We start from the raw sequence: 44,569 nt of genomic DNA, 5'->3' as shown, positions 1-44,569 counted from the left end.
AACCTTTGGTCACCGCACTGCCACGAGCATGCCATACGTGCGCAATGCATCGAGAATGGCCGCCGCGAGGCGCTTACCATCGGCCATACGAGATGGCCATATCTCTGCCCAACGCCTTGAGGTTGAGGTTACCGAAGGGGTGTTGCTTACCGAAAGTGGATCAACTCTTGAAGCGCTCAACCGTCTACGTAGTATGGGAGTTCGGGTTTCGATGGATGACTTCGGAACCGGATATTCATCTCTTAGTTATCTTCGAAAATTTCCTTTTGACCGGTTGAAAATCGATCGATCGTTTGTGCGAGGGATTCCACTGGACGCGGAAAGCGTTGCTATCGCTCGAGCTATCATTACCATGAGTACATGCCTAGGTTTGCTGGTGACCATGGAAGGGGTCGAAACGGCTGAACAATATGCATTCGCTGTTTTAGAGGGATGTACGAGTACCCAGGGCTACTTCATAAGTCGACCATTGGCCCCTGCCCGGTTTGCAGCATTCCTTCGTGCATGGAATAACCAAGCAATCGATACACTTGCGTCGCCTGCTATTGAAAACGAATGTCTTACTCAAGACAGCTTTCACGAGCTTGGAATTAAATCGCTGTGATATCAACATCGTCTGCAGGCGACGCGCGTGCTGTCTTTCACAACCGGAGGCGAGTACTACAAGCGATTGCGCGGGCAGCTAAGCAACAATGTTGTAAGCAGCGAGACGCCTAGCCCCTCAAAAGGCATCGCGGTACGTACAAAATTGTAACGCCTCTATAACATCCAGGGCACTGTATAATTATCATACGAAAACGATATATTGGTTGTGTCCACTAAGTAAGGGACCTGTTCTTCCTCCTCTCAGGTTCTGGTCCGACTTCTCGGAAAGGCCGGGACCTTTTTGCCGACCTGACAGGTCGGCTTTTTTTGCGTCTTGACTTGTTACCAGCAGGCTTGACCATTCGTATGCGAGGTTTATGGTTAAGTGGCAGCAAAATCGGTAAATAATGACAGTTTATTGCCGTGCCGGGATTCGTGCGGCAGGCCCATAAAGTTCAAAAAGACAGTCACGCTGGCCCACCCTGCGCTGAACGAGGCGTCTTTCTTACCTTAACCAGTTATCTGCCTTTGCAACTTAACCACTTAGGTGCGTTTCGAATGCCGTAGTAGGCAGCAAATGGACGTCGAGCCGTCCGACTGTTCAGTGTGTGAAGCCAAGACCGGCCTCCCTTTATCAGTACTTTCGAGACGTATGCCGCGGCCATAAGAGGAAGTCGTAGGGTGAAAAATCGTGTCTCGACGATGACACGGCAGACGCGATCCACTTGCTGCTTTAACAAAAAGAAGAAGGGCGGCGGGTCGTATCGACAACCGCCTTCGAACGCCGTGGGTGTTTTCGTAGGACCATAACTTGCGGGGCTTGCCAATTTATCTTGCCCGAGGCGTATCAGTATGGCTGACCACTCCAAACTTCCAATCATTGAAACCGGGATCCCTGAGTTAGATGTCATTTTGAGGGGCGGTCTACCAAAGAATCGGTTGCATCTGGTCGAAGGTGCACCGGGGACTGGGAAAACCACGCTTGGCATGCGTTTTCTGCTTGATGGATTAGCCCGCAACGAGCGGTGCCTGTACGTCACACTATCGGAGTCGGTCGAGGAACTTGTCACTACTGCGAGCACACATGGATGGAGTACCGACGGCATCGAATTCTTTGAACTGATTCCCGAAGAGGCTCGTCCTGAGCGACAGCAAACTGTGTTGTTCCCGACGGAAGTAGAATTCGGGAAGACTATCGAGCAATTAACAAATCAGATTGCTAAGTCGAAGCCAGATCGCATTGTTATCGACAGCATATCGGAAGTGCGAATGCTCGCACAGGACCGTCTGCAATTCCGCCTGCAGATGACGTTCCTCAAGCGCTTCCTACAAGGCGGAAAAGCCACGGCGCTGCTTTTGGATGATCTGACGGAGAACGACAAAGGCGACCTGCATAGCTTCGTGCATGGCGTGCTGTCTTTGCGCCTGTTAGAGCGAAATTACGGGGCTGCGCAACGCCGCGTGCGCATCGCCAAGATGCGTGGCGTCAACTTTCAGAGTGGGTGGCATGACTATGCCATCGTGACTGGCGAAATATTGGTATTTCCTAGTCTCATTGCCGAAGAGCATGAGAGCAATGTGCAGGGCGAACCGCTTTTGAGCGTCTTTGACGATTTGAACAATGTGTTTTCGCAGGGATTAGACCGCGGAACGACAACCATGCTGATTGGTCCTTCGGGGGCAGCAAAGTCGACCATTGCGATGAGTTATGCGCTTGGCGCCACACGCGGCGGTGAGTCAGCAAGCTTCTTCTCGTTCGACGAGACTTACGAAACGTTCGAGCGGCGCAACGAGTCTCTGAGCCTTAGTCCAGCCGAGGCAATGCGGGCAGAGAAGTTCTATTGGCGACGCATGAATCCCTCACGAATCTCCCCGGGGGAATTCGTTTGGCAGGTTCGACGGGATGTCGAAGATCGCGATGTTCGCGTGGTTGTGATTGACAGCATCAACTCATACCTGAGTACAATGCCCGAGGAGCAGTCCCTGATCTTGCATTTGCACGAGTTGCTGAGCTATCTCAATAAGCGGGGCATTGTCACAATTCTGATCCTCGCACAGCAAGGCGTCGTGGGCGACGTCGAAAATCCAATCGATCTTAGCTTTCTGAGTGATACGGTAGTGTTGTGCCGCTTCTTCGAAGCCGCGGGCACGCTACGTCGCGCATTGGCTATCGTCAAGCGCCGTACAGGCGCTCACGATCTGTCAATCCATGAATATCGGCTTTCGTCTACGGGCATGCAGTTAGGCCCAGAATTGTCAGCGTTACGCGGCATCTTTACAGGCGTGCCTGATTACACAGGCGCAGGTGAGGAACTGTTGTATCTAAACCCCAACGATTGACCGGCCAATCGCGCAATGAACACATACGCTAGTCCTTCTGCGGGCTCGATCGCCATTTGTGCGCCATCCGGGATCGATGCAAAGACGATCTCTCAAACGATCAATGCGATAGATCTCAAGACGAGCATCCTTGACACTCTAAACGAGTTTGGTGCGCGCCTATCAGAAGATGACGGCTCTACGTTTGCCGGACTGTTTGTCGCCGAAGAGGCGCTAATCGATGAGATGTCGCTTGCTGATGCGCTCCGTCAACAACCAGTCTGGTCCGATTTGCCTGTCATCATTCTGACCGTTGCCGGACACCGCGCCAGCAGCCGCAAGCGCTGGATGCTCTTCGAGAGCCTGGGCAACGTCACCCTGCTGGCCCGTCCGCTGCGCCGGGAGGATCTCGAAAGTGCAGCACGCGGTATCGTCAGGGCACGCACGCGACAGCAGGAAACGCGTGCACACTTGCTTGAGCTCAAACTCTCCGCACAAGAGTTAGAGCGACGCGTAGATGAGCGCACAACAGCATTGATGGACGTCGAGGCAACGCTGCGCCAGTCGCAGAAGATGGAGGCGATTGGTCAGTTGACCGGCGGTCTCGCCCACGACTTCAATAACCTATTGCAAATCATCAGCTCGAACACAGAATTGATCAAACTGCGGATCCGGCACGGGGACGTGACGAACCTTGGACGCTACGCAGATAACGTTTCAGGCGCCACCGAGAAAGCGGCCGCATTAACGCACCGTTTGCTAGCGTTCTCGCGCCAGCAAACGCTTGATCCAAAGCCGGTGGATATCAATAGGCTGGTGCTCGAGATATCAGACTTGGTCAAGAGCACTATTGGCCCGTCAATCAGGTTTAAGGCGACATTACATGCCGATCCGGTGTTGACGTTGTGCGACGCGCCGCAGCTCGAAAATGCTCTATTGAATCTTTGCATCAATGCGCGAGACGCTATGCCCAACGACGGCCAAATCGACGTTACGACCGATCGCACGACCCTCAGTGAACAGCACGCCAAGCGCTTAGGACTTGCAGTTGGCGATTATGTCTCGGTCGCCGTAAGCGATAACGGAGAAGGCATGACGCCTGACGTTGCAGCGCGTGCTTTCGATCCATTTTTTACCACTAAGCCGATGGGACAAGGGACTGGACTTGGCCTGTCCATGGTCTACGGCTTCGCGCGTCAGTCGCAGGGACAAGCCATTATCAATACGGTCGCGGGGAAGGGGACTACGGTAAGCCTGTGGTTACCTGAGCTTCAAGCGGCGCCATGCGCAACCCATAATGCCAGCTCATCGGAAACTACTGTCGAATTATCGACGGCCACGAATTTACTTCTCGTTGACGACGAGGCGGGGGTACGTATGTTGGTGGCCGAGATGCTTCGCGAAGCGGGATACAAGGTCACCGAAGCAAGCGATGGAGTTGAGGGGCTTGAAGTTCTGCAGTCGAGAGCACCAATTGATTTAGTTGTGACCGACATTGGCATGCCCACATTGAACGGCTTGGATATGGTCGAACAGGCACGCGCTTTTAGGCCGGAGCTCAAGGTGCTATTTATTACGGGTTATGCGCAGCAGCAGGGAGCTTTGAGTCGACAACTCGATCGGAATGCTCACGTGCTGACGAAGCCATTCGTGATGAACGCGTTGCTTGAGCGCGTCGCTGTAATCTTGAATGAGACACCGGCTCGTTAATTGTTCGACGTCTGGGTACAAGATACGCCATCACACACTGTCTGGTATGTAGCGCGCATGTTAGCTGCGGCTTTCGGCCCAGGCCGGTGGCCCAAAGCCCGCGCGTTCTACATGCGCGGCCGACGAGAATGTGTTCGAGGCTGCGTTGCAAAGCGGCCATTCCGACATCGTCAATCGGTGTGTGAACAATAGCATCAAACAAGTATCGACTGGAGTATCTAGCGACAACCCAAATAGTTTCGACTCGACGCCTGGTTTGACTGCCACAACATGTCTTAATCGTCAGACGATTGATGGCAATTTTTACGGATTAGATTTGGAGCATTGCGAAAATTGTTTGGGAGCTTGCGCTTCAGTAGCTTAGATCCTTGTCGTTAAGCGGAGAGTAGACAGCTTCGTGCCACATCTCGTGAGTGTGCGGCTTATCTATCAGCCCGGCTAGACTTGACGGTCGCCGGTTCAGAGCTCGACTCCGTGTTCACGATGACCGCTTCGATTTCTCACGATATTCTTGCCGTTCCCGCAGCCGAAACGACGGCATCCGTCGCGCCGATCACCTTCACGCCGCCTATCACGCCGTGCCCCGCACCAGCGAACATCGCGGCCAGACCGCCGTTCCCGTTGCCCTCTCCCATGCCGACGCAAGAGGCTTTGCACGGCGTGCGCTTCGACTTTAACGACGGCTGTCGCGTAGTTTTGCCCGAAGGCCAATGGCGTGTCGTGCTGCGTGATTACGAGACCAACAACGTACTGTTCCAGACGGATATCGGCGTGGGCGCGGTGGCAAGCGGAAAGAAGTATTTTGTCCCGTTCGAACTGGAAGTCCAGAGCCGCGGCAAGCATGCCGATGCGGCATTCATTCATCGTTTCGACGCAAACGATCGCGAGGTGCTGATTCAGTTTCCCGTCGGCACGCTAGGCGACCTGATGGGCTGGTTCCCTTACGCAGTCAAGTTTCAGCGCAAGCACCACTGCAGGCTTACCTGCGCGATGTCCGCGCTGATCGCGCCGCTTTTTCGCCGCGCCTATCCGGAAATCGAGTTCGTCACGCACGAAGAAGTGAAGCCGGAGCGCTATTACGCGACGTACAACATCGGCCTGTTCTTCGACGATGAAGCGCACACCTGGCAGCCCGCCGATTTTCGGCACGTCGGGCTGCATCGCACCGCGGGTCACATTCTCGGCGTGGACCCGGAAGAGATGCGCCCGGACATCGTGCTCGCGGACGACACCCGGCCGATCGCGGAGCGCTACGTCGTCATCGCGGTGCAAAGCTCGACGCAATGCAAGTACTGGAATCATCCGACCGGCTGGCGCGAGATCGTTGCGTTCCTGAAGGATGCCGGGTATCGCGTCATCTGCATCGATCAGAAAGCGACGCATGGCTCGGGCATCGTCTGGAACCATATCCCGCACGGCGCGGAGGACGAAACCGGCGATCGCCCTCTGGAGGAACGCGCACGCTGGCTCAAGCATGCCGACTTCTTCGTCGGCCTGTCGAGCGGACTCGCATGGCTCGCGTGGGCATGCAATACGCCAGTCGCGATGATCAGCGGCTTCACCGCCGAGAACAACGAGTTCGCCACGCCGTACCGCGTCATCAACTACCACGCCTGCACGGGCTGCTGGAATGACGTGCGTCATCGCTTCGATCATCAGGACTTCTTCTGGTGCCCAAGGCATAAGGACACCCCGCGTCAGTTCGAATGCACGCGCCTCATCACGCCCGAGCAAGTGAAGCGCACGTTGCAGCGCATTCCCGGCTTCGGCGAAGGGTTGAAGCAAACCGCCGCCGACTGTTCCTGATCAGACCGCGACTCCCGAACATTTTTTGCCACCGCGCTTTCATCAACGAGCGTGAGGGCCGCACTCATACCAACACGAAGAAATGAAGCCGCTTACTTATCGCCGCAAGTTTTGTCTGCATGTGTTCGGTAGCCGCCGACGCGGGTTGTCGCGCCTCCTCTCGGGCATGTTCGCACTGCTGGGACTTCAGGCCTCCCTGATGCCTGCGGCGCAGGCCTACACCGCCGAGGTTGCGAGCGGCACCACGGTCACCGGCGAATCCGTGACTGGCACGCAGAACGTGTCGGGCGGCGGCTACGCGAATGCATCGACGGTCTACGGCACGCAAAACGTTCTCGGGGGCGGCTCCGCGTCGACCACGACCGTGTATGGCGCGCAAAACGTCGCGTCGGGCGGGCGCTCGACGGGCGTGACCGTTTCGGCAGGCGCACGCGAAACGATCGCCGCAGGCGCGACGGTAACGGGGCTTGCCGTGACCTCGGGCGCGGTGCTTATCGCCACGACCTCGGGCACGATCAACGGCACGAACGCGGACGGCTCGACGTTCAACGTCGGCGGCAATGTTGCGAGCGGAATCAAGCTCGCCAGTCAAAGCCAGCTCGAAGTGCTGGCGGGCGGCGTGGCGAGCACCACGCAGGTGCTGGGCGGCACATTGAACGTGGATGCGGGCGGGCGCGCGGTCAACACGCTGGTCACAAGCGCCGGCACGCAGAACGTGGCGGGCTCGGCCTACTACACGACCGTCACGAGCAACGCGCTGCAAAACGTCCAGGCGGGCGGCGTGGCCAGCAACACGACTCTCACGTCGGGCGGACAGCAGTCGGTAGCGGCGGGCGGCTCGGCGGCGGCAACGACTGTGAACAGCGGCACGTCGCTGTGGACGGCGGGCGTGGCATCGGGCGTCACGGTGAACTCGGCGGGCAGTGTTTCGGTGGCGAGCGGCGGGTCGATCGCAGCAGCAAGCGTGCTGGCCGGCGCTACGATGAACGTCGCGGCCGGCGGCGCAGCAAGCGGTTCGATTTTGTCGGGCAATGGCACGTACTACGCACAGCAGAGCGTCGCGGGCGTCGAAACCGGCACCCATGTCGGCGCCTATTCGACCGACACCGTGTTGGCAGGAGGTGTTGCCAACAACACGACGGTCAATGGCACGAATGCATCGCAACTGGTGACTTCTGGGGGGCAGACCAACACCGTCGTTGCACTCAATGGCGCTCAGGTCCATGTGCAGTCCGGCGCGAGCGCAACGGCAGCCGTGGTCAGCTCGGGCAGCACACTCACGATCGATTCGGGCGCAACCGCAGTTGGCGTCACACAGGCGGCGAGCGGCGGACTGGTTGCAACCACGTCCTCGACGGTGCTCGCAGGCGTCAACACGCGTACGGATGGCACGGGCTTTTCCATTTCAGACGGGGTTGCCTCGCATACGCAGATCGTCGGCACGGGTCATCTGACGGTGCTCTCGGGCGGCGCGGCGCAAGACACGGTCTACTCCGCCGGCGGCATCTTTCAGGTCGCTACGGCCGGCGCCGCCGATACCGTGCATCAGGGCGCGGGTGGTCAGATCGTCACGAACACATCGGCGACGATCACGAACGGCCTCACGGATTCAGGCCGCACCTTCTTCGTTTCGAACAACTATGCATCGGGCGTCATGCTCGACGGCAGCGCCGCGAATCTCGAAGTGATGAGCGGCGGCGTGGCGAGCAACACGCTGCATTCGGCAGGCATCTTCCAGGTCGATGCGGGCGGTTCAGCGAACCAGGTCGCGCAGAGCTCGGGCGGGGCGCTCATCACCAATACCTCGGCGGTCATCACGAACGGCACGGACCGCATGGGTGCGTTCTCGGTGGTCGGCAACGTCGCATCGAATCTCGTGCTGGAGAATCGCGGCAGTCTGACGGTGTTTAACGGCGGCTCGGCGACGTCGACGACCATCGGCACAGGCGGCAACACCACCGCACAGGGCGGCGGCTACGCAGTCTCGACGACGGTGGCCAATTCCGGCCGCCTCGAAGTCGATGCCAGCGCCGCGGCCGATACCGTCAACGTCGCGTCGGGTGGCGCGCTCGTCACCAACACATCGGCGACGATCACCAACGGCACGAACCGGCTGGGCGCGTTCTCGATCAACGGCAATGTCGCCTCGAACGTGGTGGCAGAAAACGGCGGCGCGATGACCGTGCTCGACGGCGGCACGGCCTACGCGACGACCGCGGGCAGCGGCGGACTCGTCACGGTGTCGGGCGGCGTGGCCCAGGGCGTGACGATCAACTCGGCGGGCGTCGGTATAACGACCGGCAGCGGCGTGATGAACGACGCGGTGGTCAACAACAGCGGCTCGCTGGTCGCTTCGGGCGGGCTGACGAGCAACACGACCGTCAACTCGGGCGGCGTCGTTACCGTGACGGGCACGGGCGTGACGTCCAACACGCAATTGCAGAGCGGCGCACGGGAGCAAGTGTACGGCGGTACTGCGAGCGGCACGGTCATCTCCGCAGGCGCGACCGAAACGGTTCAAGGCGGCACGACCAGCGGCGTCGTCGTCGCAGGCGGCACGCAACTCGTTTCGGCAGGGACGACCTACGGCACGCAGTTCAACAACGGCACGTTGATCGTGAGCGGCGGGGTGGCGTCGGGCACTGCGGCTGCGGCGGGAACGCTCGTCGATGTACAAGGCGGTACGACCGTCGGCACCGTGCTGGCGGGCGGCGCGTCGGAAGTCGTGACGAGCGGACGCGCGAACCTGACGTTCGTCGGCAGCGGCGCATCGCAAACCGTCGGCGTGTATGGGTATGCTTCGGCGACGCAGATCAAGGCCGGCGGCAACGAAGTGGTGAGCGGTTCGAGCATCGGTGCTACGGTCTCGGCGGGCGGCAATCAAACGGTCACCGGCGTGAACGCACGTACAACCAGCGCGACGGTGCTCGCGGGCGGTGCGGTCACGGTGCGCGACGGCGCAACGACCGCTGGCGCAAGTCTGCAGGGCGGCTCGCTCACTGTTTCGTCCGGATCGACTGCAACCAGCACCGATGTGCTGAGCGGCGGCAACCTGACCATTTCGTCCGGCGGGGCCGCGTATAGCAACCGCATCGGCAGCAGCGGCGCGCAAAGCATCGTTTCGGGTGGCACCTCATACAACGATGTCGTCTCCGGTGGCACGCAGACCATCGCGAGCGGCGGCGTGGCGCAAGGCGCGGCGGTTATCTCGGGCGGCGTCCAGAGCGTGCAGGCGAACGGCGTGGCGAGCGCGACTGTCGTATCGTCGGGCGGTACGCAAGCGGTGCAGAATGGCGGCCTGGCCTATGGCGGCGCCGTGCGGGGCGGCGTGCAATCGATCCAGGGCGGCGGCGTGGCGAGCAACACCGTGGTGTGGTCCGGTTCGCAGATCGTGAGCGCCGGTGGCGCCGCGAACGGAGCGACGCTGCGCGGCGGCGTACAGCAGGTTCTCGCGGGTGCGCATGCCTCCGGCAGCACCATCGTCGCTGGCGCCACGCAAGAAGTCGATGCGGGCGGCGTCGCCTCGGGCACGACGCTCAACGCGTCGGGCAAGCTCACCGTGCAGGCGGGCGGCTCGGCGCTCGGCATCGTGCAAAACCTGGGTGGCGCGCTCGTCGTGGATACCGACACGGTGATCGGCGGAAGCGGACCGAACGGCATATTCAGCATCTCCAATCACGTTGCATCGAACGTTTATCTGGCCAACGGCGGACAGTTGACCGTGCAGTCGGGCGGCTCGTCGGTTGCGACGCGCGTGGCCAGCGCAGGCGGCGAGATCGTTGCGGCGGGCGGTGTCGCCACGGGGACGCGCGTCGATCTGGGCGGCGTGCAATCGGTCACGTCTGGGGCGAGCGCCGTATCGGCGACAATCGGCGGTGTACAGAACGTCGATGGCGTGGCGTCCGGGACCATCGTCGTCGCAAACGGCACGCAAAACTTGAATAGTGATGCTCAGGCTTCAGGGACCATCGTGCAGGCCCTCGGCGTAATGACCGTGGCGAGCGGCGCGCTCGCTACGAACGCAAGCATCCGTGGCGGCGCGCAGACCGTGCTCGCGGGCGGAACAGCTGCGGGCACCACGATACTGTCAGGGCAGCAGAACGTGCAGGGAACGGCCACGGGTACGGTCATCTCCGGTGGCGTGCAGACCATCGTCGCGGGCGGTTCGGCCAGCAACACGCTGGCCACGGGCACAGGCGTGCAGAACGTGACGGGCGGCACGACCGACGGCACGACCGTCTTCTCGGGCGGCAGGCAAACCATCTCCGGCAACGGCGTTGCGAACACGACCGTGGTCGGTTCGGGCGGCATGGTGGCCATCTCTTCGGGCGGCACGCTGAACTCGGCGTACGCGTCGGGTGGCGTGGTCCTCGTGGGCGGCGGCGGTGTTGCGGCGAACACTTCGGCCATCAATGGCGGCGCGGTGCTGCTTACGTCGGGCGGCATGGCGAGCGCGACGAACGTCGGCTACGGTGGTCAGATTCAATTGCTCACCGGTGCGAGCGCGTCGTCATCGACCTTGATGAACGGTGCGCTGATGGTCGTCTCCGCGGGCGCGAACGCAAGCGATGTCGATCAGCGCGCGGGCGCCGCACTCATCACGGATACAGGCGCGAACGTCGCGGGCGTGAATGCCAACGGGGCATTTTCGATCGCGAATAACGTGGCGACCAACGTCGTCGTTGAAAACAGCGGACGGCTCACCGTGACGTCGAACGGCGCCGCCAGCGGCACGTATATCGGTGATCGCGGCACGGAGAACGTGCAGTCCGGCGGCGTGTCGCTGAACGCCGTCATCGCCGGCGGCGAGCAGTCCGTGTCGTCGGGTGCGAGCGCCAGCGGCGCGTTGCTGCAAGGCGGCGCGCAGTACGTCATGGCCGGCGGTTTTGTCAGCGGCACGCAGGTGACCGACGGCATCCAGTCCGTCATGGGCAGCGCAACCGACACCGTTCTCACGGGCGGTACGCAGAGCATCGGCGGTGGCGGCGTGGCGACCAGCACGAGCGTCGGATCCGGCGCGTCGCAGCAAGTGCTCGGCGGCATCGCGAGCAACACCACCGTGGCCTCGGGCGGCGTGCAGGTCATCAACGACGGCACGTCTTTGGATGCGGTGATCTCGGGCGGATCGCAGCAAGTCTTCAATGGCGTTGCAAGCGGCACCCTGCTTCAGGGCGGATCGCAAGCAGTGAACATTGGCGGCGTTGCCATCGGGACTGTCGTGCAGTCGGGCGGCACGCAGACCGTGAGCTTCGGCGGCATCGCATCCGGTAGCGAGATCGGCGCGGGCGCTTCGCAACTCGTGCAGTTGGGGGGCGCGGCGTCTGGCACCACGGTCGAAGCCGACGCGGCGCAGGTCGTGTCTGGCAGTGCGTTCGATACGGTCGTGTCGGGCACGCAGATGGTGTACGGCAATGTCGATAACACGACGCTCACTGGCTTGGGCGCGACGCAGATGGTCGCATCCGGCGGCGTGGCGATCGGCGGCGCCGTCAGCAATGGCGCGGTTCAGACGGTCGCGTCCGGCGGCTACGCGAGCGGCACGACGATCGGCGTGAGCGGAACACAAAACGTGGCGGGCGAGGCCGACGGCATGATCGTCGCCGGCGGCGTGCAAAATGTCTCGGGTGCTGGCGCGCTCGCGCTCGGCACGACGCTCGTTTCCGGCGGTCAGCAAAGCGTGGGATCGGGCGGCACGGCAGCATGGTCAAACATTGGTGCAGGTACGACGCAGATGGTGCTCAACGGCGGATATGCGAGTTCGAGCGTGATCGGCGCGGGCGGCGTTCAAACCATCGGGGCTTCCGGCAGTGCGACCTCGTCGACCGTTTTGTCAGGCGGCACGCTGACGGTGTCGGCAGGCGCGGCACTCGATGACGTCGATCAGCAAGCGGGCGCGGCGCTGATCGCCAATACGTCGGCCACGATTACGAACGGCCACAACGCATCGGGCGCATTCTCGGTGCTGAGCAACGTTGCATCCGGCGTACTCGTCGAACATGGCGGCAGCTTCACGGTGCTTTCCGGCGGACAGGCCTCGGGGACGCAAGTCGGTATCGGCGGGGTGGAGACAGTTGCGGTCGGCGGCATCGCTTCCGGTTCGATCGTGTCGGGCGGCGTGCAAACCGTCAGCGGCACGGCAATGGGCGCGTCGGTGCTCGCGGGTGGTTTGCAGACGGTTGCGTCGGCGGGGAGCGCGGTGGGCAGCATCATCGGCAATGGCGGCCATATCGCGGTGGATGGCGTCGCGAGCGGCACGCAAGTGCGCAGTGCGGGCGTGATGTCCATCGGCTCGGGCGGCAGTGCGTTCGCAACCAACGTGAACAGCGGCGGCGCGGTGACGGTCGCTTCGGCAGGTCTTGCGAGCGCAACGACCATTGGCGCGGGCGGCGTGGAGACGGTCGCATCGGGCGGCGTGTCGAAAGACGCGAGCGTGTCGAGCGGCGGCATGCAAAGCGTCGCGTCGGGTGGATCGGCGAGCGGCACGGCAGTGTCTGCCGGCGGCTTGCAGGCCGTGCTGTCGGGCGGCGTCGCCTCGGCGTCTCGCGTGCTGTCGGGCGGCCAGCAAAACGTCACGGCGGGAGGCAGCGCGGTGGCGACGCTGGTGGCCAATGGCGGCGCGCAGACCGTGCAAACCGGCGGGACCGCCATCGACACGACGGTGGCGAGCGGCGGCGTGCAGGAGGTTGCTTCCGGAGGGACCGCCACCGGCACGCTGGTGAGCGCAGGCGGCGTGCAGCGTGTGTCGTCCGGCGGCAACGCAGGCGCGGTCACGCTCGGCAGCGGCGGCAATCAGTATGTGTCATCGGGCGGGGTGGCCAATGGCGTCTCCGTGACCAACGGCGGCACGCAGACCGTGCTCGCGGGCGGGATCGCGAGCGGCACGATGGTATCCGGCGGTGGCGCGCAAGCGGTGTCGTCGGGCGGCCGCTCGACCGGCGCGGTCGTATCCAGCGGCGGCCGGCAGACGGTGACGACGGGCGGCGTGACGAGCGGCACGCTGGTGCAGAGCGGCGGTGCGCTGACTGTATCCAGCGGCGGAGCGGCGGGGCAAGTCACCGTGCAGAACGGCGGCCTGACGACCGTGACCGGGGCGGGCAGCGCGACGATCAGCCAGCAAAGCGGCGCGGCGCTTGTCACCGACACGTCGGCGACGGTCAGCGGCACGAACACCGGCGGCATGTTCAACGTGGCGGGCAACGTCGGCTCGAACGTGCTGGTCGAGAACGGCGGCGTGTTCAGCGTGTTGGCGGGCGGTGTCGCCAGCGACACGCGGGTGGGCTCGGGCGGCATGGAAATGATCAATGCAGGCGGCTCCTCGCTGCGTTCGATCGTCTCCGGCGGTACGCAGCTCGTCGAGGCTGGCGGCACGGCCGTGGGCGCAATCGTCAGCGCGGCGGGCGTGCAGCAGGTGGCCTTCGGCGGCAACGCGACGAGCACGACGGTCGCGACAGGCGGCATGCAGGCCGTCGCGGGAACGGCAGCCAGCACGATGGTGTCGGGCGGCACGCAGACGGTCTCTGCGGGCGGTGTGGCGCAGGACACGACGGTCGTGAACGGCGGTCAGCAGGTGATCAGCGCGGGAGGGCTCGCCATGACGACGACGCTCCTTGCAAACGGCACGCAGACGCTGACCTCGGGCGGCGTCGCCAGCGCGACGACGATCAACGGCGGCACGCAGAATATTCTGGCCGGCGGCGTCGCCAGCGACACGACCGTCAATTCAGGCGGCCTGCAATATGTCGATGGCGCCATCGAAGGCTACGCCTACAACACGGTCGTCAACAGCGGTGGCGTTCAGCAAGTGGCGTTCGGCGGCTTCGCGGGGAATGCGATCGTCAACGCTGGCGCGTTGCAGGATGTGCAGGCCGACGGCATCGCGAGCGCAACCACGCTCAACGGCGGCACGCAGGTCGTCAGTTCAGGCGGCGCGGCCGATACGACCACGGTCAATTCGGGCGGCGTACAGCGCGTGCGCTACGGCGCGACCGTGACGAGGACGCTCGTCAACAACGGCGGCATGCTGACCGGCGACGGCAACGTGGCCGGCGTGACCGTGACGAGCGGCGGTCTGGTGCAGAACCTTGCGAGCGCGAGTCTCGGCATCGTCAACGACGGCGGCACGGTGCAGGTCGATACCATCACGGCGGCGAATGTTGCGGTGAACGCGGGCGGTGTGTTGTTGGGGAGCGGCTCGCTCATCGGCAACGCGACGTTCAACTCGGGCGGCGCGTTGGTCGCGGGCACGCCGGGTCAGGCGTTGCGCGTGAACGGCACGCTCGCATTCAACGATGGATCGACCTTCGTCGTCAGTGCGAACGCGGCGGGCCAGACCGGCAGCGTCGCGGTGACGGGCGATGTCGACATCGCGCAGAGCGGGGCGAATGGCGGGGCGAAGGTCGTCGTCAACGCATTGCCCGATGCATGGAAAACCAACACGAAGTACACCATCCTGACTTACACGGGCGCGCTCAACGGCACGTTCGCGGGCGTCGGCATGGACTACGCGTATCTCTCGCCCACACTCTCGTATGCGCCGGGCGAAATCGACCTGACGCTGAAGATCGCATCGATCTTCTATCAGGCGGGCGACTTCTCGGGCTTCGGGATGGTCGGACAGAACCGTAATCAGTTGCAGGTGGCGAGCGCGTTGAACCGCGTGCTGCTTGCGGGCGGCAACGCCATCACCGATGCCTTGTTGTTCGAAACCACGGCAGGCGCGCAATCTGCGCTTGCGCAGATGACCGGTGTCGAGGCGACTGGCCTGCTGCGCGTCGCGCGTCAGAACACCGAGGCGCTGGGCAATACGGTGAGCGAGCGCATGACGTCGGTAGCGCAGGTGCGTCCGTCGAACGACGTGTGGGCGTCGGTGCGATATGGCCAGTCGCATGTATCGGGCGATGCAACGCTTGGCAGCAACGCACTCGATACGCGGTCGAGTTCGCTTGCCGTCGGCTACGACCGCGAAGTCGCGCGCGACGTTCGCGCCGGCGTGGCGGTCGATGCAGATTACAGCGATCTCGGCTTCAATGCGCCGGGTGCGAGCGGTCAGACGAACGGTTGGCAGGCGCTGATTTACGGCGCGTGGCAACCGGCGGCGCAGCCCTTCTTCGTGCGCGGCATGGGAAGCATCGGGCGATGGAGCAATGCGGAGAATCGCGTCGTCGGCTTTGCCGGTTTGTCGGGCACGCCGCAAGGCAGCGTCGAAACGCGCGCCGCGACCGCCTATGCGGAAGGTGGTCTGAACTTGCATCTGCGCGATGACATGGCGCTGCAGCCGTATGTCGGCATGCGCGTGGGCCGGTACGCACAGGACGGTTTTGGTGAAGGCAAGGGCGGCGTATTCGATCTCGTCTATCAGGGCAGCACTCAGGCCGCGACGACCGGTATCGCAGGCGTGCGGTATCTTTTCACGCAGAAACGCCGTGACGGAGCGACCAACACATGGGAGATCGATGCGAACGTGCAGCAGCGCATTGGCAGCCTGGGGCAGACGCTGAATGCGTCATTTGCTCAAGCGCCGGGCGCGGTGTATCAAGTATCGGGCACGCCCCTCGCGCGCACCGTGGGCCATGTAGCGACGGGTGGAGCATGGGAGATTGGCAAGAACATGTCGGTGTTCGCACGTGCTGGTTTGGACTTTGCGAAACACGAGCAAGACTACAGCGGCATGGCGGGCGTAGGCTGGAAGTGGTGAGTCATCAGAAAAACAGCAACGAATCCATCGCAACATGACGTTTAAGTCTTGAGCACTGCTAGGGCTCGTTGCTTGATTCAGCCGCGTTCGCCGAGAGCCAGGCTGCCGGCTGAAACTTCCGATTTATAAGCGCAGAATTTTGTTCAGCGCCGCGCCGGTTCGACGGATGAACACGCCAATCATATAACAATGATAGTAACTCCAAACGCTCACCCATACGCGGGGATGACTTATGCATCGCCGTCCGATTGCTGGCAGATGGACGGTGCCAGGTCGACATCGGGCCGGCAAGCTGTCGATGGACATCGATTTTGACAAGCGGAAGCAATTTCTTTCGCAGTTTGCAATGACGCTGGGATTCGCATGCTGCCTGCCGCAGAGTGCGCTGACGTCCAGCATGGCGGGGAAAGGTCGCCGAGCTTATCGAGTTCCGGATTTTCCGCCAGTTGTGTTCCCAGATCGAGAGGACAAACAAACGGTGTCCGATGTTTTATGCGTCGTGGCAATGCTATATAAAGCCACGACCTTCAGATCGGCTTAACCCGACGCGTCTCGGCACGTCAAGATGTGCCGGCTCGGGCATTACGATTGCGTAGAGTTCGATCAATCATTAATCGAGCTAGGCGCGCGGGAAGCAAAATGACCGATAGACATGACGAAAGCGTAATAACCCATTATCTTGCAGAGTTCGAAAGAGTCGCCGCAAAAGCAGAGAATGGCGACGACGTCTCCGAGCTTATTACGATTCTCGCCGAAAATGCCTTAAAAAATTTAGATATTTGGAGCGACGGAATGCAGACCGACAACAAATCAAAGTTGGTGGTGCGGCTTAGAAAGAAAGCGGATTTAGTGGCTCGAGCATCTCCTCGCGCCGCCAAGGCGTTAATAGTTGCCGCGGAGATGCTAAAAAAAAATCGCAAGGATAGTTGATTTAGACAGGACAGGCTTGGCGAATCAGTCACCACTGTGTTCTAACGCAACACTTTGCGATTAAAAATATCCTCTCTTAGCAACAATCGAATATCCGCAGCCATCTGTTCAAGCAGCGTCGGTTTCAGCATGAGGCTATCAAACGGTGGATCGTCGAAAGTTGTTCTCGCGGACGTCCAAAGAATGATTGGTATCAACCTAAGCGCGGGGTCAGTGCGCAGGTGACGACAAAGTGCCAAGCCATCCATAATCGGCATCATATAGTCGGTGATAACCAGGTCGGGAAGCCACGCACGGGCTTTGTCTAACCCTTGTGCACCAGTATCCGCAGTGATCACGTTATACCCAAGAGCTTCAAGGAGCAATTCCCACGCGCCCAATGTATCTAGCGCATCATCAACAAGCAAGATCAACGGCCTTTGTCTGGCGGATTTGACTTCAACCACGCGTATGCCTTGTTATGCCGAGACAGTATGTTGTAGGACTCACTCAGCCTTCCTCGTGTTAAAAACCGTCAGGACGATCATCATACCAAGAACGTGCTCAATTTCTGCTCTCTCAAAATCAGGGCGTTGATCGCGTTGTCCTGCCGATAATTATTGCTGTCACAGAGCTTTCTGAAGCGTTTAAGTAAGCACGACACCCGACGAACTCACGATGCTCTGATCGTATTTGGATCGTTCGAGCAACGCGCTCGTTTTGCATCATGTTGCGACCGTTCCGCTGGTTAAAGAGGTGTGGCGTCAAGCGCTTAAAACGCGGCAAGCTGCGTCGGGTTACTCGGTCACGATCGTTGCGGCGGTCACAGTGACGATGCTAACTAACTTAGGCGTCTCCGGAAGGCAACTGATAAAATAGCTCATTCATTTTCCGGTGTGCACGATGGGATTCGAAAAACTCGCGGCGCTCAAAGCGCTCTTGGATCAAGGCGTAAAAAGCGAAACCGTTGCGTCACGCTCAATGTCACCGCCATTGGACGAAAAGCGGGCGTGCAAGCTGCCAACGAGGCCTCCTCGAACGTCTGCTGATGCAGCTGCGCGCGCAATTATCACGATTCAACGGCATTTCCCACACGCCTTTCCACGCAGTCCCACGCCAAAGGTCCCTCTCAAGGTTGGCATTCTCAAAGACTTGATTGCCCTCGCAGTGTCGATCGGACTCAGCGAGCGAGACACTCGTAATGGCATAAAGCTTTGGTGCCGCGGCCAACGCTATTGGATCTGTCTCGTCGAAGGTAATGTGCGCGTAGATCTAACCGGAGCAATTGCTGGCGTTGTTACCGCAGCCGAAGCAGACTACGGCAAAAGTCAGGAGAGAACGCGGCTTGCGCGCAGACGAGACCGGTTCGCTAAGGCAATGGTCGATCGCTCGCGGAAATGAGTGACGTATGTGTTTAGGTATCCTACTTTATATCGACGATTCGCAACGATTCTTAAACAGATAAGCATTGTTGGCGTCCTACCGCGCCAGCCATAAGCAGACCCGCCCGTCCGCGACCGTATTTAACCGCTGGTCGGCCCGCGGCGCCATCGCCGCGCGAACTCTGCGCTAAGCGCCTTTTGAAACGAGCCCTCAGTCAAGTGAGGCGAGGAATGCGCGGAATTTGTCCCTGTCGCCGAAATCCACGATCACTGCTTCCAACGGCGCGAGGTTGGCGGCGGTCAGAAGGGCGCGGCATTTTCCCAGGGCGGTTTCGACGCGCTAGACCGTGAACGAGACGCCCGCAGCCCACTTTGCCCAGCGCTTGAGTTCCGCCGGAGCCATCTGGTCGATGTCCAACGGCGCGAAAGCGCGCAAGTTTTCTTCCAAATCGACGATCAGAAGCTCGCGCAGGTCGTTTTCTTTGCTCAGCGCGTCCATGTGGGCCACACGCCCCGCGCTCTCTTCGACGTATTGTAGGCCTTGATTCTCACGGCCGCTGGCGAGGGCCATCCTGCGCGCCTCACCGGCAGTGGCCTGGCGCTGCACGCGCACCTCGAAGTCGCCCGTCCTGAGCATCGCGATGACCCTTTGGACCACTACGGCGGGGCAACCGTGGTTTAGCTGAACGAGCGCGCGCGAACGTTTGTGCGTCCAGTCTGCCCCGCGTCCTTCGGGACTGTCTCTTCGGAGTTTCGCAATTTGCGCTTGCAGGCCGTCGAGCTGGAACGAGAAGCTCCAAAGCCGCTCGCGGTTTTCTTTATTCGCAATGTCGCGATCGAACTGGCGCGACATGTCTTCAAAATCAACACCGAAGTAGTTTGCGCCGCAGTCTTTTCCGATGTTCGTCACGCGCCCGCTTTTGGTCGCGACCAAATACCCGCGCCCATGGGGCGTCCGGCAATTGGAGAGCCCGCAAGAGATTTTCGGCGAAAACGTAGCTGCCGATGGTGGACGCAAGCTCATGCGCGTTGGGGTCCAAGCGGCCGTCGAAGTCGGGGCGAGCGAGGACCTCGTCCCAGCTCTCGATGCGCAGCAGCTCTTTTTCGCCGTTCAAAGTGATCATGTCGAATGCGTCGGTTTGGCTTTTAATGGGTGGCTCGCGCCGCAAACGCTCTTCCGCGGGCAGCGCAACACTATAAACCTCCTTGAAGGGTGGCGGCGAATGGCGCGACGAACGGTCTTGTCTGCCCGCGTAGCTCTCGGTAAATTGAGTGTTGATAAAGATTTCGAAGCTTAGTGAGTGAGTCGCCCGTTTCGGGATTGAGTGCTGGAGCGCGATGCTCTTTTTAGCGTGGCCCATCCGCGCCGTTCACCCATTCCCTTGAGGCTCGCGATGAATTCCCTCCTGCCGACCTCTCTTTCGTTGATTCGAAGAAGCTTCGAAGTTTGCTGGCAGCGGCGCACTTGATGCGATGACGGCCGATCGCGGGGGCATGACGGCGCTGATGCGCGCCGCGGGGATCGGAGACGCCGTTTGCGTCAAAGCGCTGTTGCCGCTCAGCGATCCCCATGCTGCCCAAGAGTTCGGCTCGACGGCGTTGCTTTTTTGCGGCGGCTGAGGAGCACGCCGAATGCGTGAAGCACTTGCTGCCTGAAAGCGGTCCGTGCGTTACCGATGCCAACGGCCAGAATGCTCTTATGCGTGTGGCCGAGGCTGGAGCCGCAAACGCCGTCACCTTAATCGCACCGTTGAGCGGCTTGGGCGCACAGTTTTGCGTGCGCATAAACACCTGTGAATAATATTCGATAAGGATAACGAAGTAAAATGTGTTAATGTTACTTATGTCTAGTGCCGGTGATGACGTTTCTTGACACGACTAGCTACGACGCGAGCAGCGCTTGTGAATTCGCCGGTACGGCCTTGGAAGCTGCAACCACCCTGCGAAGCTGGTAACTGGCCGTGATCGCCTGTGCGTAGCCGCCTGCGAAGCGCAACCGATTTCTGCGAAGTGACGCGAGTAACGCGCCCCTGAGTCGGATGGGCATCAGCTTGCCGTCGCGGCCAGCGCCTCAATCCGTGAAATAGCGGCTTGCACGGCAGGACGCTGGCTAATGCGTTCGTACCAGCGGGCCACATGTGGCGTGTCCGTAAGTTCGAGTTCGAGAAATGCCCGCCTCCAGATCCAACCGAAGTGGCCGATGTCCGCGATCGAATAATCGTTTCCCGCAGCGAATTCCCGCTGCGCGAGCTTGCCGTCGAGCAGTCGTAGGTGCCGCTGCGCCTCGTTGCCGAAGCGCTCGATTGCGTGTGCGGAACATTCAACAGGGGCCATCTTCCGAAAAATAGCCGGCCTGCCCGAACGCGGGACTCAGTCCCGAAGCATGAACGAACAACTGCTCGAACGTACGGGCCCGCGAGAACGGTTCGGTCGAGAGTAACTTGCCGTGCAACTCCGCCAGGTGAACGAGAATGGCCGCCGATTCGGTCAGCACGAAAGTCCGATGTGTATCGGTGAGAACCGGCACCTTGCCGTTCCGGTTGAGCGCCAGAAAGTCGTCGCGCTTCTGCTCTCCCTTCTTTACGTTGACGGCGTGCAGTTCGTAATGGAGGCCGAGTTCTTCCAGCGCAATCGGCACTTGACGCTATTTGGCGTTGCAAAGGCAAAGACGTGATACATGATTAGAGTTCCTGTCCGACGGGGGCCAAGGGGCCAAGGGGCCAACGGGTCGATAACGACGGACGGAACTTTGCCTTCCCGATGCCGGCGGCTGAAGTATGGTGCACGGCATGAATGTGATTCCGTTGGCGAATGGTGTCGGTGTAGTCCGCGACGGAATAGCTGTTATCACTGGGGGATGACTTCTATCGCCAGAGTACAGTGTCGATGATGACGCCTCTAGCCTCCATACAGCACTCGCCGCTTGCCACGAATCCTCTCTTGAGTCCAGTTCGAGTTGGTCCGTATTCTCACCGTATCGTGCTGGCGCCGCTCACGCGGATGCGCACCGACACGGACAACGTGCCGGGCGATCTGATGGTTGAATACTACGCACAGCGGGCGAGTGCTGGCGCGCTGCTGGTCACGGATGCGACGACGGTGTCGCCGCTCGGCGTTGCGTACGCCGGTGCGCCGGCCCTATACAGCAATGCTCACGCGCGTGGTTGGCGGCGTGACCGACGCGGTGCATGCGAAAGGCGCTCGCATATTCGTGCAGCTCTGGCACGCGAGGCGGCAGGCGCATCCCGCCAATATCGACGGTGCGGTGCCTGTCGCGCCGTCTGCAATCCAGGCGCGCGAGCACGCCGCGATCAGAGATGCGGCCGGCAATATCGTGGAAGTCGAGCAGGTGATGCCCCGGGCGCTGGACACCTACGGAATCGCGGGCGTAGTCGACGAGTTCCGGCGTGCGGCGACCCTTGCGATCGACGCCGGTTTCGACGGTGTCGAACTTCATGCGGCCAACGGCTATCTGCTGGAGCAGTTCCTGCCCGATGGCTCGAACCATCGTACGGACAAATACGGCGGTTCCTCGAAAACCGTGGGCGCTTTCTGTTGGAGGTGCTCGATGCGGCCGTGTCGGTCTGGGGCGCCGACCGCGTTGCGATGCGTGTGTCGCCCAGCGGCACCTACGGCACGATGTCGGACAGCGATCCGCACGCCACCTTCGCATACGTGAGCCGCCACCTCGACGGCTACGGCCTGGCTTATCTTCAGGTGATCGAACCGCGGATTCGCGGCAACGAGGATACCGAGACCGCGGCATCCGCCGTGCGACCGCCGATATCCGCTGTGTGTACACTGGCACGATCGTCGCGGCCGGCGGGTTCACCGCGGAAAGTGCGCTGCGTGCCGTCGACGCAGGCGTCGCCGATCTCGTCGCTTTCGGGCGGCTGTTCGTCTCGAACCCCGACTTTCCGGAACGGCTGCGCGTGGACGCACCGCTAAATCGCTACGACCGCACGACGTTCTACGGCGACTACGCGCATGGCTACACCGACTACGGTTTCTATCAAGCGGAAACGGCCTGACTGCGGCTGATTGGCCGCGACGCCTACGCCGGCCGTACCGCGCCCGATTGCCGGTACGGCCGCTTTGCGTTTCGTGTCGTCGAGCGCACGGCGAAATAACCTAACGGAGCAGGGGTTTGCATGGATCGGATGGCAGCAATGGAAACGTTCGTCGCGGTAGTCGAGGCGGGGTCGTTCTCGGCCGCTGCACGGCGCCTTGCACTGGGGCAGCCTGCAGTGTCGAAATCTGTCGCGCAGCTTGAAGGTCATCTGGGCGCCCGTTTGCTGCTGCGTTCGACGCGTGGTCTGACGCCGACAGATGCCGGACAGCGCTTCTACGAACATGCGCGCCGCGCGATCGAGGCGGCCGACCATGCGGAACAGGTCGTGCATGAATCGTCCGCGGGTTTGTCAGGCCGTCTACGCATCAGCGCTGCGGTGACATTTTCGCGTTTGCACGTGCTGCCCGCGCTGAAGGTTTTTCTCGACCGCCACCCGAACCTCGAACTCGACGTCATCCTCGACGACCGCTCGATCGACCTGCTGGAGGAGGGCGTGGATGTCGCGTTGAGAATGGGCTCGCTCGACGATTCGTCGATGACTGCACGCCATGTCTCGCGAAGCCGCCGTCTCGTGGTCGCCACGCCGGACTATTTCGCGCAGATGGGCGTGCCCGGCACGCCGGCCGAGCTGAGCCGTCATCAGGCCATCGTTTACTCGTTACGCGGCGGCGGAGAATCGTGGGCATTTAGTCAGAACGGCACCGAAGTCGCTGTCGTGGTGTCCGGACGTGTGCGCGTGAGCGCCGCTGAAGGCATGCGCACGGCCGTGCTCGGCCACTTGGGGCTGGCAATTGCGTCGGAGTGGATGTTTTCGCCGGAACTGGCCGACGGCACCGTGCGAGCGGCGCTCACGGACTGGAGTTTGCCACCCGTCGATCTGTGGGCGGTTTTTCCGGCTGGCCGCATGCCGACGTCGAAGGCGCGTGCGTTCGTTGCATTTGTCGAGGAGGTACTGGGCGCAGCGGCGGGCGCCGCCGCACCGGGCCAGCTTCAGAAAGCCAGCTTGCCGATTGATGCGCCGCCGTCAACGTACAGCGTCTGCCCGGTCATGAAGCCGGCTTCGTCCGAAAGCAGGAACGCGATGGTCGCCGCGATCTCGTCGGGCTGGCCAAAGCGGCCCATCGGCACGGCGGACAGGTAACGCCGTTCGCCTTCGCTGCCGGGCTGGTTGTTCGCGCGGAACAGTTCGGTTTCGGTCGGTCCTGGCGCGACCGCGTTGACCGTGATGCCGGTATCCGCGAGTTCCAGCGCCCACGAACGCGCGAAGCTGATGAGCGCGGCCTTCGCAGCCGCATAGGCGGTGCGCTCTGTCTTGCCGAGAACCGTCAGGCTCGATATGTTGACGACGCGCCCCCAGCGCCGCGAACGCATGCCGGGCAGCAACGCCTGCACGGCCTGCACAGCCGGATGCAGATTGACCGCGAACACGTCGTCGAGAGAGGCGAGGTCGACGTGGCCGATGCGCTGCGGCTTCACGAGACCGACGTTGTTGACGACGCCGTCGAAGGCGAAGCGGCGCGTCAGGTCAAGCAAGACGGCGTCTGTTGCCGCGCGGTCGCCGAGATCGACGGTCACGAGCTCGCCGGGGAAGTCGGCATCGGCGCGTGCAAGGCCTACGACCCGGTGACCGGCGTTCACGAGCCGCTTGCTGAGTGCGAGGCCGATGCCTTTGGTCGCGCCGGTGACCAGGAAGGTACGCGGGGTAGGTTGAGTCATCCGTGAAGTCTCACAAGGAAATCACCGCCCGGTGTGCTGCTTCGGGCGGTGCAAGGAAGGGTGTCGGCCTGCGGCCTTTTCGAGCACCGGAATCATGTCGGTCGGCTCCGGTCGGTGCGTGTAGTCGGGGTTGACCTCCGAGTACAGCACGACGCCGTCTTGTCCGATCACGTAGCGCGCCGGCATCGGCAGCGTCCAGGATGGGTCGTCGTTGAACGCGGGCAGGTCGTTCTTCAGCTTCTGGTAGAGCGCGACCAGATAATCGGGCAGCGAGAAGCGCAAGCCGAACGCCGCGCCGGTTTCGCCTTTTTCGTCGCTCAGTACGGGGAAGTCGAGCCTGTCGTCGCGTACCGACTTGCGGCTGTTCGCCGATGTCTGCGGCGAGATCGCGACGACGTTGGCACCCTGCGCGCGGATCTGCGGCAACACCTCGTTCAGCGCCTGCAACTCGATGTTGCAGTACGGACACCACACACCGCGATAGAACGTAATGACGAGCGGCCCTTGCGCGAGCAGGTCGGCGGACGACACCGGATGGCCGTTCTGATCGTTCAGGGTGAATTGCGGCGCGCGGTCACCGGCCTTGATCGAGCGGCCTGCCTGGCCGCTCGCGATCAGCTCGGCCGTGGCGCGCTCCATGATCGGGTGGATTTCCGGCGGCGCGTTGTATGGCGGCTTGCCGCCCTTGAAGTCGGCCTTAAATGCATCGAGTTTCTGCTGCAGGGACATGTTGGTTCTCCGTCGTTCGATTCCGTTATGCCGAAACAGCCTGCGGCTTCGTCCACTCGTTGCCCTGCATGAACGCGTCATACGGCGTGTGCACGATGTGGTTCGTGTAGTTGCTCATGACTTTCGTCGCGACGCCGAGGATCACTTCCAGCACGTTGCGGCGGGTGTAGCCGGCGGCGAGGAACGCGTCGACATCAGTGTCCGGCACGAATCCGCGCGCGCGGACAACGAGCGTGGTGAAGCGATGCAGCGCTTCGAGCTTCGCATCGGGCAGCGGCGTGCCGGCGCGTAGCGCGGCGATCACGCCTTCGTCCATATGGATCATCTTCGCGAGCGTGCTGTGCCCCGCCATGCAGTAATGGCAGTCGTTCTCGAAGTTCGAGGTGAGATAGACGACCTGCTGTTCGTGCGGCGTCAGCGTGCTTTTCGAAAACAGGTCCCAAAGCGCCGAGTAGCCGGCCAGTAGCTCGGGCGCTTCAGCCATGTACGACTGCAGGTTTGGCACGAAGCCAAACGCTTTTTTCGTGCCTTCAAGATGGGCTTTGGACGCTTCGGGCGCGTCGTCGATCGTGTGTTTCGGGAAGGTGCTCATCGCGGTCGAGAAGTTGAGTTGCGGTGAGCAGATGATCGGACGCCGTGGGCCTTTGGAGAAGATCGCCGGCGGCAATAACAGCCATTACCGTATGGAATGGCCGCCGGACCAGAGGCGACCAATCGCAAGATGCATTTGCTATATTGTCGAATCCACAGACTTCAGAGAGCCTGCGATGCCACGCATCCAGCGTCCCGGCGTCCCGTTGGCTCCGTCGTCGACGCGCAGGACCGCACGCCCGGCGGCCGCGAAGACCGCGACCTCGCGCCGCATGGCGCCGGAAGAACGCGAAAAGCAGATCGTCGATAAAGCAATCGAGCATTTCGCGACCCACGCTTTTCCGGCAGCACGCGCGAGTTGGCGCGACAGATCGGCGTTACTCAGCCGCTGCTGTACCGATATTTTCCAAGCAAGGAAGCACTCATCGACCGCGTGTACAGCGAGATCTATCGCTGGGATCCGCTATGGGACGCGTTGATCGCCGATCGCACCGTCGACCTGCAGGCGCGGCTCACCGCGTTCTATCAGGCGTATTCGAGCGTCATGCTGACGCGTCCGCTGATCCGCACGTTCATCTTCGCGGGATTGGCGCGCGAGGGCATCAACACACGTTATCTCGAACAAATGTGCGAGCGAGTGCTCAAGCCGGTGATCGACGAAATCCGCGAGTCTACGGCCCACCGCCCGCCACCGACAAAGCGACGCGTGAAGTCGACATGGAACTGGTGTGGAGTCTGCATGCAAGCATCTTCTACGTCGGCGTGCGTCAGTGGGTTAAAGGCATGCCGTTCCCAAACTGTCTTGAAGCGCACGTCGACCGTCAGGCCGATGCAATCCTTAACGGCACACCCGCAGTGCTCATCAATCTAACGAAAGCTACGAAAGCCGTCGATACGGCGAAAAGCGAAAAAAGGCGAAGCCCGGTCTCCCGGCAAGCGCCGGTTTTCCACCGTATCTCCGTCAGCGGACTGTTCGACGAGGGTATGCGCTGGCGCGGCAACACTGGTCAGGTCGTTCCGTCGAACTACCATTTAACGATCGATCGATAAATGATCGCGAACTAAATTATTGCAGAGGCGAAACGGTGTGTGGATCCGTGAAATCTTGCTGCGCGCGTGACAGGATCCACTCGCGGAACGCGACGCTCTGCGGCAGCGGCTGATCTCCGGCGGGAAGGAAGAGGTAATAGCTCAGTCCCGTGCGCAACGGCCGGTCGATCGCGAGCATCACCGCGCCGGACGCCAGCTCTTCCTGGATCAAAAAACTGGGCACGAGCCCGATCCCGATGCCGGAGGAGACCGCTTCGATCAAGTGCGACGTCAGCTCGAATTGCGGGCCGACGTTCATCGAGCGCTCGTCGATATGCTGATCCTCGAACCAGCGGATCCAGGAATCGGATCGTGCCGTCACGCGCAACAGCAAATGGCGCGTCAGATCCTGCGGAGACCGGATGGGTTGTACCTGCGCGACTGACGGGCTGATGATCGGCAGCAAGGTTTCGTCGCAGAGCTTGTACGACACAAGCCCTGGCCACGCGCCGTCCCCTACGCCGATTGCCGCGTCGATGCCGTTGCGTTCGAAGTCGAACTGGCCAATGCGCGAGTGCAGGTTGATCAGCACGCCTGGATGCCGCTTATAGAAGTCGGATAGGCGGGGCAGTAGCCACTTGCTCGCAAAAGTTGGTAGTGCAGCGAGGTCAAGGCTGCCGCGTCCCGTCTGCGACGCGATCGCCTGCAACGAGGCGCTGCGCACGCGCTGCAACGCCTGGCCTATGTCCCGGTGGTAGACCGCGCCGATCGCCGTGAGCGTCAGCTTGCGATTCATGCGGCGAAATAGCGGCACGCCCAGCAGTTCCTCAAGCGCTTGCACCTGGCGGCTCACGGCGCTTTGGGTCAGGGCGAGATCGGATGCGGCATCGGTGAAGCTCAGCCGGCGCGCGGCGGCGTCGAAGGCGATCAGAAGCGACATCGACGGAGTCAGACGACGTGGGTTCATTCATAAACCTCATGGAAAAGCCGACCAAAATTCGTTTGAGCGTCGAGTATGAGACGTCCAAACTATGAGAACTACAGGGGGAATCGCTAGGTATCCAAGCGCGGCGTGCCGTACGAACGCGATAACTCCCAGGCGCACATTTCAATCGAACGGAGACAACAATGAGTCAGGACATTTCGGCTGCATTCCCCTATGACATGCAACGCGTGAAAGTGCGCGACGCGGAAATGGCATATGTCGATGTCGGCGAGGGCGATCCGATCGTGTTCCCGCATGGCAACCCGACCTCGTCCTACACGTGGCGCAACGTGATTCCCCATCTCGAATCGCTCGGCCGGTGTCTTGCGCCGGATCTAATCGGCATGGGCCAATCAAGCGATTCGCCGACGTATTCCTATCGCTTCGACGACCACGCTGACTATCTCGACGCGTGGTTCGAGCAGTTGGGGTTGAGCAAGAACATCGTGCTCGTCGTGCAGGATTGGGGAGCGGCGCTGGGCTTCGATCGCGCTGTGCGTTATCCGGGATCGGTATCAGGCATTGCGTACATGGAGGCAATGGTGCGCCCGCGCCTTTGGACCGACATGCCGCCGGAACGTCAGGCGGTGTTTCGCCGCCTGCGTGGCGAGGAAGGCGAACAGATGGTGCTTGAAGATAACTTCTTCGTCGACAAGATGCTGTTCGAGCTCGGCGTGAAACGCGCGCTGACCGACGCAGAAAAACAGGTATATGCGCAGCGTTTCCTAAGGCCCGGCGTGTCGCGGTTGCCGACGCTGGTGTTCCCGCGCCAGATTCCCTTCGATGGCGATCCGCCCGAGACCTACGCTCGAGTCAAGCGCTATAGCGACTGGCTCTCGCAAAGTACGGATCTGCCCAAGCTTTTCATCAACGCGGACGAAGGCCACGGCACAGCGGGCGCTGCGCGCGAATTTTGCCGCGCTTGGCCGAATCAAGAGGAGCTCACCGTCAGCGCGAAGCACTATGTCCCAGAGGATTGCCCGCATGAGATCGGCGAAGCGGTGGCCAAGTTCGTCAGGCGGCTGCGCGGCTGACCGCAACTCCAATTCAGCGCCGATCACAGCGCCAATCGCAATCGACAACAAACGAGCCCAACTTTCCATGTCGTCAACGATTTCTCCTCCGGTCGACACCGGCCTGCCCGCGTCGGATACCGACGGAGCGCACCCAGTCGATCGCGCTTCGAGCGCGTTCGCGCGCGACCTGCAAAGCACGCTGGGCGAATCAGTGCACTTCGATCGCGGGCATCTCGCAGTCTATGCATCCGACGCATCCAACTACCGGCAGGTGCCGGTCGCGGTCGTAATGCCCCGCTCGCTTGACGAACTGGCGGCCGGAATCGGCGCTTGCCGGCGCCATGGCGCGCCAGTGCTGATGCGCGGCGCAGGAACATCGATGAGTGGACAGACGGTTAATTCCGCCGTCGTTTTCGACGTGTCTCGACATTGTGCGTCGATCATCGAACTCGATTCGAAGGCAGGACGCGCTGTGGTGGAGCCCGGCGTCATCTGCGATCAGCTGCGTGACGCGGCCGAACAGCACGGCCTCACCTTCGCCCCCGATCCGTCGACGCACAGCCGCTGCACGCTTGGCGGCATGATCGCGAACAATTCCTGCGGGCCGCACTCGGTCATGGCTGGCAAGACGCTAGAGAACGTCGAGGCGCTAGAGGTGATGACCTACGACGGCACACGCTTCTGGACCGGACCGACAAGCGACGCCCAGCTCGACGCCATCATCGCTGCGGGCGGCCGTCAGGGCGAAATCTACGCTGGACTGCGTGCGCTGCGTGACCGCTACGCGCCGCTGATTCGTGCGCGCTTCCCCTCGCTCAGGCGCCGCGTGTCCGGCTACAACCTGGATCAGCTGTTGCCTGAGAACGGCTTCAACGTCGCGCGCGCGCTGGTTGGCACCGAAGGCACCTGTGCGCTCACGCTGCACGCGCAGGTGCGGCTGGTGCACAGCCCAAGCGAACGTGTTGTATTGGCGCTCGGTTTTCCAGACATCTATACAGCCGCCGACGCCGTTCCAGAATATTTGCGCTACGAGCCGATCGCCGCCGAGGGCCTCGATCGAGAGATCGTGCGCGGTTTGCAGGCGCGCAAGCTGGCTGCCACCGAAATTGCAATGCTTCCCGGCGGCGACGCGTGGGTGCTGCTCGAATTCGGCGCCGACACCGCGCAGGCCGCGATCGCATTGGCCGAGCGCGCCCGCGACGCGTTGTGCAGCCGTGACGCCGGACCGCGTCCGACGAGCCGCCTGATCACGAGCCGCGACGAGCAGCGGCACATCTGGTCGATCCGCGAGAATGGCGCGTCGAGCACGCAGTTGTCGATCGATCCGAACGTCGTGGATCCGAAAGTCGGGTGGGAAGACGCTGCGGTCGATCCGGCGCGGCTCGGCGATTATCTGCGCGGGTTTCAGGCGCTCGTCGATCGCTACGGCTACCGTACGTCGCTGTTCGGCCACTTCGGCGACGGCTGCGTGCACGCGCGCGTGACCTTCGACCTGCGCACCGCACAGGGCGTGTTCGATTACCGCAACTTCGCGCGCGAGGCTGCGCAGTTGGTGGTCGATTTCGGCGGATCGCTGTCCGGAGAACACGGCGACGGCCAGGCGCGTGCCGAGCTGCTGCCGATCATGTTCGGCGACGAGTTGATGGAAGCGATGCGCATGTTCAAGCGCATCTGGGACCCGCAAAACCGCATGAATCCCGGCAAGGTCGTTGACGCTTACCGCATCGACGACAATCTGCGCGCTGGTCCGGGATACAAAGTCGTCAACTTTGCGACGAAGCTGCAGTTCCGCAGCGCCGAAGGTAACGGCTTCCAGCGCGCGCTTGAACGCTGCGTCGGTATGGGACGATGCCGCGCGCAGAAGGGCGGCACGATGTGCCCGAGCTTCCGCGCGACGCAAGACGAACGTTTCTCGACGCGCGGCCGCGCGCGACTGCTGTGGGAGATGCTGCAAGGTGATCTGATCGATGACGGCTGGCAGAGCGAATCCGTCAAGGAAGCGCTCGACACATGCCTCGCGTGCAAAGGCTGCCGCAGTGATTGCCCGACGCACACGGACATGGCGGCTTACAAGGCCGAATTTCTGTCGCATTACTACGAGAAGCGCCGACGTCCGCGCCAAGCGCTGGCGATGGGCCGCATCGGCGACTGGGCGCCGCTCGCCGCGCGCATGCCGGGGCTTGTCAATCTCGTCAATCGCACGCCCGGCGTCGCCACGCTCGCCAAGCGCATCGCGGGTGTGGACCCGGCGCGCACGTTGCCCAAATTCGCCAGGACCACCTATCGGCGTCTTGCGGCACATCGCATCGGACAGGCCGCAGGCGAAGGCCGGCGCGTGATCCTGTGGGTCGATACGTTCTGCGAGCACTTCCATCCGGAGATTGCCGAGGCGGCGGCGCGCGTGCTCGAACATGCAGGCTTTGTTGCCGTGCTGCCGCCGACGCCGTTGTGCTGCGGCCGGCCGTTGTACGACTTCGGCTATCTTGATCGCGCGCGAGGCCGGCTTGCCGCGATCCTCGATGCGCTCACGCCGATGTTTGCTGCGGACGACGCGCCGGTTGCGCTGGTCGGGCTTGAACCGGGCTGCATGTCGGTGTTCCGCGACGAACTGCTCAAGACTTTTCCGGATGATCCGCGCGCTCACGCTTTGAGTGCGAAAGCGCAGATGTTGGGTGATTTTCTCGTGGCGCACGACTACCGGCCGCCGCGCTTCGATGCCCAGGTCATCGTGCATACGCATTGCCATCAGAAGTCGCTCTTCGGCGCGCAGGGCGACAAGGCGCTGCTCGACGCGATGGGCGCGCACGCGACGCTGCTCGACAGCGGCTGCTGCGGCATGGCCGGTTCGTTCGGTTTCGACGAAAAACATGCGGAGATCTCCGCGCAGGTCGGCGAACTGGTACTGCTGCCGGCGGTGCGCCGCGCGCCGCCCGCCGCCTTCATTCTGAGCAACGGCTTCAGTTGCCGCGAGCAGATTGAGCAGCGGGCCGGCCGCAAAGTCGTGCACCTTGCCGAACTGCTGGCGCTTGCGCACGACGCGTCGGCGCGCGCCGAGCCGCGGACCGACGATCAGACGCATCGCATTTCGACCGCGGACGAGCCCGCCTGAGCCCGGCCACGCGTCTCACCTTTCTAACGCAAACGGATGACTTACATGACCTATGCCGACGCCGCATCGACTCCCGCCATGACCGGCGTCCTCGCGCCCGCGCTGACGCCGTTCGACACGGCCGGCGACATCGATCAACCCGCGTTCGAATCGCACTGCCGCTGGCTGCTGGACGCGGGTGTCGGGCTCGCCGTGTTCGGGACCAATTCCGAGGCAGCCTCGCTATCGTTCGGCGAGCGCCTCCACGCGCTCGAAGCGCTGATCACGGCAGGCCTCGATCCCGCGCGCTTCATGCCGGGCACCGGCACGTGTTCCGTGCGCGAAACCGTCGACCTGACCCGGCAGGCGCTCGGGCTCGGCATTCATCGCGTGCTGATGCTGCCGCCGTTCTATTTTCCGCAGCCTTCGGAGGCGGGCTTGCTGCGCTACTACCTGGACGTGATTGAGCAGGTGGCCGATGCGCGCTTGCGCCTGTACCTCTATCACATTCCTCAGATGACAGGCGTGCCGATCACGCTGTCCCTGATCGAGCAGCTGCGAAGCCGTTACCCGTCCATCGTATGCGGCATCAAGGATTCGTCCGGCGATTGGGCGAACCTGGAAGCTACGCTGAAGACGTTCGCCGCCGACGGCTTCTCGGTGTTTCCCGCCAGCGAAGCATTGCTTTCACGTGCATTACCGCTTGGCGCTGCCGGCTGCATCAGCGCGACGGCGAACATGAATCCGGCGGGACTCGTGCGTTACTTTGCGGCACTGTCGGCTAACGCGCCTGCGCCCGACGAGCAGATGGCGCTCGCCGTGCGCAGCGTTTTCGCATCGATGCCAATGATCCCTGCGATGAAAAGCGTGCTGGCGCGTAGCGGGGCGACGCCCGACTGGGCGCACGTACGTGCGCCGCTGACCGCGCTCGATCAGCGCCAGGGCGATGCGCTGATGCAGTCGCTCGACGATATCGGCTTTCGCCTCGAAGGACTGACCGTAAACGCATAGAAACCTTTTCGGCGCGTCAGTTCGCGCGCCGGGTAAATCGCACAAAAGAGCTTGCACGGACCGAGACGGCGTCACCGTCGAGGTTCAGACGAGCCATCGGATGCATACACAGGAGACAACGATGAACGGCATGCAAGGCTACGCGCAACACGACTTCGCGACGATGGCGCCTGACCGCCTGTCACGACCGATGCTGATCCTGGTGATGGGCCTGCTCGGCACGTCGTACATGTTCAACGCGATGGATCGCCAGGTGTTTCCATCGCTGCTGAGCGCGATACGCACGACGTACGGACTCTCGCTCGCGCAGGCGGGATTTGTTAGCACGGTATTTACGTTCAGCGTGGCGATCGTCGGTCCGGTCGCTGGCTGGTTCTATGCAAGATATACACGCAAATCGATTCTAGTGGGCGGGCTGATTGGCTATTCGGTGTTCACGCTCATCACGCCGCTGGCCCAGGGATTCACGACGCTGGCGGCATTCCGTGGCTTGACGGGCGTCGGCGAAGCGCTGCAGGTCGGCGCCGTCTATTGCTGTCTCGGCGGCTACTTCGGCCGTACGCGCGGTGCCGCGATGGGTTGGATGCAGGCGTTTTTCGGCTTCGGCGCGCTGGTGGGGCCAGTGATCGGCGTCCATCTGCATCGCGCTTTCGGGCAATGGGAACTGCCGTTTTACGTGTTCGGCGTCGCTGGCATTGTGGTCGCGCTGCTGCTCGCGCGCTTCATGCCGGGCCGCTTCAGCGAAGCGATTGAGCCCGCCGAGCACACCGGAATTTTCGAGAAAGCGCCGTCGCTGCCACGGCTTCTAAACCGCAACGTGTGCCTCGCTTCGGCGTCTTTCGCGCTTGTCGGACTGTCGTTCTTCTCCTACACCGCGCTGTACGCGACGTATCTGCGCGAGCACCTGAACTACACGTCGGTCGCGGCGGGATCGGCGCTCGGGATGTACGGGCTGGGCGCGATGGGTGCGGTCATCGGCGGCTGGGCGGGCGACAGGCTCGGCAAGGCGGGCATTTTCTGCGGACTGGCGATACTCGCGGCGGCTAGCTTCCTGATGTTCAACGGAACCGTGCAGCCTCTTGCCCACGCAGGACTCTCGCTGTTGTTCGGCTTGATGGTGAGCGGCTTTTTCTACGCGCGATTCGTCTCAGTGATCCAGCGCAGCGCGCATCCGCTGCAAATCGGCTATGCGGTGTCCGCCGCGATGACGGGTTTTTACATGAGCGGCCCGTTCGCGGGCTTCCTGTTCGGCGAACTAGTCGAGCTGTGGGGCTGGTCCGCCGCCGCCAACGTCCTGGTAGTCGCGCCGCCTTGCGTGGCGATGGTGCTAATGGCGTTCTTCGATTATTCGCGGCTGCGTGACGCCTGAGCTCGCCGTTACGTGCCGGGCCGCCCTGCACGCGCATGCCTTTCTCTCTACTCATTTAGCGTATTGCCAAGAGGTTCAAGCGATGAACATGCATTCCACCCATCCAGCGCGCCCTCGCGCGCTGGTGATCGGCGCATCGATGGCCGGACTCTTTGCCACGGCGTTGCTGCACAAGGCTGGCTGGTCGGTCGACCTTTTCGAGCGCTCCGACGTCGAACTGTTCGGGCGCGGCGCGGGCATCGTCACGCATGGCGAGCTGCTGGACGCGCTCGTCGAAAGCGGCGCGGACATCGAGCGTCTGGGCGTAGCAATTAAGGACCGTATCGCGATCGATCAATCGGACAACGTGCTCGAGCATCTCGATTATCACCAGATCGTCACGTCCTGGGACCGGCTGCATCAGTCGATGCGCGCGACCATTCCCGACGGCCATCATCACCTCGGCTGCAATCTCGTGTCGATCGACCAGCGCGATGACGGCGTGACCGCGCATTTCTCCAACGGCAGACAGGAGCACGCCGATTTGCTGATCGCCGCAGACGGCTACCGCTCGGGGATTCGCGGCATGGTGATGCCCTCGGTACAGCCGATCTATGCGGGCTACGTGATCTGGCGCGGCGTCGCCGACGAGGCGGCAATACCGGCATCCGCGCGCGACACGATCTTCGACAAGTTCGCGTTCTTTCTCCCACCAAACAATAAGATCATCGGCTATCCGATTCCGGGTCTCGATCACGCGCTCGACGTGGGCCGGCGGCGCTACAACTGGGTCTGGTACCGGCCGGTCGCCCCTCGGACGCTCGAAACGATGCTCGTCGATGAACAGGGTAACCATCATCCGGTTTCGATTCCGCCGCCCCTCGTGCGTCAGGAATTGATCGACGAACTCAAGGACGCGGCGCGTAGGCAGTTGCCGCCGTCGTTCAGCGACACGCTCGCGGTGATCGAGCGGCCGTTTTTTACGCCGATCTACGACCTGTTCTCGCCCAAGATGGTGTTCGGGCGCATTGCGCTGATCGGCGATGCCGCCTCGGTCGGGCGACCACATATTGGAATGGGCGTCGCCAAGGCGGCCTCAGATGCGCAGGTGCTTGCGCATGCGTTGGGAAATCGGGCACTGTCGATCGATGACGCACTCGCACATTTTGAAAAGGAGCGGCTCGTCGAAGGGCGCATGGCGTTCGAGCGCGGCCGCACGCTGGGCGAGTATCTGCTCGCCAACGAAGCGTCGGAGCACGCAGCCGACGATGCGCATTGGCGGGAATTCCACAGCGTGACCGGCATCCTTCGCAACACCGCGTCGTCCGATTTTTTAAAAGCGCTGTGAAGGCACGTATTTATCCGATTTCAACTGGAGAAAGTTATGTCCGCAGCAGAGCTTCCGGTTCCCGATTTTGCGCGCGATATGCGCCTGATCGGATACTGCGACCAAGGCGGGCGCCCGGACGGCGTTCAGCTCATGGTGCATCGCGGCTACGCGTACATTGGCCACATGTTCTCGAAGGGCTTCAGCGTCATCGATGTGCGTGATCCGCGCCGGCCCACGCCGATCCATTACGCGGCGGCGCCGCCGGATACCTGGAACATCCATCTGCAGGCGCATGACGATCTGCTGCTCGTCATCAACGCGAAAGATATGTTCGCCGCCACCGAGTTCCAGGACGAGCGCGCGTATTACAGTGGCGCGCTCGGCGAGAAAGTGGGCACCGCGAGCCGGTCCGGCGGGGTGCGCCACTGGCGAGCAGGTCTGGCGGTGTACGACATCTCGACGCCCGACGCGCCGCGCGAGGTCGGCTTCATGTCCGTCGAGGGCGGCGGCATTCATCGTGTCTGGTACACCGGCGGGCGCTGGGCCTATGCTTCGGCGCTCCTTGACGGCTTCACCGATTACATCTTCATCACCATCGACATGGCCGATCCGCGCCGTCCGGTCGAGGCGGGGCGCTACTGGATTCCCGGCATGCACGCGGCGGGCGGTGAGACCCCAGTCTGGGATAGCACGCGACGTTTCGGGCTGCATCATCCGATTGTGCATGGCGATACCGCCTACTGCGCGTGGCGCGATGCCGGCATGGTGATCCTCGATGTCGCCGACCGCGCCGCGCCGAAGCTGGTCGCGCATCGCAACTGGTCGCCGCCGTTCGGTGGCGGAACGCACAACTGCCTGCCGCTGCCTGATCGCGATCTGCTCGTGGTGCTCGACGAAGCGGTACTTGACAATCAGGCCGACGGCGAGAAGTTCATCTGGATGTTCGACATCCGAGAGCCGTCGAACCCGGTAAGCATCGCGACCATGCCATCGCCAGCAGAGATCGATTATGCGGCGAAGCCCGGTCACTTCGGGCCGCACAATCTGCATGAGAATCGCCCTGGCACGTTCGTCAGTTCGGAGATCATCGTAGCGACGTATCAGAACGCGGGCGTGCGCGTATTTGATATTCGTGACCCCTATCGGCCGGCCGAGATTGCGGCGCTCGTGCCGCCGACGCCGGATCGGCTGGTCGACCACCGACAAAACCGGCCCCTCGTGATCCAGTCGGCAGATGTGTTTGTTGACGCAACCGGTTTGATCTACTCGACAGACTATAACGGCGGTCTGTACGTGATGGAGGTCGAGTCATGGCGTTGAAGGCGGCGCTGGTCGGGCTTGGATGGTGGGGACGGCACCTGCTTGGCCAAATGCACGCGTCGCCGGCGTTGCAGTTCGTTGCCGCAATAGGAAGCCGCGATGCTCATCGTCCAGTCGCCGAAGAGTTTGGCATGCCGTTTTCCACCGACTATGAAGCGATGCTCGCTTGCACTGACATTGACCTTGTCGTGATTGCGACGCCGCATCGGCTGCACGCCCAGCAGGTAACAAGCGCTGCCGCGCACGGCAAGCATGTGTTCTGTGAGAAGCCGCTCGCAATGAGCCGTGAAGACGCACGAGCCTGCATCGAGGCGTGCGCGCGTGCTGGGGTGCGGCTGGGCACTAGTCACGAGCGCCGCTTCGAGGCGGGAGTGATCGCGCTCGCGAAATTGGTGCGCGACGGTGAGCTCGGCGCGATCGTCCACGCGGAAGCCAACTTCAGCCACGACAAGCTCGCGAGTCTCGCCGCCGACAATTGGCGCGTGGTCGAGAGCGATGCCGTGCCGCTGGCGATGACCGGAACGGCAATTCACATGACCGACCTGCTGGCTGATCTGCTCGGTGAGATCGAAGAGGTCTTCGCGACGGCGCCTGCACGCGAGGTTTCGCAAGCGGGGCGGACATTGTCGCTCCAGGTGCGATTTGCGACCGGCGCTACCGGCTATATCAATTCGATCCTCGAAACGCCGCTTTATATGCGCGTCGCGATGTATGGAGCGCAAGGCTGGGCCGAGCTGCGCAATGCCGATCATCCGGATTCAAAGGGTGCGAGTCATCTCTGTGTGCGTCGCGCCGACGGAACGGAACGGTGGGCCGCATTCGAGTGGAATGATTCGGTGAGGGACAACATCGAGTGCTTCTGCGCGGCGATTGGTGGGCAGGCGAACTATCCCGTTAGCACTAACCAAATGCTTTCGAATGTTGCGGTCATGGAAGCGGTTGCGCAGTCGCTTCAGCACGGCCGGGCAGTGCGCATCGTTCCGTCGCCATAGCAGACAAGGAGCATACCCACTAGGCAGGTGACAAAATCAATGAGGAGACAGAGATGGCTAAAATACATAGGATAACGAAATATATTCGCCCAGCATGTGTCGCTGGTCTGTTTGGCATGTCAAATTTGGCGCATGCGCAGGCATCGACGGTCCAGTTGTATGGGTTGCTGGATTCCGTAATCGGAAACTTTAAGGCGAGCGGTGATCCTTCGTCGGTCGTCGGCATGCTCAACGGCGGGCAGATCACCTCGTTTTACGGAATGCGTGGAATCGAAGATCTCGGCGGTGGGCTGAAAGCGGGTTTCGCGATCGAGAGTTACATCTTCGTGAATAACGGTCAGGTTGGCCGATTCGCCGGCGATGGCGCATTCTCGCGCAATGCATACGTTGAGCTGGCGAGTCCGTACGGCATGATCCGCATGGGACGGCAGGTGACGCCGCTGTTCTACATCATGGCGCGCACCAATCCGATGGGAGGATCGTTTCGCTTCAGTCCGTTGATGACCCAGTCATGGATCGTGAACTATGGCAGGACCGTGCTTGGCGATACGGGCTGGGACAGCTCAATCCTTTACCAGTCACCGTCGCTTGGCGGCCTCACGTTTTCTGTGCAGGCGACTGCGCCAGGAAATGGCGCGCACGACGAAACCGCCACGCTCGTCTACGATCGAGGGCCGTTGTACTTGGCGGGAGTCATTCAGCGCGTCAGGACCGGACTGGGCATCGTCACGCCGGTCGATCATCAGAATGCGTGGTATCTAGGAGCGAGCTACAACCTCAACTTTGTGCAGTTGTATGCGACCTACACGCACACGGCATCATTTGATTTCGGTTCGACCAACAACACCTATCACGGCGGCGTGACAATCCCGATTGGTGTGTCCGCGCTGGAACTCGCTTATTCCCGCACTAACACGCGGTTATCGTTGAACTCAGTGTCCTATGATCGCAACACGGCCGGCGTGACTTTCGATTATCCGCTGTCAAAGCGTACCGATGTTTACGCGAGCTACATGTACGACAAGCTGAGCACAGCAGGTACCTCGAACAGCTTCGGAGGGGGGATAAGACACCGCTTTTGAGCACTCGCCACCGAGCTGGTGGCGAGCGTGCTCAAGAGGCAAACTGCCTCTGGCGCTCACTGGTGTGTTCATGCGGCAGCAGCGCTGTGACACACATTACACTGACAAGATGCAATCGGAGACTATTAAATGGCATTAGATGGCAAGAAGATCCTTGTATTGGGCGGCTCTTCGGGCATTGGTCTTGGCGTGGCCACGGCTGCGATAGCACAGGGAGCCAAGGTAACTATCGCGTCGCGTTCTGCGAGTAAGGTTCATGATGCGCTTGCAAGGCTTGGCGGGTTCGCTGCCGGTACGAGCCTTGATACCGGCGATAACGCTGCCCTCGAAGTGTTCTTCGACGAACAAGGATGCTTCGATCATGTATTCTGTTCTGCGGCGCAAACCATGGTCGCCGCCGTGCGTGAGCTTCCGCTAGAGAGCGCTTTTGCCTCGTTTGAATCGAAGTTTTGGGGCGCATACCGGCTGGCGCGTTCGGCGAAGATCGTTGACGGTGGCTCGCTGACGTTGACCTCGGGATTTCTGTCAGTGCGTCCAAAGGCCGGTGCCGCCATCCAAGGGGCGATCAATGCCGCGCTCGAAGGGCTGACTCGCGGCTTGGCCCTGGAGTTTGCGCCTGTACGGGTCAACTGCGTCTCGCCTGGCTTAGTCGTGACCGAGATGTACGACGCACTTGACCGCGACCGTCGTCATGCCATATTCGATGCAGCGGCAAAAAGGTTGCCAGTCGGTCGAGTCGGAACGCCTGAAGACGTCGCCGCGCAGGTCATTGCCCTGATGAGCAATGCCTACATGACGGGAACTACTGTTTTCGTCGATGGCGGTGGCGCCATTGCCTGAGCTTGGGGCAAGGTTGGCGCGAGCTAGTTGAGACGACAATTGATGCGTTTATTGCTCTAGCGTCGAGGAGATACCTTCGGATCACCGACTCCTGGCGCAGGTGCTATTGATGGAGCGGGAGTGGACGGTTTCCACCGCGCCACCGGGGTACACAGGATAAGCCGCAACGATATAAACGCGTTCGACGCGCGAGTAACGCCGACGCCGTCCCTCGACTTGCTTACTTTCGCGGGATGCACGCTTCTAAGCGCTTACTCTCTCGCTGAACCTAGACAGGATCACACAACAAATAGTCAGGGGTGACAGTACCCAATTATATAGAGGCATTTGATGAAAGTGAGGCCGGGTAAATCACCTCTCCTCTCCCGTCATACAACGCGTTCTCCTGAAGCGGGCGCCTTCGATCACCGGATTTTGCCGCCTGTGGAGGGCGACGCTAGCTTTCTAATTTGCCTGTTCCTAGTCTGACCTTGAAGGCGGATCAGACAACGACAGTGTGCCAAGGCGACCCCGGTCGTCTATACCAAAGAGGAAAAGTCAAGATGCAAAGCAAGCCAGTGATCTCAATCGAAGATGTTTCCCGCATCCTCACCGCCGCTCGCGCTGAGGCTGACAAGCAGAAGTGGCCGGTTGCCATCTCAGTCGTAGACGATGGTGGTCATTTGCTCGGCATGCTTCGTCTCGACGGATGTGCAGCTATCGGTGCCGAAATCTCCATCGGTAAAGCCCGCACTGCAGCGCTTGGTCGGCGTGAATCGAAGGCATACGAAGAAATGATTAATGGTGGGCGTATGGCTTTTAGCACCGCTCCACTTATCACGGCTCTTGAGGGTGGCGTGCCTCTCATCGCAGAAGGCCATGTTGTCGGTGCAATCGGCGTGTCCGGAATGAAGCCCGCAGAAGACACGCAGGTTGCGAAAGCTGGCGTTGCTGCGCTCGTCTGAGGACAACATCGATTTGCCCTCCTTCCTGACGGGAGGCAAATGCGCGCCGAGTCAGTCACCACATAACGTTTCGAATGGGGTATGCGTTGAGCCGTCGCACCGATGTCACCTTGCCATTTCCGCGGCGTGCTTCGAAATCTTCGAAAATCTTGGTCGCGTAAATGAATAATGAAGTCAGCAAACCTCTACATAAGGACTGCGTCAGTAAGATTTTTGAACACAAAAGTCGCATACCTTCATCTACTCATGCGCTATCCTGAATATCTCAACCGACGCGTAATCGTGCGCGGTAGGCGGCTGTGGCTGCACTACGGTGTGTTCTGGCTCGGCGCGGTCGTGACTGGGCTCGTCGCAGTGATGTACGCGAGGCTGATCGATTTCGGCTTCGACACTTTTGTGCGCGTTACGAAACTCTGCTGGTGGCTGCCTTTGATGTTGACTCCCGCGGTTAGCGCTTTAAGTGTATGGCTTACCCGGCGCTTCTTTCCCGGTGCGGAGGGCAGTGGGATTCCGCAGGTCATCGCAATGCTGCATAACAGGCGTGATTTAGGATCGAGCCTGCTTACAGTACGCATTCTTATCGGCAAAATTATCTTGTCGTATCTGTCGATCCTCGGCGGATTCACGATCGGGCGAGAAGGCCCAACCATCCATGTCGGCGCGGCACTCATGTTCAGCCTGCGCCGCTTTTACCCATTGCGACTTCTCAGGCTGAGCGGCGGCGCACTTGAGCGCAACTTGGCACTCGCGGGGGCAGCGGCGGGATTGTCAGCCGCGTTTAATGCGCCGCTCGCTGGGGTGGTTTTCGCCATCGAAGAACTCATGCGGACTTTCGAGCAACGCTCTAGCGGGGTGTCGATCACAGCGATCATTTTTGCCGGCATCGTGTCGCTCGCGCTACAAGGCAACAACACCTATTTTGGCACGATCAACTTGGAAGGGCGCTTTCCTCACTCGCTGGCAATGGCCGTTGTTCTGATAGGTTCCGCAACGGGCATCGCGGGCGGAACATTTTGCTGGTTTCTGCTGAATACGCAACGTTGGATGCCCGCGCGTGTGGTCAGCTGGCGTCAGGCGCACCCGGTGTCCTTCGGTGCGGCATGCGGCCTTCTCATCGCGATGGTTGGCGTGTCCGCGGGCGGTCACACGTTCGGGAGCGGGTATGCGGAAGCGCGCGGCATGCTCGAAGGTCAATCACAAGTGGGCGCGAGCTATCCTTTATTCAAAATGGCGTCGATGATCTGCTCCTATCTTCCTGGCGCGCCTGGCGGACTTTTCGCGCCATCGCTCGCAATCGGTGCGGGGATCGGCAACGCGCTGCACCTCACTTTTGCAAACATACAGTTGCCGATGCTTGTCGCGCTAGGTATGGTCGGCTATCTTGCCGCCGTGACGCAGAGCCCGATCACCGCATTCGTGATTGTCTTCGAGATGATCAACGGACACGCACTGGTGTTGTCTCTCATGGCAACGGCGCTCATCTCAGGTCAAGTTTCGAAACTGTTTGGACCGCCGCTGTACGAGGCGCTCGCACAGAAGTATTCAAACACTTGATAGCCGGGCATAGGCCCACGCTCCTCGCGTTAATGAAGGATGCATATTGACAGGGCCAGTTAGAATTTCGTAACGCCAGTTGGATCCAGATGTCGCTCTTCGAAGGCTGTTGCGTCCAATCCGCCTTTAAGAGCGCGGGTTGAACGGTCAGGGTGCGGGTGTATAAGTTTCGCGGTTTCTGACGGCAGAGCTGCTTTTTGCTGACGCTGCTCCGCGATTGCGTTCATTCAACTGGCCTTTCGTTGCTTCCAGATTTCTCAACGACACGTTAGTTTCCCCACTTTCGCAGCAAATGTCGAAACCTGTATATGCGTGGTAATCAGGCGGTTTTGGGATCGGGTGAGCTCTCCCCGATGGCGTCCACGGCGCCGGCGCGACACTTGGGCGGATGCCGGGTGTAAATAGGATTAACGGTTGGGTGGATGGTCAGAGAGCATATCGGCGCGCGTGCACGGACGATAAGAGTGTGAAGCGCCCCGGGTTCCGGATATCCTAAGGCCTTTGTCGTTGCTGCCAGACACTGGCCGTGGCTCATGTAGTGGTCCGTGGCCGCCTTTGTTTGTTCTGCCGAGTAGCGCGGCCTCAAGCAAATACGGTCCCTCGGCGAATCCAGGAAGCGCTCGTACGCGTGATACCAACGTTCGAGAGATTTCGTTGTGGGATAGCCCAACTGACGAACGGTCGCGGTAAGGCGCTTCCCCAAGCTTCAAGTAGAGCTTCACTGCTCGGATGCGGTCTTCATACGAATACATGGACTAGCTCCTCATAGTCCAACAATTCCGCCGCACCCCCAAACACGACATCAGGATATTGCCACAAATTTGTTGCCGCTAAATTCAAATGTCGGGGTCTCCGCTAAGTAGAAATGTCGGGTTTCGAAGCGATGTTTCTGTTCAGGTTGTGGAGTTGGGGCGGCGCAGCCGCCCTCCGTTCCCTCATTGCTTTTGCGCTGACTTCGAGAATCGCTTCGTTCATGTCGGCGATGCTTAGTGCGCGTTGCTTCTTCAGTCCTTCAAGCGCCTTTTTGGCCCGAACCTGTTCACCGCGATGCGTGCGTGAAGGTGCATCACATGCACGACGATCGTCTCGTTTGGCTTGCAGCAGTCGTGCGGCCTCGAGTGCATGCGCCAAGCGCTTGTTCTCGACTTCCGCGCCCTGATCAATCCGCGCAATACGGTCGTAAGTGCCGCAGGAAAGCACCTCGCCGCCTGCCTGCACCTCGACGCAGCCGCTCGGGTATTCGACCACCTCGACCTGCTGGTGAATCAATAGGCGATTGGCAGGCGTGTCTTCCAGCAGATACATCACTCGATCGTATTGCACCGTCAGCGCGTGCGTGACCTTGCGCCACGCGCGATGTGCCAGTAGTTGCGTCAAATCGTCGTCAGCACGCAAGGGCCGATGAGCATCGTGGTCGCTACGTGGCGGCTTGCCGAAACGTTGATTGAAATCGGCGATGAAAGAGGGCGCATAGGCATTGGCTGCTTCCCATGTGCTAATGCCGCGCAAGCGCAGCTCTTTGACCAGCCGGTCCTGCAGGGTCAGGTTGGCGCGCTCGACACGCCCCTTGGCCTGACTCGTATTCGCGCAGAACGCGTCGATGTTCAGTTCGTACAAGGCTCGCCCGAACTGCGTTACGCCTTTGCCAGCGGTCTGCGAGCGATTCTTGACGTAAAAGACGCTGGCCTTGTCGCTGTAAAACGCGACGGGCTTACCGTGCGCGTGCAGATACTTCGACAGCGCTTCAAAGTAACTAAAGGTCGATTCGGTCGCGGTGAAATGCAACGTCATCAGCCGACCCGTCGCATCGTCGATAAACACCAGCAGCGTGCAGGCCGGCGCGCGCTCCTCGAACCAGCGGTGATCGCTGCCATCGATCTGGATTAGCTCGCCCAGACACGAGCGGCGGTTGCGGGGCTGGTGAATCCGCGGCGGGCGCTGTTTGCGAGGCACCCAAAGGCCCGCAGCCGTCATCAGGGAACGAATCGTCTCGACGGCCAGTTCAATGTTGTGGCATTCCCGTAACTTCTCGCACGCCAGTGTCGGACCAAAATCAGCGTAACGCTCGCGGATCAACGCGAGCGCGCGTTGCGCCACGCCGTCCGGCAACCGGTGATTACTCGTGCGAGCGCGCTTGCCGGACACCAGACCACGCGCACCGTCCGCACGATAACGCAAGACGAGCCGCTCGATCTGCCGCACGCTCAGACGCAGCCGCTCGGCGGCACGGCCTGGCTTGAGTTGGCGTTCGACGACTGCCTGAATAACTCTCAGTCGGTCCAGCTCGCGCATCGTCATGGTGATGGTCCCGATCGTGTTCATTGCCCGCGCTCCTGACACGCTTGTCCGGCAATGAACTCAAGCCAAAAGGCGACATCTCTTATATGGTCGCCTCCCTTTGCAAGGCAATTGTTCGTAGCGAGAAGGGTGGTTGCGGACTTATACATGGCCTCGTCCCATTTGCCAAATCATCTGGTCTACAGCGAGCAGGTGTTGGATTGCATATATACATTCGGC

At 61.2% G+C, this 44,569-nt stretch carries 31 protein-coding genes and 4 pseudogenes; 24 read left to right on the top strand and 11 right to left on the bottom strand.

The window, feature by feature from the left end:
* The 6 genes from NCT03_RS32320 to NCT03_RS32295 form a co-directional block, all read left to right on the top strand.
* The coding region (locus tag NCT03_RS32320; RefSeq protein WP_250495384.1) for an EAL domain-containing protein at window positions 1-604 on the top strand (604 nt) is incomplete at its 5' end.
* 833 nt (window positions 605-1,437) lie between these two features.
* Window positions 1,438-2,925 carry an ATPase domain-containing protein gene (locus NCT03_RS32315; RefSeq protein WP_250470069.1) on the top strand — a complete coding sequence of 496 codons (1,488 nt, stop codon included), beginning with the start codon at window positions 1,438-1,440 and terminating at the stop codon, window positions 2,923-2,925.
* A gap of 15 nt (window positions 2,926-2,940) precedes the next feature.
* A complete protein-coding gene (locus NCT03_RS32310; protein WP_250470068.1) occupies window positions 2,941-4,614 on the top strand; it encodes a response regulator in 1,674 nt (557 codons plus the stop codon).
* Window positions 4,615-5,097: 483 nt separating this feature from the next.
* Window positions 5,098-6,420: an autotransporter strand-loop-strand O-heptosyltransferase gene (locus tag NCT03_RS32305; RefSeq protein ID WP_250470067.1), complete on the top strand. Its 1,323-nt coding sequence runs from the start codon at window positions 5,098-5,100 to the stop codon at window positions 6,418-6,420.
* A gap of 82 nt (window positions 6,421-6,502) precedes the next feature.
* Complete coding sequence (locus tag NCT03_RS32300; protein ID WP_250495383.1) at window positions 6,503-16,114, top strand: AIDA repeat-containing protein; 9,612 nt, start codon at window positions 6,503-6,505, stop codon at window positions 16,112-16,114.
* A 639-nt stretch (window positions 16,115-16,753) separates the two neighbouring features.
* On the top strand, window positions 16,754-17,044 hold the full coding sequence (locus tag NCT03_RS32295; protein WP_250470065.1) for a hypothetical protein: 291 nt from the start codon (window positions 16,754-16,756) through the stop codon (window positions 17,042-17,044).
* 41 nt (window positions 17,045-17,085) lie between these two features.
* Here NCT03_RS32295 and NCT03_RS32290 read toward each other — a convergent pair whose 3' ends face one another.
* Complete coding sequence (locus NCT03_RS32290) at window positions 17,086-17,490, bottom strand: response regulator (protein WP_250470064.1); 405 nt, start codon at window positions 17,488-17,490, stop codon at window positions 17,086-17,088.
* Between the two features lie 436 nt (window positions 17,491-17,926).
* Between NCT03_RS32290 and NCT03_RS32285 the strand changes: the two genes are divergently transcribed.
* Complete coding sequence (locus NCT03_RS32285) at window positions 17,927-18,424, top strand: ProQ/FinO family protein (RefSeq protein ID WP_350030057.1); 498 nt, start codon at window positions 17,927-17,929, stop codon at window positions 18,422-18,424.
* Window positions 18,425-18,745: 321 nt separating this feature from the next.
* Here NCT03_RS32285 and NCT03_RS32280 read toward each other — a convergent pair whose 3' ends face one another.
* On the bottom strand, window positions 18,746-19,315 hold the full coding sequence (locus tag NCT03_RS32280) for a hypothetical protein (protein WP_250470063.1): 570 nt from the start codon (window positions 19,313-19,315) through the stop codon (window positions 18,746-18,748).
* Window positions 19,269-19,766, bottom strand: a complete 498-nt coding sequence (locus tag NCT03_RS32275) for a hypothetical protein (protein ID WP_250470062.1) — start codon at window positions 19,764-19,766, stop codon at window positions 19,269-19,271. Before NCT03_RS32275 ends, NCT03_RS32280 begins: the two co-directional genes overlap by 47 nt.
* Window positions 19,767-19,899: 133 nt before the next feature.
* Here NCT03_RS32275 and NCT03_RS33955 point away from each other — a divergent pair, with 133 nt between their 5' ends.
* Window positions 19,900-20,025: a hypothetical protein gene (locus tag NCT03_RS33955; RefSeq protein WP_284503559.1), complete on the top strand. Its 126-nt coding sequence runs from the start codon at window positions 19,900-19,902 to the stop codon at window positions 20,023-20,025.
* 426 nt (window positions 20,026-20,451) lie between these two features.
* On the opposite strand, the gene NCT03_RS32270 is transcribed toward NCT03_RS33955, so the two are convergent.
* Both NCT03_RS32270 and NCT03_RS32265 read right to left on the bottom strand, forming a co-directional pair.
* Window positions 20,452-20,739: a glutathione binding-like protein gene (locus NCT03_RS32270; RefSeq protein WP_250495382.1), complete on the bottom strand. Its 288-nt coding sequence runs from the start codon at window positions 20,737-20,739 to the stop codon at window positions 20,452-20,454.
* Window positions 20,726-21,043 carry a glutathione S-transferase family protein gene (locus NCT03_RS32265; protein WP_250495381.1) on the bottom strand — a complete coding sequence of 106 codons (318 nt, stop codon included), beginning with the start codon at window positions 21,041-21,043 and terminating at the stop codon, window positions 20,726-20,728. Before NCT03_RS32265 ends, NCT03_RS32270 begins: the two co-directional genes overlap by 14 nt.
* A 248-nt stretch (window positions 21,044-21,291) precedes the next feature.
* Between NCT03_RS32265 and NCT03_RS34280 the strand changes: the two are divergent.
* From NCT03_RS34280 to NCT03_RS32255, 4 genes and pseudogenes are all read left to right on the top strand, one after another.
* A pseudogene (locus tag NCT03_RS34280) lies at window positions 21,292-21,516 on the top strand (oxidoreductase); the annotation flags it as partial.
* Window positions 21,494-22,107 (top strand): annotated as a pseudogene (locus NCT03_RS34275) (oxidoreductase); the annotation flags it as partial. The pseudogenes NCT03_RS34280 and NCT03_RS34275, both read left to right, overlap by 23 nt.
* A gap of 92 nt (window positions 22,108-22,199) precedes the next feature.
* The gene (locus NCT03_RS34270; RefSeq protein ID WP_350030202.1) at window positions 22,200-22,436 is read left to right on the top strand and encodes a hypothetical protein; all 237 of its coding nucleotides are present in this window, start codon (window positions 22,200-22,202) and stop codon (window positions 22,434-22,436) included.
* A gap of 120 nt (window positions 22,437-22,556) precedes the next feature.
* A pseudogene (locus NCT03_RS32255) lies at window positions 22,557-23,441 on the top strand (LysR family transcriptional regulator); the annotation flags it as partial.
* 26 nt (window positions 23,442-23,467) lie between these two features.
* Here NCT03_RS32255 and NCT03_RS32250 read toward each other — a convergent pair.
* The 3 genes from NCT03_RS32250 to NCT03_RS32240 are packed head-to-tail and all read right to left on the bottom strand — an operon-like array spanning window position 23,468 to window position 25,514.
* Window positions 23,468-24,193, bottom strand: coding sequence for an SDR family oxidoreductase (locus NCT03_RS32250; RefSeq protein WP_250495380.1), 726 nt, complete (start codon window positions 24,191-24,193; stop codon window positions 23,468-23,470).
* A 21-nt stretch (window positions 24,194-24,214) separates the two neighbouring features.
* The gene (locus NCT03_RS32245) at window positions 24,215-24,922 is read right to left on the bottom strand and encodes a peroxiredoxin-like family protein (RefSeq protein ID WP_250495379.1); all 708 of its coding nucleotides are present in this window, start codon (window positions 24,920-24,922) and stop codon (window positions 24,215-24,217) included.
* 25 nt (window positions 24,923-24,947) lie between these two features.
* A complete protein-coding gene (locus NCT03_RS32240) occupies window positions 24,948-25,514 on the bottom strand; it encodes a carboxymuconolactone decarboxylase family protein (RefSeq protein WP_250495378.1) in 567 nt (188 codons plus the stop codon).
* 357 nt (window positions 25,515-25,871) lie between these two features.
* Here NCT03_RS32240 and NCT03_RS32235 point away from each other — a divergent pair, with 357 nt between their 5' ends.
* Window positions 25,872-26,384 carry a TetR/AcrR family transcriptional regulator gene (locus tag NCT03_RS32235; protein ID WP_309936358.1) on the top strand — a complete coding sequence of 171 codons (513 nt, stop codon included), beginning with the start codon at window positions 25,872-25,874 and terminating at the stop codon, window positions 26,382-26,384.
* Window positions 26,385-26,579: 195 nt separating this feature from the next.
* Here the strand turns inward: NCT03_RS32235 and NCT03_RS32230 are convergent, their stop codons facing one another.
* The gene (locus tag NCT03_RS32230) at window positions 26,580-27,482 is read right to left on the bottom strand and encodes a LysR substrate-binding domain-containing protein (protein ID WP_250495377.1); all 903 of its coding nucleotides are present in this window, start codon (window positions 27,480-27,482) and stop codon (window positions 26,580-26,582) included.
* A 188-nt stretch (window positions 27,483-27,670) separates the two neighbouring features.
* Here NCT03_RS32230 and NCT03_RS32225 point away from each other — a divergent pair, with 188 nt between their 5' ends.
* The 11 genes from NCT03_RS32225 (at window position 27,671) to NCT03_RS32175 (ending at window position 42,052) form a co-directional block, all read left to right on the top strand.
* Window positions 27,671-28,561 carry a haloalkane dehalogenase gene (locus NCT03_RS32225; protein ID WP_250495376.1) on the top strand — a complete coding sequence of 297 codons (891 nt, stop codon included), beginning with the start codon at window positions 27,671-27,673 and terminating at the stop codon, window positions 28,559-28,561.
* A 67-nt stretch (window positions 28,562-28,628) separates the two neighbouring features.
* Window positions 28,629-31,652, top strand: coding sequence for an FAD-binding and (Fe-S)-binding domain-containing protein (locus NCT03_RS32220; RefSeq protein ID WP_250495375.1), 3,024 nt, complete (start codon window positions 28,629-28,631; stop codon window positions 31,650-31,652).
* A 45-nt stretch (window positions 31,653-31,697) separates the two neighbouring features.
* Entirely contained in the window at window positions 31,698-32,642 is a 945-nt protein-coding gene (locus NCT03_RS32215) for a dihydrodipicolinate synthase family protein (RefSeq protein ID WP_250495374.1), read from the top strand.
* A gap of 121 nt (window positions 32,643-32,763) precedes the next feature.
* Window positions 32,764-34,011, top strand: coding sequence for an MFS transporter (locus NCT03_RS32210; protein WP_250495373.1), 1,248 nt, complete (start codon window positions 32,764-32,766; stop codon window positions 34,009-34,011).
* A gap of 88 nt (window positions 34,012-34,099) precedes the next feature.
* Window positions 34,100-35,338 carry an FAD binding domain-containing protein gene (locus NCT03_RS32205; protein WP_250495372.1) on the top strand — a complete coding sequence of 413 codons (1,239 nt, stop codon included), beginning with the start codon at window positions 34,100-34,102 and terminating at the stop codon, window positions 35,336-35,338.
* A 36-nt stretch (window positions 35,339-35,374) separates the two neighbouring features.
* Window positions 35,375-36,640: an LVIVD repeat-containing protein gene (locus NCT03_RS32200; RefSeq protein WP_250495371.1), complete on the top strand. Its 1,266-nt coding sequence runs from the start codon at window positions 35,375-35,377 to the stop codon at window positions 36,638-36,640.
* On the top strand, window positions 36,631-37,632 hold the full coding sequence (locus tag NCT03_RS32195; RefSeq protein WP_250495370.1) for a Gfo/Idh/MocA family protein: 1,002 nt from the start codon (window positions 36,631-36,633) through the stop codon (window positions 37,630-37,632). The genes NCT03_RS32200 and NCT03_RS32195 overlap by 10 nt, the downstream gene beginning before the upstream one ends.
* Window positions 37,633-37,685: 53 nt before the next feature.
* A complete protein-coding gene (locus NCT03_RS32190) occupies window positions 37,686-38,714 on the top strand; it encodes a porin (protein WP_250495369.1) in 1,029 nt (342 codons plus the stop codon).
* A gap of 129 nt (window positions 38,715-38,843) precedes the next feature.
* Complete coding sequence (locus NCT03_RS32185; protein ID WP_250495368.1) at window positions 38,844-39,554, top strand: SDR family oxidoreductase; 711 nt, start codon at window positions 38,844-38,846, stop codon at window positions 39,552-39,554.
* A gap of 542 nt (window positions 39,555-40,096) precedes the next feature.
* Window positions 40,097-40,498: a GlcG/HbpS family heme-binding protein gene (locus tag NCT03_RS32180; RefSeq protein ID WP_250495367.1), complete on the top strand. Its 402-nt coding sequence runs from the start codon at window positions 40,097-40,099 to the stop codon at window positions 40,496-40,498.
* Between the two features lie 246 nt (window positions 40,499-40,744).
* A complete protein-coding gene (locus tag NCT03_RS32175; RefSeq protein WP_250495366.1) occupies window positions 40,745-42,052 on the top strand; it encodes a chloride channel protein in 1,308 nt (435 codons plus the stop codon).
* 463 nt (window positions 42,053-42,515) lie between these two features.
* Here NCT03_RS32175 and NCT03_RS32170 read toward each other — a convergent pair.
* A pseudogene (locus NCT03_RS32170) lies at window positions 42,516-42,804 on the bottom strand (IS3 family transposase); the annotation flags it as partial.
* 103 nt (window positions 42,805-42,907) lie between these two features.
* On the bottom strand, window positions 42,908-44,350 hold the full coding sequence (locus NCT03_RS32165; protein ID WP_250495385.1) for an ISNCY family transposase: 1,443 nt from the start codon (window positions 44,348-44,350) through the stop codon (window positions 42,908-42,910).
* Between the last annotated feature and the right edge of the window lie 219 nt (window positions 44,351-44,569).

The organism is Caballeronia sp. GAWG1-1, assembly GCF_023631465.1.
Classification (GTDB): domain Bacteria; phylum Pseudomonadota; class Gammaproteobacteria; order Burkholderiales; family Burkholderiaceae; genus Caballeronia.
This window is presented reverse-complemented; position numbering and strand designations above follow the sequence as displayed.

Coding starts and splice junctions, on each gene's coding strand:
- NCT03_RS32315 (WP_250470069.1), top strand. CDS start 1,438: ATGGCTGACCACTCCAAACTTCCAATCATTGAAACCGGGATCCCTGAG.
- NCT03_RS32310 (WP_250470068.1), top strand. CDS start 2,941: ATGAACACATACGCTAGTCCTTCTGCGGGCTCGATCGCCATTTGTGCG.
- NCT03_RS32305 (WP_250470067.1), top strand. CDS start 5,098: ATGACCGCTTCGATTTCTCACGATATTCTTGCCGTTCCCGCAGCCGAA.
- NCT03_RS32300 (WP_250495383.1), top strand. CDS start 6,503: ATGAAGCCGCTTACTTATCGCCGCAAGTTTTGTCTGCATGTGTTCGGT.
- NCT03_RS32295 (WP_250470065.1), top strand. CDS start 16,754: ATGACCGATAGACATGACGAAAGCGTAATAACCCATTATCTTGCAGAG.
- NCT03_RS32285 (WP_350030057.1), top strand. CDS start 17,927: ATGGGATTCGAAAAACTCGCGGCGCTCAAAGCGCTCTTGGATCAAGGC.
- NCT03_RS32275 (WP_250470062.1), bottom strand. CDS start 19,766: ATGGGCCACGCTAAAAAGAGCATCGCGCTCCAGCACTCAATCCCGAAA.
- NCT03_RS33955 (WP_284503559.1), top strand. CDS start 19,900: ATGACGGCGCTGATGCGCGCCGCGGGGATCGGAGACGCCGTTTGCGTC.
- NCT03_RS32270 (WP_250495382.1), bottom strand. CDS start 20,739: ATGGCCCCTGTTGAATGTTCCGCACACGCAATCGAGCGCTTCGGCAAC.
- NCT03_RS32250 (WP_250495380.1), bottom strand. CDS start 24,193: ATGACTCAACCTACCCCGCGTACCTTCCTGGTCACCGGCGCGACCAAA.
- NCT03_RS32245 (WP_250495379.1), bottom strand. CDS start 24,922: ATGTCCCTGCAGCAGAAACTCGATGCATTTAAGGCCGACTTCAAGGGC.
- NCT03_RS32240 (WP_250495378.1), bottom strand. CDS start 25,514: ATGAGCACCTTCCCGAAACACACGATCGACGACGCGCCCGAAGCGTCC.
- NCT03_RS32230 (WP_250495377.1), bottom strand. CDS start 27,482: ATGTCGCTTCTGATCGCCTTCGACGCCGCCGCGCGCCGGCTGAGCTTC.
- NCT03_RS32225 (WP_250495376.1), top strand. CDS start 27,671: ATGAGTCAGGACATTTCGGCTGCATTCCCCTATGACATGCAACGCGTG.
- NCT03_RS32220 (WP_250495375.1), top strand. CDS start 28,629: ATGTCGTCAACGATTTCTCCTCCGGTCGACACCGGCCTGCCCGCGTCG.
- NCT03_RS32215 (WP_250495374.1), top strand. CDS start 31,698: ATGACCTATGCCGACGCCGCATCGACTCCCGCCATGACCGGCGTCCTC.
- NCT03_RS32210 (WP_250495373.1), top strand. CDS start 32,764: ATGAACGGCATGCAAGGCTACGCGCAACACGACTTCGCGACGATGGCG.
- NCT03_RS32205 (WP_250495372.1), top strand. CDS start 34,100: ATGCATTCCACCCATCCAGCGCGCCCTCGCGCGCTGGTGATCGGCGCA.
- NCT03_RS32200 (WP_250495371.1), top strand. CDS start 35,375: ATGTCCGCAGCAGAGCTTCCGGTTCCCGATTTTGCGCGCGATATGCGC.
- NCT03_RS32195 (WP_250495370.1), top strand. CDS start 36,631: ATGGCGTTGAAGGCGGCGCTGGTCGGGCTTGGATGGTGGGGACGGCAC.
- NCT03_RS32190 (WP_250495369.1), top strand. CDS start 37,686: ATGGCTAAAATACATAGGATAACGAAATATATTCGCCCAGCATGTGTC.
- NCT03_RS32185 (WP_250495368.1), top strand. CDS start 38,844: ATGGCATTAGATGGCAAGAAGATCCTTGTATTGGGCGGCTCTTCGGGC.
- NCT03_RS32180 (WP_250495367.1), top strand. CDS start 40,097: ATGCAAAGCAAGCCAGTGATCTCAATCGAAGATGTTTCCCGCATCCTC.
- NCT03_RS32175 (WP_250495366.1), top strand. CDS start 40,745: ATGCGCTATCCTGAATATCTCAACCGACGCGTAATCGTGCGCGGTAGG.
- NCT03_RS32165 (WP_250495385.1), bottom strand. CDS start 44,350: ATGACGATGCGCGAGCTGGACCGACTGAGAGTTATTCAGGCAGTCGTC.